Annotated in this window: 55 protein-coding genes and 1 riboswitch (1 of these 56 running past the window's edge); of the genes, 18 read left to right on the top strand and 37 right to left on the bottom strand. The window is 74.0% G+C overall.

The window, feature by feature from the left end:
- A protein-coding gene (locus tag AB1207_RS16135) for a DEAD/DEAH box helicase (protein ID WP_367639414.1) crosses the window boundary here: on the top strand, positions 1–734 show its final stretch. Its footprint begins 940 nt before the window's first position; 734 of the gene's 1674 nt are visible here — the last part of the coding sequence; the start codon falls outside the window, past its left edge; it ends in the stop codon at positions 732–734.
- A gap of 64 nt (positions 735–798) precedes the next feature.
- Here the strand turns inward: AB1207_RS16135 and AB1207_RS16130 are convergent, their stop codons facing one another.
- The 3 genes from AB1207_RS16130 to AB1207_RS16120 form a co-directional block, all read right to left on the bottom strand.
- Positions 799–1401, bottom strand: a complete 603-nt coding sequence (locus tag AB1207_RS16130) for a MarC family protein (protein ID WP_367639413.1) — start codon at positions 1399–1401, stop codon at positions 799–801.
- Positions 1398–2246 carry a PHP domain-containing protein gene (locus AB1207_RS16125; RefSeq protein WP_367639412.1) on the bottom strand — a complete coding sequence of 283 codons (849 nt, stop codon included), beginning with the start codon at positions 2244–2246 and terminating at the stop codon, positions 1398–1400. Before AB1207_RS16125 ends, AB1207_RS16130 begins: the two co-directional genes overlap by 4 nt.
- Before the next feature lie 68 nt (positions 2247–2314).
- A complete protein-coding gene (locus AB1207_RS16120; protein ID WP_367639411.1) occupies positions 2315–2983 on the bottom strand; it encodes a DUF6758 family protein in 669 nt (222 codons plus the stop codon).
- A gap of 276 nt (positions 2984–3259) precedes the next feature.
- On the opposite strand from AB1207_RS16120, the gene AB1207_RS16115 reads away from it, so the two are divergent.
- Positions 3260–4711 carry an aminopeptidase P family protein gene (locus AB1207_RS16115; protein WP_367639557.1) on the top strand — a complete coding sequence of 484 codons (1452 nt, stop codon included), beginning with the start codon at positions 3260–3262 and terminating at the stop codon, positions 4709–4711.
- A 63-nt stretch (positions 4712–4774) separates the two neighbouring features.
- Here AB1207_RS16115 and AB1207_RS16110 read toward each other — a convergent pair whose 3' ends face one another.
- Both AB1207_RS16110 and AB1207_RS16105 read right to left on the bottom strand, forming a co-directional pair.
- Entirely contained in the window at positions 4775–5560 is a 786-nt protein-coding gene (locus AB1207_RS16110) for a YflT domain-containing protein (RefSeq protein WP_367639410.1), read from the bottom strand.
- A gap of 139 nt (positions 5561–5699) precedes the next feature.
- Positions 5700–6302 carry a Dps family protein gene (locus AB1207_RS16105; RefSeq protein ID WP_367639409.1) on the bottom strand — a complete coding sequence of 201 codons (603 nt, stop codon included), beginning with the start codon at positions 6300–6302 and terminating at the stop codon, positions 5700–5702.
- Positions 6303–6366: 64 nt separating this feature from the next.
- Here AB1207_RS16105 and AB1207_RS16100 point away from each other — a divergent pair, with 64 nt between their 5' ends.
- From AB1207_RS16100 to AB1207_RS16085, 4 genes are all read left to right on the top strand, one after another.
- Positions 6367–7674: a magnesium transporter MgtE N-terminal domain-containing protein gene (locus AB1207_RS16100; protein ID WP_367639408.1), complete on the top strand. Its 1308-nt coding sequence runs from the start codon at positions 6367–6369 to the stop codon at positions 7672–7674.
- Positions 7667–8323, top strand: coding sequence for a DUF1003 domain-containing protein (locus AB1207_RS16095; RefSeq protein ID WP_367639407.1), 657 nt, complete (start codon positions 7667–7669; stop codon positions 8321–8323). The genes AB1207_RS16100 and AB1207_RS16095 overlap by 8 nt, the downstream gene beginning before the upstream one ends.
- Complete coding sequence (locus AB1207_RS16090; protein WP_367639406.1) at positions 8320–10083, top strand: GspE/PulE family protein; 1764 nt, start codon at positions 8320–8322, stop codon at positions 10081–10083. Before AB1207_RS16095 ends, AB1207_RS16090 begins: the two co-directional genes overlap by 4 nt.
- A gap of 65 nt (positions 10084–10148) precedes the next feature.
- Positions 10149–11195 (top strand): NAD(P)-dependent alcohol dehydrogenase, encoded by a 1047-nt coding sequence (locus AB1207_RS16085; RefSeq protein WP_367639405.1) that lies wholly within the window; start codon positions 10149–10151, stop codon positions 11193–11195.
- A gap of 20 nt (positions 11196–11215) precedes the next feature.
- On the opposite strand, the gene AB1207_RS16080 is transcribed toward AB1207_RS16085, so the two are convergent.
- A complete protein-coding gene (locus AB1207_RS16080; RefSeq protein WP_367639404.1) occupies positions 11216–12577 on the bottom strand; it encodes a Gfo/Idh/MocA family protein in 1362 nt (453 codons plus the stop codon).
- Positions 12578–12666: 89 nt separating this feature from the next.
- On the opposite strand from AB1207_RS16080, the gene AB1207_RS16075 reads away from it, so the two are divergent.
- Positions 12667–13821, top strand: coding sequence for a P-loop NTPase (locus AB1207_RS16075; RefSeq protein ID WP_367639403.1), 1155 nt, complete (start codon positions 12667–12669; stop codon positions 13819–13821).
- A 24-nt stretch (positions 13822–13845) separates the two neighbouring features.
- On the opposite strand, the gene AB1207_RS16070 is transcribed toward AB1207_RS16075, so the two are convergent.
- Genes AB1207_RS16070 through sigE form a run of 4 tightly spaced genes read right to left on the bottom strand, consistent with a single transcriptional unit; the run spans position 13846 to position 16975 of the window.
- Entirely contained in the window at positions 13846–14247 is a 402-nt protein-coding gene (locus AB1207_RS16070) for a twin-arginine translocase TatA/TatE family subunit (protein WP_367639402.1), read from the bottom strand.
- Positions 14248–14256: 9 nt separating this feature from the next.
- A complete protein-coding gene (locus AB1207_RS16065; RefSeq protein ID WP_367639401.1) occupies positions 14257–15651 on the bottom strand; it encodes a S1C family serine protease in 1395 nt (464 codons plus the stop codon).
- Positions 15648–16259, bottom strand: a complete 612-nt coding sequence (locus AB1207_RS16060) for an anti-sigma factor family protein (RefSeq protein WP_367639400.1) — start codon at positions 16257–16259, stop codon at positions 15648–15650. The genes AB1207_RS16065 and AB1207_RS16060 overlap by 4 nt, the downstream gene beginning before the upstream one ends.
- Positions 16256–16975: an RNA polymerase sigma factor SigE gene (gene sigE, locus AB1207_RS16055; RefSeq protein WP_367639399.1), complete on the bottom strand. Its 720-nt coding sequence runs from the start codon at positions 16973–16975 to the stop codon at positions 16256–16258. The genes AB1207_RS16060 and sigE overlap by 4 nt, the downstream gene beginning before the upstream one ends.
- Positions 16976–17229: 254 nt before the next feature.
- Between sigE and AB1207_RS16050 the strand changes: the two genes are divergently transcribed.
- Positions 17230–17886, top strand: coding sequence for an O-methyltransferase (locus AB1207_RS16050; RefSeq protein ID WP_367639398.1), 657 nt, complete (start codon positions 17230–17232; stop codon positions 17884–17886).
- A gap of 9 nt (positions 17887–17895) precedes the next feature.
- Here the strand turns inward: AB1207_RS16050 and AB1207_RS16045 are convergent, their stop codons facing one another.
- From AB1207_RS16045 to dapE, 7 genes are all read right to left on the bottom strand, one after another.
- Positions 17896–19458 (bottom strand): leucyl aminopeptidase family protein, encoded by a 1563-nt coding sequence (locus AB1207_RS16045; RefSeq protein ID WP_367639397.1) that lies wholly within the window; start codon positions 19456–19458, stop codon positions 17896–17898.
- Between the two features lie 103 nt (positions 19459–19561).
- Complete coding sequence (locus tag AB1207_RS16040; RefSeq protein ID WP_106210338.1) at positions 19562–19729, bottom strand: DUF3117 domain-containing protein; 168 nt, start codon at positions 19727–19729, stop codon at positions 19562–19564.
- Between the two features lie 156 nt (positions 19730–19885).
- Positions 19886–21127 carry a putative hexosyltransferase gene (locus AB1207_RS16035; protein WP_367639396.1) on the bottom strand — a complete coding sequence of 414 codons (1242 nt, stop codon included), beginning with the start codon at positions 21125–21127 and terminating at the stop codon, positions 19886–19888.
- On the bottom strand, positions 21124–21651 hold the full coding sequence (locus AB1207_RS16030) for a hypothetical protein (RefSeq protein ID WP_367639395.1): 528 nt from the start codon (positions 21649–21651) through the stop codon (positions 21124–21126). Before AB1207_RS16030 ends, AB1207_RS16035 begins: the two co-directional genes overlap by 4 nt.
- Positions 21630–21911 carry a DivIVA domain-containing protein gene (locus AB1207_RS16025; protein WP_367639394.1) on the bottom strand — a complete coding sequence of 94 codons (282 nt, stop codon included), beginning with the start codon at positions 21909–21911 and terminating at the stop codon, positions 21630–21632. Before AB1207_RS16025 ends, AB1207_RS16030 begins: the two co-directional genes overlap by 22 nt.
- Positions 21908–22549 (bottom strand): LOG family protein, encoded by a 642-nt coding sequence (locus AB1207_RS16020; RefSeq protein ID WP_367639393.1) that lies wholly within the window; start codon positions 22547–22549, stop codon positions 21908–21910. The genes AB1207_RS16025 and AB1207_RS16020 overlap by 4 nt, the downstream gene beginning before the upstream one ends.
- The gene (dapE, locus tag AB1207_RS16015; protein ID WP_437178957.1) at positions 22546–23694 is read right to left on the bottom strand and encodes a succinyl-diaminopimelate desuccinylase; all 1149 of its coding nucleotides are present in this window, start codon (positions 23692–23694) and stop codon (positions 22546–22548) included. The genes AB1207_RS16020 and dapE overlap by 4 nt, the downstream gene beginning before the upstream one ends.
- A gap of 43 nt (positions 23695–23737) precedes the next feature.
- On the opposite strand from dapE, the gene dapD reads away from it, so the two are divergent.
- Positions 23738–24727, top strand: coding sequence for a 2,3,4,5-tetrahydropyridine-2,6-dicarboxylate N-succinyltransferase (gene dapD / locus AB1207_RS16010; protein ID WP_367639392.1), 990 nt, complete (start codon positions 23738–23740; stop codon positions 24725–24727).
- 94 nt (positions 24728–24821) lie between these two features.
- Positions 24822–25685: a hypothetical protein gene (locus AB1207_RS16005; RefSeq protein ID WP_367639391.1), complete on the top strand. Its 864-nt coding sequence runs from the start codon at positions 24822–24824 to the stop codon at positions 25683–25685.
- A 10-nt stretch (positions 25686–25695) separates the two neighbouring features.
- Here the strand turns inward: AB1207_RS16005 and AB1207_RS16000 are convergent, their stop codons facing one another.
- The 3 genes from AB1207_RS16000 to fdxA form a co-directional block, all read right to left on the bottom strand.
- The gene (locus AB1207_RS16000; protein ID WP_367639390.1) at positions 25696–26982 is read right to left on the bottom strand and encodes a citrate synthase; all 1287 of its coding nucleotides are present in this window, start codon (positions 26980–26982) and stop codon (positions 25696–25698) included.
- A gap of 71 nt (positions 26983–27053) precedes the next feature.
- Positions 27054–28235, bottom strand: coding sequence for a succinyldiaminopimelate transaminase (dapC, locus tag AB1207_RS15995; protein WP_367639389.1), 1182 nt, complete (start codon positions 28233–28235; stop codon positions 27054–27056).
- Between the two features lies 1 nt (position 28236).
- A complete protein-coding gene (gene fdxA, locus AB1207_RS15990; protein ID WP_367639388.1) occupies positions 28237–28563 on the bottom strand; it encodes a ferredoxin in 327 nt (108 codons plus the stop codon).
- Positions 28564–28661: 98 nt separating this feature from the next.
- Between fdxA and AB1207_RS15985 the strand changes: the two genes are divergently transcribed.
- Complete coding sequence (locus AB1207_RS15985; protein WP_367639387.1) at positions 28662–29678, top strand: GNAT family N-acetyltransferase; 1017 nt, start codon at positions 28662–28664, stop codon at positions 29676–29678.
- A gap of 92 nt (positions 29679–29770) precedes the next feature.
- On the opposite strand, the gene AB1207_RS15980 is transcribed toward AB1207_RS15985, so the two are convergent.
- The 4 genes from AB1207_RS15980 to typA all read right to left on the bottom strand — a co-directional run bounded on the left by AB1207_RS15980 (position 29771) and on the right by typA (position 36627).
- Positions 29771–31033: an acyl-CoA dehydrogenase family protein gene (locus tag AB1207_RS15980; protein ID WP_367639386.1), complete on the bottom strand. Its 1263-nt coding sequence runs from the start codon at positions 31031–31033 to the stop codon at positions 29771–29773.
- A gap of 53 nt (positions 31034–31086) precedes the next feature.
- Positions 31087–31198, bottom strand: a riboswitch (SAM riboswitch).
- A gap of 204 nt (positions 31199–31402) precedes the next feature.
- Positions 31403–33370, bottom strand: coding sequence for an AAA family ATPase (locus AB1207_RS15975; protein WP_367639385.1), 1968 nt, complete (start codon positions 33368–33370; stop codon positions 31403–31405).
- A gap of 179 nt (positions 33371–33549) precedes the next feature.
- The gene (gene mshB / locus AB1207_RS15970) at positions 33550–34617 is read right to left on the bottom strand and encodes an N-acetyl-1-D-myo-inositol-2-amino-2-deoxy-alpha-D-glucopyranoside deacetylase (RefSeq protein ID WP_367639384.1); all 1068 of its coding nucleotides are present in this window, start codon (positions 34615–34617) and stop codon (positions 33550–33552) included.
- Between the two features lie 117 nt (positions 34618–34734).
- Positions 34735–36627: a translational GTPase TypA gene (gene typA / locus AB1207_RS15965; protein ID WP_367639383.1), complete on the bottom strand. Its 1893-nt coding sequence runs from the start codon at positions 36625–36627 to the stop codon at positions 34735–34737.
- A gap of 252 nt (positions 36628–36879) precedes the next feature.
- Between typA and AB1207_RS15960 the strand changes: the two genes are divergently transcribed.
- Positions 36880–38577, top strand: coding sequence for a BCCT family transporter (locus tag AB1207_RS15960; protein ID WP_367639382.1), 1698 nt, complete (start codon positions 36880–36882; stop codon positions 38575–38577).
- Between the two features lie 100 nt (positions 38578–38677).
- On the opposite strand, the gene AB1207_RS15955 is transcribed toward AB1207_RS15960, so the two are convergent.
- From AB1207_RS15955 to ychF, 9 genes are all read right to left on the bottom strand, one after another.
- A complete protein-coding gene (locus AB1207_RS15955; RefSeq protein ID WP_367639381.1) occupies positions 38678–39085 on the bottom strand; it encodes a (deoxy)nucleoside triphosphate pyrophosphohydrolase in 408 nt (135 codons plus the stop codon).
- A 10-nt stretch (positions 39086–39095) separates the two neighbouring features.
- Positions 39096–39770 carry a DUF305 domain-containing protein gene (locus AB1207_RS15950; protein WP_367639380.1) on the bottom strand — a complete coding sequence of 225 codons (675 nt, stop codon included), beginning with the start codon at positions 39768–39770 and terminating at the stop codon, positions 39096–39098.
- On the bottom strand, positions 39737–40375 hold the full coding sequence (locus AB1207_RS15945) for a thioredoxin-like domain-containing protein (RefSeq protein ID WP_367639379.1): 639 nt from the start codon (positions 40373–40375) through the stop codon (positions 39737–39739). Before AB1207_RS15945 ends, AB1207_RS15950 begins: the two co-directional genes overlap by 34 nt.
- A gap of 112 nt (positions 40376–40487) precedes the next feature.
- The gene (locus tag AB1207_RS15940; protein WP_367639378.1) at positions 40488–40646 is read right to left on the bottom strand and encodes a hypothetical protein; all 159 of its coding nucleotides are present in this window, start codon (positions 40644–40646) and stop codon (positions 40488–40490) included.
- A gap of 92 nt (positions 40647–40738) precedes the next feature.
- Positions 40739–42478: a dipeptide ABC transporter ATP-binding protein gene (locus tag AB1207_RS15935; protein WP_367639377.1), complete on the bottom strand. Its 1740-nt coding sequence runs from the start codon at positions 42476–42478 to the stop codon at positions 40739–40741.
- Complete coding sequence (locus tag AB1207_RS15930; protein ID WP_367639376.1) at positions 42475–43458, bottom strand: ABC transporter permease; 984 nt, start codon at positions 43456–43458, stop codon at positions 42475–42477. The genes AB1207_RS15935 and AB1207_RS15930 overlap by 4 nt, the downstream gene beginning before the upstream one ends.
- Positions 43451–44377, bottom strand: a complete 927-nt coding sequence (locus AB1207_RS15925) for an ABC transporter permease (RefSeq protein ID WP_367639375.1) — start codon at positions 44375–44377, stop codon at positions 43451–43453. Before AB1207_RS15925 ends, AB1207_RS15930 begins: the two co-directional genes overlap by 8 nt.
- Before the next feature lie 132 nt (positions 44378–44509).
- A complete protein-coding gene (locus AB1207_RS15920) occupies positions 44510–46165 on the bottom strand; it encodes a peptide ABC transporter substrate-binding protein (protein WP_437178965.1) in 1656 nt (551 codons plus the stop codon).
- 584 nt (positions 46166–46749) lie between these two features.
- The gene (gene ychF / locus AB1207_RS15915; RefSeq protein WP_367639374.1) at positions 46750–47835 is read right to left on the bottom strand and encodes a redox-regulated ATPase YchF; all 1086 of its coding nucleotides are present in this window, start codon (positions 47833–47835) and stop codon (positions 46750–46752) included.
- Between the two features lie 91 nt (positions 47836–47926).
- On the opposite strand from ychF, the gene AB1207_RS15910 reads away from it, so the two are divergent.
- Positions 47927–49087, top strand: coding sequence for a DNA recombination protein RmuC (locus AB1207_RS15910; RefSeq protein WP_367639373.1), 1161 nt, complete (start codon positions 47927–47929; stop codon positions 49085–49087).
- Here the strand turns inward: AB1207_RS15910 and AB1207_RS15905 are convergent.
- Positions 49074–50111, bottom strand: coding sequence for a 4-hydroxy-3-methylbut-2-enyl diphosphate reductase (locus tag AB1207_RS15905; protein WP_367639554.1), 1038 nt, complete (start codon positions 50109–50111; stop codon positions 49074–49076). The two genes, AB1207_RS15910 and AB1207_RS15905, sit on opposite strands and share 14 nt — an antisense overlap.
- 131 nt (positions 50112–50242) lie before the next feature.
- Between AB1207_RS15905 and xseA the strand changes: the two genes are divergently transcribed.
- Together xseA and AB1207_RS15895 are read left to right on the top strand one after the other, a co-directional pair.
- Positions 50243–51493, top strand: coding sequence for an exodeoxyribonuclease VII large subunit (xseA, locus tag AB1207_RS15900; RefSeq protein WP_367639372.1), 1251 nt, complete (start codon positions 50243–50245; stop codon positions 51491–51493).
- A gap of 34 nt (positions 51494–51527) precedes the next feature.
- Positions 51528–51761 carry an exodeoxyribonuclease VII small subunit gene (locus tag AB1207_RS15895; RefSeq protein WP_367639371.1) on the top strand — a complete coding sequence of 78 codons (234 nt, stop codon included), beginning with the start codon at positions 51528–51530 and terminating at the stop codon, positions 51759–51761.
- A 169-nt stretch (positions 51762–51930) separates the two neighbouring features.
- Here AB1207_RS15895 and AB1207_RS15890 read toward each other — a convergent pair whose 3' ends face one another.
- The gene (locus tag AB1207_RS15890; protein ID WP_367639370.1) at positions 51931–52206 is read right to left on the bottom strand and encodes a hypothetical protein; all 276 of its coding nucleotides are present in this window, start codon (positions 52204–52206) and stop codon (positions 51931–51933) included.
- Positions 52207–52420: 214 nt separating this feature from the next.
- Positions 52421–53044, bottom strand: a complete 624-nt coding sequence (locus AB1207_RS15885; RefSeq protein WP_367639369.1) for a DUF4245 domain-containing protein — start codon at positions 53042–53044, stop codon at positions 52421–52423.
- A gap of 119 nt (positions 53045–53163) precedes the next feature.
- Here AB1207_RS15885 and glpX point away from each other — a divergent pair, with 119 nt between their 5' ends.
- Genes glpX through AB1207_RS15870 form a run of 3 tightly spaced genes read left to right on the top strand, consistent with a single transcriptional unit; the run spans position 53164 to position 56028 of the window.
- On the top strand, positions 53164–54210 hold the full coding sequence (gene glpX / locus AB1207_RS15880; protein WP_367639368.1) for a class II fructose-bisphosphatase: 1047 nt from the start codon (positions 53164–53166) through the stop codon (positions 54208–54210).
- A complete protein-coding gene (locus tag AB1207_RS15875) occupies positions 54210–55148 on the top strand; it encodes a carbohydrate kinase family protein (RefSeq protein ID WP_367639367.1) in 939 nt (312 codons plus the stop codon). The genes glpX and AB1207_RS15875 overlap by 1 nt, the downstream gene beginning before the upstream one ends.
- A 19-nt stretch (positions 55149–55167) precedes the next feature.
- Positions 55168–56028, top strand: a complete 861-nt coding sequence (locus tag AB1207_RS15870; protein WP_367639366.1) for a PrsW family intramembrane metalloprotease — start codon at positions 55168–55170, stop codon at positions 56026–56028.
- On the opposite strand, the gene AB1207_RS15865 is transcribed toward AB1207_RS15870, so the two are convergent.
- Entirely contained in the window at positions 55990–57342 is a 1353-nt protein-coding gene (locus AB1207_RS15865; protein ID WP_367639365.1) for a GNAT family N-acetyltransferase, read from the bottom strand. The genes AB1207_RS15870 and AB1207_RS15865 overlap by 39 nt on opposite strands.
- Positions 57343–57671 lie beyond the last annotated feature (329 nt).

Raw genomic sequence — 57671 nt, 5'->3', positions numbered from 1 at the left:
GCGAGCAGGCGCTGCGGGCCTTCCGGACCGGCAAGGTCGACGTCCTCGTCGCCACCGACGTCGCCGCGCGCGGCATCGACGTCGAGGACGTCACGCACGTCGTCAACTACCAGTGCCCCGAGGACGAGAAGGCGTACCTGCACCGCATCGGCCGCACCGGCCGCGCGGGCAACACGGGTGTCGCCGTCACGTTCGTGGACTGGGACGAGCTGCCGCGGTGGAGCCTCATCGACAAGGCGCTCGGCCTCGGCTTCGGCGAGCCCGTCGAGACGTACTCCACGTCGCCGCACCTGTTCGACGACCTGACCATCCCCGAGGGCACGACGGGCCGGCTGCCCCGGACCCAGCGCACGCGCGCCGGTCTGGAGGCCGAGCAGGTCGAGGACCTCGGCGAGGTCGGCGCCGCCAAGGGCCGCCGCGCCCGGTCCGGTGGGTCCTCCAGTACGGGCTCGTCCCGCCGCGGTGGGCGTTCGTCGGCCCCGCAGGAGCAGGAGGAGGGTGTCGTCGAGGAGCGCGTCGAGCGTCCCCGCCGCACCCGGACCCGCCGCCGCACGCGTTCCGGCGTCGAGGTGGAGCCGGGCGCGGAGGCGACCTCGGACACCACCACAGACACCACCACGGACGCGGCCCCGTCCGCCGCCGAGGCCGCACCGGAGAAGGCCCCGCGCCGTCGTCGGCGGACCCGCACGAGCGACGTCGCCGAAGGCGCCGCGCAGGAACCCGTCACCGACTGACGGACCCGCCCACGACGAAGGGCCCCCTCCCGGCCGGGAGGGGGCCCTTCGTGTCGAGGGGCGCTCAGGCGCCGACGACGAACGTCCGGACGGCGTCGGCGACCAGCTGCACGGCGATGGCCGACAGCAGCAGACCCGCCACGCGCGTCACCAGCAGCACACCGGAGTCGCCCAGGACGCGGTGCACGAGCCCGGCGAAGCGCATGGCCAGGTACAGCGTCACGTGCACCGCCACGACGCCGAGGGCGATGGCCGCGCGGTCCCCCCAGTCCTGCGCCTGCTGCACGAACACCATGGTCGCGACGATGGCGCCGGGCCCGGCCAGCAGCGGCGTGCCGAGCGGCACCATCGCGACGTTCACGCCGACGGTGCTCGTCGGCTCGTCGCCCTTCCCGGTCAGCAGCTCGAGGGCGATGAGCAGCAGCAGCAGACCACCCGCGGCCTGCAGCGCCGGGAGGCTGATGTGCAGGTAGTCGAGGATGCGCTGGCCGAAGACGGCGAAGGCGACGATGACGCCGAAGGCGACGACGACGGCCTGCCGGGCGGCGCGGGACCGCTCGGTGGTGCTGAAGCTCGCGGTGAGCCCCAGGAAGATCGGCACGGTCCCGAGCGGGTCCATGATGACGAAGAGCGTGACGAAGCTCTCCCCGAACAGCTGCCAGTTCACGCCGGGTGCGCCAGGCGGGACGCGGCGGCGACCTCGTCGATGCGCGCGAGCGACTCGGGGTCGGTCGTGTTCTCCCCCAGCAGGTTCCGCTTGCCCGCCCCGTGGTAGTCGCTGGACCCGGTGACGAACAGCCCGAGGGCGGCGGCGAGGTCGCGCAGGTGGGCGCGCTCGGCGTCGGAGTGGTCGCGGTGGTCGACCTCGAGGCCGGCCATCCCGGCCTCGGCCATGGCCGCCACCTCGTCGTCGTCGATGCAGCTGCCGCGCTTGGACGCCGCGGGGTGGGCGATGACCGGCACACCCCCGGCGGCCCGCACGACGCGGACGGCCTCGACGGGGTCCGGCGCCGTCTGCGGCACGAAGTACTTGCCCCGGCCGGAGAGCAGGGTCGCGAAGGCCTCGTCACGGTCGGCGACGACACCGCGCGCCACGAGGGCGTCGGCGATGTGGGGGCGGCCGATCGTGGCCCGCCCGTGGACGTGCTCCTGGACGTCCTCCCAGCACAGGCCCGTGTCGGGGCCGAGCCGGTCGACCATGCGACGGGCCCGGCTCTCGCGGGAGGTCCGGGACTCGGTCAGCATCCGCACCAGGGCGGGGTCCTCGGGGTCGTGGAGGTAGGACAAGAGGTGCACGGACACTCCACGGAGCAGACAGCTGATCTCGACGCCCGGGACGAACCTCAGTCCCCGTCGGTCGGCCGCGGCCGTGGCCTCCGGCCAGCCCGAGCTCGTGTCGTGGTCGGTGAGGGCGACGACGTCGAGTCCGGCCTGTGCGGCGGAGGCGATCACGTCGGCCGGGGATTGTGTCCCGTCGGACGCCGTGGAGTGCGTGTGCAGGTCGATGCGCACCGCACGAGCCTACTCTCCGTGGCGGCCCTCCCCGTGCGCTCGTGCGTCCGTCGTGCGGGGACGGCCGCTCAGGCGCGGGCGGGAACCGCCTGTCCGGCCCAGCGCAGCCGCGGCGACAGCGCTCCGCACGGGACGTCGAGCTCGTGGGCGGGGTCGCGCAGGTCGACGAGCTCGAGGTCGTCGAGCAGCGTGACGCCGGCCGCCGCGGGCCACAGCAGCGCCCACAACCAGACGCCGCCCGCCTCCCCGACGAGCACGGCGCGATCGCCCTCGGCCGGGACCGACCACAGCGGTGTCGAGGCCCCGGCGGCGTGCAACCGGGCGGCCGGGCGGCCCGTGACGAGGTCCTCCCCCGGGTCCAGGTCGTCCCGTCCGGCCAGGTGCGCTCCCAGGCCGCTGCCGGGCTGCTCAGCCACGAGGAGCACGTCCGCGACCGGTGAGCAGCCGGCGGGGCCGTGGTGCGGGCCCGACACGGCGACGACGACGGCCTGCGCCTCGTGCTTCTCGTCGCGCACGCACCGCGTTCCGGTGACGAGCCACCCGTCCGGCAGGGGCCACGGCAGCCACACCGGCACGTCGGCGTGCCGGGCGATCCAGTCGAGGTGCTCGGCGTCAGCCGGGTGCGGCGGCTGCAGCGGGACCACCTCCCCGTGCACCGCACAGGTGTAGCCGGAGTGCCAGATGCTGGGTGCCCTCACCGCGCCGTCGCAGCGGGGGCACTGCGCTGTACCGCCCATGCTCCACGGTGGCCCCGGTGACGGTCCGTCGTCAACCTCTGGTCACGCTGCGTCGCGGGTCGTCCGGCGACGGGCCGGGGCGGAGCGACAGCGCGACCCGCCCGGGGCGATGATGAACGGGTGAGCTCGCAGACGACGACCGACCAGACCACCGACGGCGCTCCCGACGGGGCCAAGGACGGGGGCGTGGCGGACCTGCTGGACCGCCAGGCGCCCGAGGGCGAGGGCACCGTCGTGGAGGGTGACGCGAGCGGTGCGGACGCGCAGGACGGGACGATGACGTCGCACCGGTCGACGCCGCGCTCGGCCGCCTTCCGGCAGTTCATCGCGCAGGGCTGGGGTCCGCGTCCGGCCGAGGACCTCGAGGCCGCGGGGGTGGCGCCCTTCGCCGCCCGCCGCCGCGAGGTGCTGTCCTCGCTCTTCCCGGGCGAGGTGCTCGTCGTGCCCGCCGGCACGCTGGTGCGCCGGTCCAACGACTGCGACTACCGCTTCCGCCCGCACTCGGCGTTCGCGCACCTCACGGGCCTGGGCACCGACCGCGAGGCGGACGCCGTCCTCGTCCTGCTCCCGACCGACCAGGGCCACGACGCCGTCCTGTACGTGCGGCCGCAGGCGGCGCGCGACACCGAGGAGTTCTTCGCCGACGCCCGCTACGGCGAGCTGTGGGTGGGCCCGCGCACGACCCTGCCGGCCCTCGCCGCCCAGACGGGCCTGGCCTGCCACGACGTCGCGACGCTCACCGACGAGGTGACGGCCGGCCTCGAGGGCGCGCGCGGGCTGCGGATCGTGCCCGACGCCGACCCGGCGGTCACCGCGCTCGTGACGCCGCTGCGGGGCCCGGCGGACGAGAAGGCACGCGAGAAGGCCGACGAGGAGTTCGTCACGGCGCTGTCCGAGCTGCGCCTCGTGAAGGACGAGTGGGAGGTCGCGCAGCTGCGCGACGCCGTCGCCGCCAGCGCCCGCGGCTTCGAGGAGGTCGTGCGCACCCTCCCCCGCGCCGTCGGTCACGCCCGCGGTGAGCGCGTCGTCGAGGCCGCCTTCGACGGCACGGCCCGCATCGAGGGCAACGGCGTCGGGTACGAGACGATCTCGGCGGCCGGCGACCACGCCTGCACGCTGCACTGGATCCGCAACGACGGCGCCATCGCCCCCGGTCAGCTGCTGCTGCTGGACGCCGGCGTCGAGGTGGACTCGCTCTACACCGCCGACGTCACGCGCACGCTGCCCGTCGACGGCACGTTCACCCCGGCCCAGCGCCGCGTCTACCAGGCCGTGCTCGACGCCGCCGAGGCCGCCTTCGCCGTCGCCAGGCCGGGCGTGAAGTTCCGCGAGGTGCACGCGGCGGCCATGGAGGTCGTCGCCGACCGGCTGTCCGCCTGGGGGATGCTGCCCGTTGACGCCGCCACCTCCCTCGGCGAGGAGGGGCAGTTCCACCGGCGCTGGATGCCGCACGGCACGAGCCACCACCTCGGCCTCGACGTCCACGACTGCGCGCAGGCCCGCAAGGAGATGTACCTCGACGCCGAGCTGCGCGAGGGGATGGTCTTCACCATCGAGCCGGGGATCTACATCAAGACCGAGGACGAGCTGGCGCCCGAGGAGCTGCGCGGCATCGGCGTCCGCATCGAGGACGACGTGCTCGTCACGGCCGACGGGGTCGAGAACCTGTCGGCCGCCCTCCCCCGCACGCCCGACGACGTCGAGGCGTGGATGGCGTCGCTGCGCTGACACCCGGACGAGACAGGACCGCCGCCCGACGCGAGGCGTCGGACGGCGGTCCCTGGTCGACGGTCAGCGCTCGGAGCGGTCCTGCTCCTCGCGCGCTCTCGCCTCGGCAGCGCGCCGCTGACGGCGTGCCTCCTCCATCTTCTCGGCGTACGTCGGACCCGAGAGGTCGTGCACCGGCTCGGGCTCGGGTGCCTTCTCGAACGACGGCGGGGGTGGCGGTTGCGTCGCCGGAGCCGAGCCGGGCTGCGGCGGCGGCATGTACGGCTGGGTGCCGCCGGGCGGCGGACCCCACGGTCGCTGCGACGCGTCGGGCGCACCCCACGGGGATTGGCCCGACGGCGACCCGCTGTCGCGGCCGAGCCCGTTGGGCAGGCGCGAGAGCACCTCCCGGGCCTGACCGGCCAGCTGCGGCAGGCACAGGACGGTGTACTCCGATGCGACGATCTGCGAGGACGACGTGAAGTCGCGGCGCCCGCCGGTGAGGGCGTAGGAGATGACGCCGAAGAGCATCCCGAACCCGGCACCGACGAGGATGCCCGTCAGGAGCGCCCCGCTGCCGCCGGGACCGAACACCGACAGCATGAGCCCGATGAGCAGACCGAACCAAGCTCCGGAGGCGGCCCCCGCGCCCGCTGCGCGACCGTAGGTCAGCCGCCCCGTGACCCGCTCGACCATCTGCAGCCCGGTGCCGACGATCGTCACGTTCTGCACCGGGAAGTGCTCGTCGGAGAGGAAGTCCACCGCGCGCTGCGCCTCGGAGTAGGTCCCGTAGCGGCCGATCGTCTCGCCCGAGGGGGGCGTCGGCGTGGTGATCCGGCGCGGACCACCCATGGGCCCGAGGTTCGACATCAGACTTCCTCACCTTCTCGACCCGTCCCGCGACGTCGGCGCAGGATCGGCGACGCGCCCCTGGCGGGGCCGCCGTCGTCCTGGTCAACGCCGCGGGACCACGCTCAGTGCCCGCCGGGACCGTACTCCCAGGGAGTGCTCAGGCGGACTTGCGCTTGACGCCCGCGCGTCCCGCCTGCCGCGTGGCCTCGACCTCGGTGCTGGCACCGGCGGTGGTGAGCTGACCACCGGTGGTCTCGAGGTGGGCGCGGACGAACCAGTGGAACTGCTCGAGCTGGCCGGCCTGCGCGATGAGCATGTCCTGCGTGACGAGGTCGAGGTCGTCCGTGGCCTCGATGGCCTTGCGGTGGTCCTCGATGACGCCGCTGTAGACGAGGTCGAGCGCACCCAGGTGCTCGATGGCGCCCGCGCGACCGATGGAGTAGTCGTCCCAGCCGCGGTCGGCGACGAGCGCGCCCGGGGTGCCGACGGGCGACAGGCCCAGGGTGGCGATGCGCTCGGCGGTCGTGTCGGCCATCTCGCGGACGGCGTCGACCTGCGGGTCGAGCATCTCGTGGACCGCCACGAAGTGCGGGCCCACGACGTTCCAGTGGACGTGCTTCAGCGTCAGGTGCAGGTCGGTCAGGGCGTTGAGGCGGTCCTGCAGGAGCGCTGCGATCTCGGCGCCCTGCTCCGTCGTCAGCCCGGGGATCGTGTAGAGCGGGGTGCCCTCGGACTTCATCTTCTTGCTCTCCTTGGCCATGCCGTCACGGTAGGAGCGCACGTCGCGCACCGCGAGCTGGAAGTCAACCCCTAGATTGGAACGTGTGACCGGACCCACCACGCGTGTCTTCGCCGCCCGCCTGGCGGGCACGTCGGTCTTCGACCCCCAGGGCGACCAGGTCGGCCGGGTCCGCGACGTCGTGGGGATGCTGCGACCGCGCGGACCGGTGCGCGTCATCGGTCTGGTCGTCGAGGTCCCCGGTCGCCGCCGCGTCTTCGTCCCCATGACCCGCGTGACGTCCATCGACGCCGGTCAGGTCATCACGACGGGCCTGGTGAACATGCGCCGCTTCGAGCAGCGCGGCGCCGAGACGCTGCTGCTCGCAGAGCTCCTCGACCGCACGGTCCAGCTCGCCGACGGCAGCGGGGAGGCCACGATCGAGGACCTGGGACTGGACGCCGTCCGCGCCCGCGACTGGCACCTCACCCGGCTGTTCGTGCGTCGCGGGACGAACCCGCGCGGGCTGTCCGGCCGGCTCCGGCGGCGCGGGGAGACCATGACCATCCCGGTCGAGGGCGTCCTCGGCGGCGTCATCGGGCTGGCCTCCCCCGACCTGGACCAGGGGGCGACGAACCTGCTCGCGGCCTTCGAGGAGCTCAAGGCGACCGACCTGGCCGAGGTGATCCACGAGCTGACGCCCAAGCGCCGACGGGAGGTCGCCGCGGCCCTCGACGACGAGCGGCTCGCCGACGTCCTCGAGGAGCTGCCCGAGGACGACCAGATCGAGATCCTCTCGGGCCTGGAGGGCGACCGCGCCGCGCACGTCCTGGAGGAGATGCAGCCCGACGACGCGGCCGACCTGCTGTCGGAGCTGCCTTCGGAGCAGGCCGAGCGGCTCATGGCCCTCATGGACCCCGAGGACGCCGACCCGGTCCGCCGCCTCCTGGCCTACGACGACTACACCGCCGGTGGTCTCATGACGACCGACCCCGTCGTCCTGGCCCCCGACGACACCGTCGCAGAGGCACTGGCCCACGTGCGGCGCACCGAGCTGAACGTCCCGCTCGCCACCGCCGTCTACGTCTGCCGGCCGCCGCTGGAGACGCCCACGGGGCGCTACCTCGGCACCGCGCACCTGCAGCGGCTGCTGCGCGAACCGCCGCAGACACCGCTGGGTCAGCTGCTGGACAACGACATCGACCCCCTCGCCCCGGAGGAGACGCTGCAGGCGGTGACGCGCCAGCTGGCGGCGTACAACCTCGTCTCGCTGCCCGTGGTCGACGAGGACGGCCACCTGCTGGGGGCCGTGACCGCCGACGACGTCCTGGACCACCTGCTGCCGGAGGACTGGCGCGACGCGGAGGAGGAGGTCTTCGAAGGGCCGACCGGACAGGAGAGCACCCGTGCCTGAAGCCCGCGAGAACCGCCGCGGCCAGCGCCGCGAGGCGGTGTCCCTCGACACCCCCCGCGAGAGCCGGCGCCCCTGGCTGGCGCGTCCGCAGTTCGACCCCGACGCGTTCGGCCGCGCCTCCGAGGGCTTCGCCCGCTTCATGGGCACGGGCCGCTTCCTCGTCTACATGACGGTGTTCGTCGCCGTGTGGCTGGCGTGGAACACCTTCGCCCCCAAGAGCGTGCAGTTCGACCCGCGGGCCCTGAACTACACCCTGCTCACGCTCATCCTGTCGCTGCAGGCGTCGTACGCGGCTCCCCTCATCCTGCTCGCGCAGAACCGGCAGGACGACCGCGACCGCGTCCTCAACGAGCAGGACCGCTCACGCGACGAACGGGCGCTGGCCGACACCGAGTACCTCACCCGCGAGGTCGCGGCCCTGCGCATCGCGCTGCGCGACGTCGCCACGCGCGACTTCGTCCGCTCGGAGCTGCGCTCGATCCTCGAGGAGCTCGCCGAGGAGGGCGTCACCGTCTCGGCGTCGCCGTCACGCGACGCCAAGCGCAAGGGCGGCAAGAAGCGCAAGCGGGTGACCGAGCCGGGTGCGCCCACCCGCGTGGCGGAGCCGGACTCAGGTTCGGAGCGTGAGGTGCCGACACCTGACGGGTGACGACTCTCGACGACGGCCCCGGAGCGGGCCCCGCCACGGGCCAGGTCCCCGAGCAGGGTGGCAACCAGGTCCGCAAGCGCCTGGGCGACGTCCTCGTCGAGAAGGGCCTGCTGGTCCCCGAGGACCTCGAGGTGGCGCTCGCCGAGCAGCGCAACGTCGAGGGCCCGCGCCGGCGCCTGGGGCAGATCCTCGTCGAGCTCGGCATGGTCTCCGAGGCCGAGCTGGCCCAGTGCCTCGCCGAGCTGCTGAACCTCGAGCACGTCGACCTCTCGCGCATCAACCTCGCCCCCGACGTCGTGCGGATCCTGCCGCGCGCCGTCGCCGAGCGCTGCCGCGTCCTCGTCCTGGACAAGACGCCGGAGTACCTGCTCGTCGCGGCCGCCGACCCCACGAACGTCCTCGCCCTGGACGACGTGAAGCTCTACACGCGCACCCCCGAGCTGCACGTCGTCGTCGCGATGGACTCCCAGATCCGCGACCACCTCGCCCGCGCGTGGTCCCTCACCGAGGACACCTCGCAGGTCTCGCGGATGGTCGAGGACGCCACCGACGACGAGGACGAGGACCCGCTCGCCGCGCTCAACGGCTCGGTCGACGACGACGCCCCCATCGTCAAGCTCGTCAACCGGATCCTGTCCGACGCCGTCCGGCTGCGCTGCTCCGACATCCACCTGGAGTCCCAGCGCGACCAGCTGCGCGTGAGGTTCCGCGTCGACGGCCTGCTGCGCGACGTCATGAGCGCCCCCAAGCGGGTCGCGCCGAGCGTCATCAGCCGCATCAAGATCATCTCCGGCCTGGACATCTCCGAGCGCCGCATCCCCCAGGACGGCCGCACCCGCGTCATGGTCGACGGGTCCGCGATCGACTGCCGTGTCTCGACGCTGCCGGCGCTGCACGGAGAGAAGATCGTCATCCGCCTGCTGACGCGCGGCGACGACGTCCCCTCGCTGCCCTCCCTCGGGTTCGAACCCGAGCAGCTCGAGATCTTCGAGAAGGCCCTCAGCGTGCCGCAGGGTCTGGTCCTCATCACCGGCCCCACCGGGTCCGGGAAGACGAACACCCTCTACGCGGCCATCCACGCGACGATGTCGCCGGAGAAGAACATCATCACCCTCGAGGACCCCGTCGAGGTCCAGCTGCCCGGGATCACCCAGGTCCAGGTGCACGCCAAGGTCGGCATGACGTTCTCCGCCGGCCTGCGCTCGGTCCTGCGCCAGGACCCCGACATCGTCCTCATCGGTGAGGTCCGCGACACCGAGACGGCCGAGCTGGCGCTCAAGGCGTCGATGACCGGTCACCTCGTGCTGACGACCCTGCACACGAACTCGGCCGTCGGCGCCCTGACGCGTCTGGTCGACATGGGCGCGGCGCCGTTCCTCGTCGCCAGCTCGCTGACGGCCGCGATCGCCCAGCGCCTCGTCCGCAAACCCTGCGACTCGTGCGCCGACGGGTACATCCCGGACGAGAACACCCTGGCGCTGCTCGACCTCACGATCGAGGACATCCTCGACGCGACGCCGCTGAAGGGCACCGGCTGCCCGGAGTGCGGCGGGACCGGCTACCGCGGCCGGACCGCGGTCTACGAGGTCCTCGACGTCACCCCGAGCATGCGCAAGGTCCTCATGCACGACGCGACGGAGTCGGCGCTGCTGGCCGAGGCCGAGCGCATTGGCATGAAGAACCTGCGCCAGTCCGCGCTGGCCAAGGCCATGCGCGGCGAGACGACCTTCGAGGAGGTCATCCGCGTCACGGCAGGCTGACCGACGACTGTCGGATTGACGGGCGTAGCCTCGACGGACCAGCCGTCGAGGAGAGGAACGCCGTCGTGCGCGCAGTCCAGTACCGCCGGATCGGAGCGGCCCCCGAGGTCGTCGAGGTCGAGAAGCCGACGCCCGGGCCCGGTCAGGTCCTGCTCGAGGTGACCGCCGCCGGGATCTGCCACTCCGACGACTTCGTCATGGGCCTGCCCGAGGACCAGTACACCTACGGCCTGCCGCTCACCCTCGGCCACGAGGGGGCCGGCCGGGTCGTCGAGCTCGGCCCCGGCGCCGAGGGCGTCGAGGTCGGCACGAACGTCGTCGTCTACGGCCCGTGGGGCTGCGGGACGTGCCACCAGTGCGCCCAGGGCAAGGAGAACTACTGCCCGCGCGCCGCCGACCTCGGCATCGCCCCGCCCGGTCTGGGCGCCCCGGGCGCCCTCGCGGAGTTCATGCTCGTCGACTCCCCGCGCCACCTCGTGCCGATCGGCGACCTCGACCCCGTCGCCACCGTCCCCCTCACCGACGCCGGCCTCACGCCGTACCACGCGGTCAAGCGGTCGCTGCCGAAGCTGCGGGCCGGCTCCACGGCCGTCGTCATCGGGGCCGGCGGCCTCGGGCACGTCGCGATCCAGCTGCTGCGGGTGCTGTCCCCCGCCCGCGTCGTCGCCCTCGACGTCAGCGAGGAGAAGCTGGCGTTCGCCTCCTCGGTCGGCGCCCACGACGTCGTGCTGTCCGACGCCGACGCCGCCCGGAACGTCCGCGCGCTGCTCGGCGGCCGCGGCGCCCAGCTCGTCCTGGACTTCGTCGGCGCGCAGCCGACCATCGACACCGCGATGGCGCTCGCCGACGTCGAGTCCGACGTCACGATCGTCGGCATCTCCTCCCGGCCGGCGGCCGCGCAGGTCGGGTTCTTCCGGCAGGCCTACGAGGCGTCGGTCGCGGTGCCCTACTGGGGTTCGCGCAGCGAGCTGATCGAGCTCGTCGAGCTCGCCCACCAGGGCGTCCTCGACGTGCACACCGAGACGTTCTCCCTCGAGGAGGCGCCGCAGGCGTACGAGCGGCTGCACGCCGGCACCCTCACCGGCCGCGCCGTGGTCGTCCCCTCCCGCTGACCCCCCTCATCCGCGTGGGGTCAGGGGCGAGCGAGGGCCGCGGCGGCGGGGCCGAGGTCGAGGTCGTCGACGCGCACGGCCTGCCCCGTCTCCAGCGAGCGGTTGGCGGCGATCCCGACGACGACCGAGCGCACCCCGTCGCGCCAGGAAGCGGTGCGGTGCAACGGGTCCGGTACGGGCCCGGCGAACACGTCGCGCAGCAGGAGGGCGTCGCCGCCGCCGTGGCCGCCCTCCCCCACCGGGATCGGCACCTCGTGCGCCGCCTCGAAGTGCCGCTGCACGAGGAGCCGCTCGGAGACCGGCCGCACCCCCGTCCCGGCCTCGACGTCCTCGGGGTGCATGCTCGGGTCGACCTGCCGGCGGCCCTCGGCCAGGGGCACCTCCCCCCGCTCGACGACGGTCAGCTCCGCGCGGCCGCGGGTGCCGTTCACCGCGACGACGTAGCCCTCCCACGGCGAGTGCGCGTTGAGGGCGTACGACAGGGTCGCCGTGCCGCCCGGCACGGCGGAGTCCACCACGAGGGCGAGGTTGTCCTCGATGGTGATGCCCTCGTCGAAGACGTCGCGGTCGCGCAGGTAGCCGTCGTGCTGCTCGTTCTCGAGGTACAGCTCGCGCAGCTTCGGGTCGGCGGCCAGGTCGAGGGAGAAGGCGTCGGCGCGTCCGGCCTGCGACGTCCCCCGCTCGGGGCGGGGACCGACCCCGCGCGCGGCGGCGTTCGCCGCGCCGTAGAACCGCAGGCCGCCGCTGGCGAACACGCGCCCGGGCACCCCCTGGGTCCACCAGTTGACGAGGTCGAAGTGGTGGGAGCTCTTGTGCACGAGCAGCCCGCCGGAGTTCTCCTTCTGGCGGTGCCAGCGGCGGAAGTAGTCGGCGCCGTGGGCGGTGTCGAGCACCCACTCGAAGTGCACGCTCGTCACCGTCCCGATCCCGCCGTCGGCGATGACCTGCCGCAGCGCGGTGTTCCGCGGCGCGTACCGGTAGTTGAACGTCACGAGGACGTCGCGGCCCGTCCGCTCGACGGCCTCGGCGATGCGGCGCACCCCCTCCTGCGTCGTCGTCAGGGGCTTCTCGACCACGGCGTCCGCGCCTGCGTCGCGGGCCGCGACGACGACGTCGGCATGGGTGTGGTCGGGCGTGGTGACGACGACGCGGTCGATCCCGAGCCGGCGCACGGTGTCCGCCAGCTGCGCGGGGTCGACCAGCTCCGGCGCGGGGCGTCCCGCCGCGGCGTACCGGCGGGCGTGCAGGGCGGCCCGCCCGGGGTTGGTGTCGGCGAGGGCGACGAGCTCGCCGTCACCGGCGTGCGGCCCGGCGAGGGCGTCCACGTACATCGTCGCGCGGGAGCCGGCGCCCACCAGGGCGTAGCGACGGGGGCTGGGCACGGACGTCCTCCTCGACGGCGGGCAAGCGCTTTCCGGCACACCCTTCCACCGCCCCGGGCCGGGGTCAAGGCGCCACGTAGGCTGGCCCCATGTCCACCACCCCGCCCACGCCCGGTCCCCAGAGCGTGCGCGCGGAGGTCCTGCAGGCCCTGCGCACCGTCGACGACCCCGAACTGCACCGCCCCATCACCGACCTCGGCATGGTCGACGGGGTCGACGTCGACGAGGCCGGCCTCGTCGACGTCCGCATCCTGCTGACCACCGCCGGCTGCCCCATGCGCGACACGCTCACCCGGGAGGTCACCGCCGCCGTGCGGACGGTGGACGGCGCCCGCGGGGTGCGCGTGCACCTCGGGGAGATGACCTCCGAGCAGCGCCGCGAGCTGACCGCCAAGGTGCGCGGCACCACGGGTGCGGCCCCCACCATCCCCTTCAACGACGCCGGCAACCTCACCCGCGTCTACGCGGTCGCCTCGGGCAAGGGCGGGGTCGGCAAGTCGAGCGTCACGGCGAACCTCGCGGCCGCGATGGCCGCCGACGGCCTGCGGGTCGGTCTCCTGGACGCCGACGTCCACGGCTTCTCGATCCCGCGGCTGCTCGACGTCCGCGGCACGCCGACCAAGGTCGAGGACATGATCATCCCGCCCGTGGCGCACGGAGTGAAGGTCATCTCGATCGGGATGTTCGTCCCGGGCAACCAGCCCGTCGCCTGGCGCGGGCCGATGCTGCACCGGGCGCTGCAGCAGTTCGCCTCCGAGGTGCACTGGGGCGACCTCGACGTCCTCCTGCTCGACCTGCCCCCGGGCACGGGCGACATCGCCATCAGCGTGGGCCAGCTGCTGCCGGGGGCCGAGGTCCTCGTCGTCACGACGCCGCAGGTAGCGGCCGCCGAGGTGGCCGAGCGCGCCGGGTCGGTGGCCTCGCAGACCGAGCAGCGGGTCGTCGGCGTCGTGGAGAACATGAGCTGGCTGGAACTGCCGGACGGGCAGCGCCTGGAGGTCTTCGGCTCCGGCGGCGGTCAGGCCGTCGCGACGTCGCTGACGGAGCGCCTGGGGACGTCGGTGCCGCTGCTGGCGCAGGTCCCGATGGACGTCGTGCTGCGCGAGGGCGGGGACGCGGGAACGCCGGTCGTGCTGTCCCACCCCGACGCGCCGGCGGCCGTCGTGCTGCGCGACCTCGCGCGCACGCTGGCCCGGCGACCCCGCGGCCTCGCGGGACGCCGGCTCGGCGTCAGCGTCGCCTGACCCGGTCGGGTCGGGCGGGGCGCGTCAGGTGGCGTCCTCGTCGTAGGGCGCCGGGGAGGCCTTGGCCGGCTCGGCCGACTTCTTGCCGAGGTCGACCCCACTTCCCGTGGCCGCACCGGACGACGCGGGGGGAGTCGACTTCGCGGCCACCGGTTCGTCGTCGTCGTCGTTCCACGCCTCGGTGAGGGCCTCGCGGACGATGCGCCGGGGGTCGTACTGCCGCGGGTCCAGCTTCTGCCAGTCGATGTCGTCGAACTCGGGACCGAGTTCCTCGCGCATCTGGGCCTGAGCCCCCTTGGCGAAGCGACGCGCGGACTTGACCAGACCTGCCAGTTGCTCGGCGTAGTGCGGCAGCCGCTCGGGACCGAGGACCACCAGCGCCACGACGAGGAGGACGAGGAACTCGCCCCCGTTGATGCCGAACACGGGGCGATCCTAACCGTCGGCTTCCAGGGTGACCGGCACGTCCACCGTCTCTCCACCTCTGCGGACGGACAGCGTCACCGTCTCGCCGGGCTCGCGGGCGCGGATGTCGACGATCAGCTCGGACGGTTCGGTCACGGGACGGCCGTCGATGGCCAGCACGACGTCCCCGGGCTGCAGCCCCGCGCGGTCCCCCGGACCGCCGGGCGTGACGGCGCCGGGCTGGTCGACGATGCGCACGCCCTGCCCCTGGTAGGTCCCGTCGAGGGAGACCTTGATGACGGGGTGGACGGCGCGGCCGGTCTGGATGAGCTGCTCGGCGGTGCGCCGGGCCTGCTCGGAGGGGATGGAGAACCCCAGCCCGATGCTGCCCGTCGGCGCCTGCCCCCCGGCGCCGGGGAGCGCCGCGATGGCCGAGTTGACGCCGATCACCTCGCCGGCCGCGTTGAGCAGCGGCCCGCCGGAGTTCCCCGGGTTGATCGCGGCGTCGGTCTGGATGGCCTGGATGTAGGAGGTCTCGTCCTGGGACTCCCCCGCCGTCACCGGGCGGTTGAGCGCCGAGACGATCCCCTCGGTCACGGTGCCCTGCAGGCCGAGCGGTGCCCCGACGGCGACGACCGGGTCACCCACGACCACGCTGGAGGAGTCGCCGAACGGCAGGGCGCGCGGGCCCGTGCGGTCCACGCGCACGACCGCGAGGTCGTAGGAGGAGTCCGCGCCGACGACGCGGCCCCGGGCCTGCTGGCCGTCCTGGAAGACGACGACGATGCCGTCGGTGGCCGCCCCGGCCACGACGTGGTTGTTGGTGAGGACGAAGCTGCCGCCGTCGGTGGGCGCGTCCAGCACGAAGCCCGACCCGGTGCCCGAGCCCTGCGAGCCCTGCACCTGGAGCGCGACGACGCTCGGCAGCGCGGCGGCCGCGATGCCCGCCACGGACCCGGCGGCCCGCTGCGTCGACCCGGCCGACGGCGAGGGCAGCGACACCCCCGGGTAGGTCCCGCCGGAGCCGTCGGACAGCTCGTCCTGCAGCAGGCCACCGGCGAAGCCGCCGACGACCCCCAGCACGAGCACGAGGGATCCGGCGCCGATCCAGCGCGCCGGCGAACGCCGCGAGCGGGGGGCGGGCGGTGGCCACGGCTCGGATCCCTGCGCGGGGAGCAGACCGAAGGGTTCGGGCCGGGCGGCCTGGGGCACGGCCGGACCGGCCCGGTAGGGGTCGTAGGGGGGCGGGAAGGCGTCGTGGCCGGCGGGCTGCTGCGGACCGGCGGGCGCCTGGCCCCACGCGTCGGCCGGGCGCCAGGGTCCATCGGCGGACCGGCCGTCGTGACCGGGCGCCGCCCACGGGTCGGGGCGACCGCCCTCGTCGCGGCGGGGGTCGGGCGCGCCCGTGCCGTACGGGTCGCTCACGGAGCGGTCGTCGTGGGGCTCGCGGTCGGCGTCGCCGGCCCGGAGGGCTGCACGCGGCTGACCGTGGCCGTCCCGGGCGCGTCCGACCCGGGCGTGAAGCCCGCCGACGACGGCGCGGACGAGGGGGTCGTCCGGAGCTCGGCCACCGGGGCCTGCCCGCCACCGGGCAGCCCGCCGAGGACGAGGACCCCGGCGATGCCCGCCCCGAGGAGGGAGAAGGTCCCGGCGAGCGCGGCCGCCACGGGACGGCGCCGCACACGGCGGACGGCGCGGCCGGCCGGGCCGCGCGAGGACCGCGACCGCACGGGGTCGGTGCGCGAGGGCGGCGCCACCCCGACGACGGGCCGCGCCGGGTTCGCCATCGGGGCGTCGCGCGGCGGGAGCGGACCGGAGGGGCCACCGATCTGCAGCAGCCTGACCACGAGGTCCTCCGACAGCTCCGGCTCGCCCAGGGCGTGCAGGCGCGCCCGGACCAGCCGTTCGGCCTCGAGGGCGTCGGAGCAGTCCGGGCACGCCCGGACGTGGTCGTGGGCGCGGGCTTCGGCGTCCGTGGCGAGCCGCCCGTCGACGAGTGCGGTCACCCGCGCGCCGAGGTGCGGTCCGCTCACGGTCGCTCCTCGCCGTAGGCCAGCTGCGGGGCCGTGCCCGGGCGCGGGGCCCGGTGGGCGAGGGCGGCACGCAGCTGGGCGCGACCGCGGTGGATCCGCGAGCGCACCGTCCCCAGCTTCACGCCGAGCGTCGCTGCGATCTCCTCGTAGGACAGGCCCTCGATGTCGCACAGGACGACGACCGCCCGGAAGTCCGGCGGCAGCGCGTCCAGCGCGCGCTGGACGTCGTCGTCGAGGTTGCGGTGCTCGTAGGCGCGCTCGGGACCGATGTCGGTGCTGGCCAGCTTCTCGCCGGCGTCCTCGGCCAGGGCGTCGAAGCGGATGCGCTGCTTGCGGCGGACCTGGTCGAGGAACAGGTTCGTCGTGATGCGGTGCAGCCAGCCCTCGAAGGTGCCGGGCTGGTAGTTCGACAGCGACCGGAAGACGCGGACGAAGACCTCCTGCGTGAGGTCCTCGGCGTCGTGCCGGTTGCCCGTCAGCCGGTAGGCGAGGCGGTAGACCCGCGCGGAGTGGTCGCGGACGACCTCCTCCCACGTCGGGGGGACCCAGGTCGAGGCGGCGACGGCCGGGGACAGCGTCGCGGGGTCCTCGACGTGCGGCAGTCCCGGCACCACGGGCACCGGTCGACCGGCGGTGTCGCCGGTGTCGTCGCTCACGGGGTTCCTCCTGGAACGGGCGGGGAAGGGGGCCGCGAACGGCACCGCCAGTGCTCCCATGCTCTCCCACTCCCATCGTCTCGGCCAGTCACCGCCGGCAGGTCCAGCCGGTCGGCGTCGAAGGGTCCAACGGAGGTCTGACCTGCGCGGTTCCCCGGTCAGCCCCCGGACCCCGCCGACCGGGTGAACGGCGGGAACCTGCACAGGTCCTGCGCAGCCCCGGCACGGGCGGGGCACCGTCCGCAGGGCCCCCTCACGGGGAGCCACGGTCCGGCCACCGGGGGTCACGAACGGCGGTGCTCTACAGTGCGCACGTGCCGACGCCCTCGTCTCGCCCGTCCAGCAAGCAGCCCGCCAGCTGGGCCTACGCCGAGCAGTTCGTCCCCGAGGACGAGGTGCTGCAGCGGGCCCGGGCCCGGGCCGCCGAGCTGGGCGTCGAAGCCGTCTCCCCCGGCGTCGCCGCCACCCTCACGGTGCTCGCCGCGGCCGCCCGCGCCCGCACGGTGGTCGAGGTCGGGACGGGCACCGGCGTTTCGCTGCTCAGCCTGCTGCGCGGCACGGGCGAGGACGGTGTCGTCACGACGATCGACCCCGACGGCGAGGCCCAGCGCGCCGCGCGCGAGGCGGTCGCCGAGGACGGCATCCGCAGCAACCGCGCCCGCTTCATCAACGGCCGGGCCCTGGAGGTCCTGCCCCGCCTCACCGACGCCACCTACGACCTCGTCCTGCTCGACGGCGACGAGCGCGAGAACAGCGCCTACCTCGAGCAGGCCCACCGGTTGCTGCGCGCGGGCGGTCTCCTCGTCGTCGACGACGCGCTGTGGAAGGGCCGGGTCACCGACCCCGCCGCGCGCGACGCCTCGACCGCCGCCCAGCGCGAGGTCGCCCGCGTCGTCCTGGAGGACGGCAACTGGTTCCCCACGCTGGTGCCCTCGGGCGACGGGCTGCTGCTCGCCGTCAAGAACGGCTGACGGGCCCCCTCAGCGCGCCCCGGCCGCCACCGACGTCTCCAGCCACTCCAGGAGCAGGCGGGCGCCGTACCCCGTGGCGCCCTTGACGACCTCGTGCTCGGGCCCGTCGGCGCGACCGGTGCCGGCGATGTCGAGGTGGGCCCAGCGCCGCCCGCCCGTGAAGGGCCGCAGGAAGAGCGCCGCCACGATCGACCCGCCGCCGTGGCCGGGGGTGGTCGTCACCTGGCGGGCGTCGGCGACGTCGGAGTCCAGCGCGGACACGTAGTCCTCGACGAGCGGCATGTGCCACACGCGCTCCCCCGAGGCCGCGGCCGCGGCCTCGAGCTGGGCGACGAGCTCGGCGTCGCCGGAGTAGAGGGCTGCGTGCCGCTTGCCGAGCCCCAGCGTCGCCGCGCCCGTCAGGGTCGCCACGTCCACGAGGACGTCGGGGCGCAGGACGGCGTCGGCGTAGGCCAGCGCGTCACCGAGCACGACCCGGCCCTCGGCGTCGGTGTTGTTGACCTCGGTCGTCCGGCCGCCGTAGTGCGTCACGACGTCGCCGGGACGGTAGGCCGCCGCGCCGAAGGCGTTCTCCGCCAGGGCGAGCAGCCCCGTCACCTTGACGGGCAGCTTGAGCCGGGCCGCCGCGGCGACGACGGCCAGCACGGCGGCCGAGCCGGCCATGTCCGTCTTCATGGCGACCATCGACTCGCGCGGCTTGATGCCCAGCCCGCCCGTGTCGTACGTGATGCCCTTGCCGACGAGGACGACGTGCGGGGCGTCCGGCCGGGCGCGCGGGGTCCAGCCCACCTGCACGAGGGCCGGGGAGGACGCCGACCCGGCACCGACGGCCAGCAGGCCGCCGAACCCCTCGCGGCGCAGCCGGTCCTCGTCGCGCACCTCCACCTTCAGGCGCAGACCGGCCGCGACCTCGAGGGCCTGGGCCGTCATCCACTGCGGGTCCTTGAGGTTGGACGGCGTGGCGGCGAGGTCGCGCGTCAGGACCGTCGCCCCGGCGCTCACCTCGGCGTGCCGGACGTCGGCCGCGTCGACGGCGCCGAGCAGCAGCAGGCGCCGGGGGGCCGGGGCGGTCGCGGCGCGGCGGCCGCTGACCGGCGGGACGTAGGAGGCGAGGAGGAACCCCTCGACGAAGGCGCGCGCACCCGCGCTGCCGACGCCGTCGGCGAGCGTGGTGGCGACGTCGCCGGAGGCGCTGCCGACGGCGCGGGCCAGGGCCGCCCCGCTGCGGCGCAGGGCGGTGGGCGAGGAGTCGCCCACGCCGACCACGAGGAGGCGGCGCGGGCTGCCCTGCGGCGCGGGCACCGGCAGGCGCGTCGTCTGCGCGGCGCGACCGGTGAACCCCTCGGCCGTGCACGCGGCGGCCAGGTCGATCCCGTACCGGACGGCGGCGTCGGCGGCGCCGGGACGCGGCTGGAGCGGGGCGTCGGCGCCCTCCCCCGCGGCGACCGGGACGGCCAGGACGTCGAAGCCCCCGAGGTCGGCCCCGAGGACACCCCCGCGCCGCACCTCGACGGTGGGCGGGGTCCAGCGGCGCAGGTCCGGGGCGGCGGCGGTCACGGTCTCGGTGCTCACAGGGGTTCCTGACTCTCGCGGGCGGGCGCGGGGGCGCGGTGCGGACGGCTGGGGAGACGGGTCGGGGCGGGTACCCGTTCCGGTACCCGCCCCGTTCCGTCCCTCAGCCCACGACCGAGGTGATGGCCTCCCCGAGGGCCTTGGCCTCGTCGGGCGTCATCTCCACCACGAGCCGGCCACCACCCTCCAGCGGCATCCGCAGGACGATGCCACGTCCTTCCTTGGTGACCTCCAGCGGACCGTCCCCGGTCCTCGGCTTCATGGCCGCCATCGGCGTGCTCCCTCTCGTCGTCGCGTGCGCGCGTCATCCGCGGCCGGGTGCCGCGGAGGACGTGTTGACGTACATCATCCCCCACCGGACCGGTCGGGCGGGCGCAGGGGCTCGCCGGAGGATCACCGTCAGGTCACGGCAAGGGGTGCACCCCGGTCACGGCGGCCAGTCCGCGGGGGGTGAGAAGCGCCACAGCCACGCGACCCAGACGACCTGCAGCGCCAGGCAGCAGACGACCCAGCCCGTGATCGGGACGCGCCGGCCCGGCCGCAGCCCGACGAGCGCCCCGAGGGGGAAGAGGAAGACCAGGTAGCGGAACAGGCTGGTGAACGGGTCGAGCACGAGCAGCAGGTACCCGACGTAGGCCAGGCACCAGGCGCGCAGCTCCGGCCCGAGCGCCCGCGTGCGCCGCGACAGCAGCCAGGCCGCGTAGGCGGCGACGCCGGCCACGAGGACGAGGGGGCCGACGGGCCCGAGGACGTACTGCGAGATCCCCCACCAGGGCTTGAGCGGGACGACCTCCCCGCCCGCGCGCCAGGCGCCCATCGTCGCCGTGTAGGCGTCCGGCTGCCCCGTGAGCTGCCAGGCGGTGAAGGGCCACAGCAGGCCCGCCGTGCCGGAGGCCGCGAGCAGGCCCAGGCCCCGCACGGCCTCGCGACCGCCGAGGACCGTCCCGGCCCGGTGGCCGGCCCACGCGCGCAGCCCCAGGTGCACCACGACGACCACGGACAGCGGGACGGCGACGGGGCGCGTCAGCCCCAGCAGCAGCGCGAGCAGGGCCGCCGGCAGGTAGCGACCGCGCTGCAGGCAGAGCAGGAACGCCACGAGCAGGGCGAGGGCCGGCCCCTCGGTGTACGGCACCTGGTAGACGAGCGCGGGCGGGGTGACGCAGAACAGGACCGCGCCGCTCCAGGCCCCGCGGCGGGCCAGGGTGGCGCTCACGCGCGTCCGCAGCGTCCGGCGCAGCAGCGCCTCGACCCCCACGGCCGCGGCGGCCCCCGCGACGAGGGAGACGAGCGCCCCGGCCGCCCCGAAGGACAGGCCCGTCGTCATGAGCAGCCGCGCGAGCAGCGGCGCGACGGGGTAGAACGCGAGCGCCGACTGCTGCGGGTCGCCGGCCTGACCGAGCGGGACGGCGCCGGGGTAGCCCTCGGTCGCGATCTTCTCGTACCAGGTGGCGTCCCAGAGCCCGAGCATGTCGCCGTAGCCGGGGTTCGCCGGGGTCCACGTGCTCTCGGGCTGGAACCGGGCGACCTCGGCCAGGACGACGGCGGTGAACAGGCGCGCGGCCGCGTAGACGACGAGGACGCGCACGGCCACGGGCAGCCGCAGCCAGCGGAGCAGCAGTCGGCTCCGCAGCCCCAGCCGCAGGCCCCCCGAGGCGTCGACCGCCGTCACGACGGACCGCGCAGGTCGTCCGAGGCGGTCCGCAGCACCGCCTCGAAGGCGAGCTTGCCGACCAGGCCCGGGACGGGCCCGCCTAGACCTGCGAGCCGGGCCAGCCAGCGCGGCCGGACGAGGATCCGCTCGGTCCAGTCCACGCGGACGCGACCGGGCCCGGCGGGGGCGACGACGATGTCGACGTCGCCGCCGAAGACGTCGCCGGTCTTGGCGACGCGCACCCGGCCGACCGCGCCCGGTCCCTCGGTCCCGTCCGGCGGGACGCGGTCGACCACCTCCATGGCGTCGACGAGGACGAACGGGCCGAACGTCGTCGTCCCGACGAAGCGCTCCCCCACGGCGGCGACGGGGCTGTCCTGCGCCCGCGCCACGACGGTCGCCGGCACCCACGCCGTCTGCCGCGGCCAGTCGGTGAGGACGTCGAAGACGTGCTTGACGCGGCCGGTGACGACCGCGGACGCCGTGAACTCCACGAGGCGCCCCTGCGGGCCCGGCCGGCTCACTCCTCGGCCGTCCGCCACGCCGCCAGCTCCTCGTCGCGTTCGCGGATCTCCTCGCGCAGCCGGTCCAGGACCGCGTCGACCTCGTCCATCCGGTACCCCCGCAGGCCCAGGGAGAACCGCACGGCGTCGACGTCGGAGGCCACCACGGGACCCTCGGGCAGGCCGCGGTGGGGCCGCGTGGACGTGGCGGGGCCCATGCCCCCACCGACGCGGCCGGTGACGACGGCCACGACGGCGCCGACGGCCAGCAGCACGAGGACGAGCAGGAACAGGGTCACGACGCGGGTCCCCCGTCCGCGGGCTCGGTCTCCCCGTCGGTCGGGAAGACCGCGAACGACCCGACGATCTCCGAACTGGGCAGCGACACCCGGTCCCGCGGAGCGGTCTCGAGGTGGTCGAGGGCCTCCTCCACGTCCTCGGTCCAGCAGATGCAGTCGAAGACCAGCGGACGCGCGAACCCGGAGTCGACGAGCGTCTCCAGCCATGTCTTCAGCCCGGCGTAGTGCCCCGCGCTGTCCAGGACGGCCAGGGGTTTGGTGTGCAGGCCGATGGTGCGGGCGACCCAGATCTCGAAGAGCTCCTCGAGCGTCCCGAGGCCCCCGGGCAGCACGACGAACGCGTCGGCGCGGGCGTCCATCTGCGCCTTGCGCTCGCGCATGTCGCCCGTGACGACGAGTTCACCCAGGCCCTGCGGCGGCAGTTCCAGGTCCATCAGGGCCTGCGGCATGACGCCCGTCGTGCGGGCACCGGCGGCCCGCGCGGCGGCCTCCGCGGCCCCCATGACGGACGTGCCGCCCCCGCCGTAGACGAGGTCGTGACCGCGTTCGCCGATGCGGCGCCCGACGGTGGCGGCCAGCTCGACGTGCGCGGGGTCGATGCCGCCGGAGGCGCTGCCGTACAGGCAGATCGTGCTCACCGGGCGCCGTCCAGCAGCCAGCCCGAGAGGACCTCCAGGCACTGCTCGACCTCGGCCGTGCGGCACCGCTCGTCGTCGGCGTGGGCCGTCGCGTTGTCGCCGGGCCCGTAGTTCACGGCGGGCACGCCGAGGGCCGAGAAGCGCGCCACGTCGGTCCAGCCGTACTTGGGCAGCGGGGTCGTGCCCGTGCGGGCCACGAAGTCGGCGGCGGCCGGCAGGTGCAGCCCCGGCCGGGCGCCCTCGGCGACGTCGGTGACCTCCACGGCGAACCCGTCGAACACCTCGCGCACGTGCGCCTGCGCGCCGGCGGCGTCCAGCGACGGCGCGAACCGGTAGTTCACCGTGACCGTGCAGCGGTCGGGGATGACGTTGCCCGCGATGCCGCCGCTGACCAGGACGGCGTTGAGCGCCTCGCGGAACACCAGGCCCTCGACGTCGACCTCCCGCGGCGCGTAGGCCGCCAGGCGGGCCAGGACGGGCGCGGCGTCGTGGATGGCGTTGTGCCCGCGCCAGGGCCGGGCAGAGTGCGCGGCCTTGCCCGTCGTCGTCACCTCGGCGCGCAGGGTTCCGTTGCAGCCGCCCTCGACGACGGCCGAGGACGGTTCGAGCAGCACCGCGAAGTCCGCGGCGAGCAGCTCGGGGTGGTTCCGGGCGAGCCGGCCCAGGCCGTTGCGGGCGGCCTCGACCTCCTCGTGGTCGTAGAAGACGAACGTCACGTCGCGGGTGAGGTCCTCCCCCGCCGCGGCCACGCGGCGGGCGAGCGCGAGCTGGACGCCGACACCGCCCTTCATGTCGCACGTGCCGCGGCCGACCAGGACGTCGCCGTCGACGGGGTGCTGCTCGCGCCGCACCGGCAGGTTCGGCGGATCCGTCAGCGGCACGGTGTCGAGGTGGCCGGCGAGCAGGACGCGCTCGGAACGACCCAGCGTCGTGCGGGCCACGACGGCGTCGCCGTCGCGCGCGACCTCCAACCCCGGAAGGGCGCTGAGCGCAGCCTCGACGGCGTCCGCCAGCGCGCGCTCGTCACCACTGACCGAGGGGATGTCGCAGATCCGCCGGACCAGCTCGACGACGTCGAGGGCGGGGTCGCTCAGGTCGGTCGGCGGACCGGCCGGGGTGACGGGCGTGGAGGTGGGGACGCTCACGCACCTCACCCTAGCCAGGGGCCCCGCTTGTAGGGTCGAGCGCGTGAGCGAGCCGAACACCCCGTCCCCCCAGCCCAGCCCCGAGCAGAGCCGTCGGGCGTGGGGCCACGGCCTCGCGACGTACGCCGAGGACGGCACCGTGCTCGACGTCTGGTTCCCCTTCCCCGCGCTCGCCCCCGCGCCGACGACGAGCTCCTACGGCGTCCCGGCCGAGCTGGCCTCGCTGGAGACCGACGACATCCACCGCCGCACCAGGCAGCGCGTCCTGACGGTCGACATCGACCTCGACGCCGCGCCGGCCGACACCGCCGACGCCTACCTGCGGCTGCACCTGCTCTCGCACCGGCTCGTCGCCCCGCACGGCGCGAACCTCGACGGGATCTTCGGCGTCCTGGCCAACGTCGTGTGGACGAACCACGGGCCGTGCGCAGTCGCCGACTTCGAGCGGGTCCGCCTGGCCCTGCGGGCGAACGTCGGGCCGGTCACCGTCTTCGGCATCGACAAGTTCCCGCGCATGACCGACTACGTGACGCCCACGGGCGTGCGCATCGCCGACGCCGACCGCGTCCGCCTCGGTGCGCACCTGGCGGCCGGCACGACGGTCATGCACGAGGGGTTCGTGAACTTCAACGCCGGCACCACCGGCACGTCGATGGTCGAGGGCCGCATCTCCGCGGGCGTCGTCGTCGGCGACGGGTCCGACGTCGGCGGCGGCGCCTCGATCATGGGGACGCTGTCGGGCGGCGGCAAGCAGGTCGTCAGCATCGGCGAGCGGACGCTGCTGGGCGCGAACTCGGGCACCGGCATCAGCCTGGGCGACGACTGCGTCGTGGAGGCCGGCACGTACATCACGGCCGGGACGAAGGTCAGCCTGCTGGGCGAGGACGGCACCGTGCAGCAGACCGTGTCGGCCCGCACGCTGTCGGGCTCGGACGGGCTGCTGTTCCGCCGCAACTCCCAGACGGGTCAGGTCGAGGCGCTGCCGCGCAAGGGCGTCCGGGTCGAGCTGAACCCCGCGCTGCACGCCAACTGAGGTGGCCGGCACCCCAGCCCGCCCGCGTCCCCGCTCCCGTCCCCGTTCGCGTCGACCGTCCCCGGGCGCCCGGCACACCCGTCGCCTCCGGCTGGTGACGGCGCTCGTCGCGACGGGTGTCGTCGTGGCCGGTGGCGTCGTGTGGCTGACGCGCGACCCCGAGGCGCCGGTCGTCGTGGAGCGCTGCCGCGCCAGCGTCGACGGCGAGTCCACGTCGATGTCGCCCGAGCAGGCCGCGAACGCCGCGACGGTCGTCGGGATCGCCGTCCGCCGGGGGCTGCCCGCGCGGGCGGCGACGATCGGGATCGCGACGATCGTCCAGGAGTCGGGGATGCGCAACCTCGACCACGGCGACCGCGACTCCCTGGGCCTGTTCCAGCAGCGGCCCTCCCAGGGCTGGGGAACGCCGGAACAGGTGCAGGACCCGGTGTACGCGACGAACGCCTTCTACGACGCCCTGGTCAAGGTCGAGGGGTACCGCGACCTGCCGGTCACCGATGCGGCACAACGCGTGCAGCGCAGCGGTTTCCCACTCGCCTACGGCGACCACGAACCGGAGGCGCGGCTCGTGGCCTCGGCCCTGACGGGGTACACCCCGGGCGGCTTCACCTGCCACCTGCGCCCGGCACCGGTGTCGCAGGAGTCCGGGGACGACGTGGAACTCGCCCCGGCGGCGCAGCGCTTCGCCGACGCGGCCGGCACCCAGGTGACGACGTCGGCACCGGAGGTGGTCGCGGGGACGCGAGGACGGGCGGTGGAGTTCACCCTGGGCGGGGACGACGCCCAGCGCACGGCCTGGGCCGTCGCGAGCTGGTCCGTGGCCAGCGCCTCGGTCTACGACGTGACGGAGGTCAGCGTCGAGGGTTCGCGCTGGTCGCGCGAGGAGTCCGGGCGCGGCTGGACGAGCGCCGCCACTGGGGTCCCCCGGGGCGGCGTCCAGGTGCGCCTGGGCGCGTGAGCGCGCCGGGTCAGCGGGACCCGAGCGGCACGTAGTCGCGCGCGCCCTCGCCGACGTACACCTGGCGGGGGCGGCCGATCTTCGTGGCCGGGTCGTTGATCATCTCGCGCCACTGCGCGATCCAGCCGGGCAGGCGGCCGAGGGCGAAGAGGACGGTGAACATCTTCGTCGGGAAACCCATCGCCTTGTAGATGATGCCCGTGTAGAAGTCCACGTTCGGGTAGAGCTTGCGCTCGATGAAGTACTCGTCGTGCAGCGCGATCTCCTCCAGGCGCATGGCGATGTCGAGGAGTTCGTCGCGCTTGCCGAGCTTGGACAGGACCTCGTCCGCCGTCTTCTTCACGATGGCGGCGCGCGGGTCGTAGTTCTTGTACACCCGGTGGCCGAAGCCCATCAGGCGCACGCCCTTCTCCTTGTTCTTGACCTTGGTCATGAACGTGTCCACGTCGTCGTCGGAGTTCTTGATGGTCTCGAGCATGTCGAGGACGGCCGAGTTCGCCCCGCCGTGCAGCGGACCGGACAGCGCGTGGATGCCGGCCGAGACGGAGGCGAAGAGGTTGGCCTGGCCCGAGCCGACGAGCCGCACCGTGGAGGTCGAGCAGTTCTGCTCGTGGTCGGCGTGCAGGATGAGGAGCTGGTCGAGGGCGCGGACGAGGACCGGGTCGAGCTCGTAGTCCTCGGCCGGGTTCCCGAACGCGAGCCGGGTGAAGTTCTCCACCAGGCCGAGCCGGTTGTCCGGGTAGAGCAGCGGCTGGCCCAGCGACTTGCGGTGCGCGTACGCAGCGATCGTCGGCAGCTTGGCCAGCAGCCGGACGGTGGACAGCTCGACCTGCTCGGCGTCGAACGGGTTGAGGGAGTTCGGGTAGAACGTCGACAGCGCGCTGACGGCGCTGGACAGGACGGGCATCGGGTGCGCGTCGCGGGGGAAACCGTCGAAGAACCGCTTCAGGTCCTCGTGCAGCAGCGTGTGGCGCTGGATGCGCGCCGTGAAGTCGGCCAGCTCGGACTCCGACGGCAGGTGGCCGTGGATGAGCAGGAAGCTCGTCTCGACGAACGTCGACCCCTCGGCCAGCTGCTCGATGGGGTACCCGCGGTAGCGCAGGATCCCCTCGTCGCCGTCGATGTAGGTGATCGAGCTGGCGCACGAGGCGGTGTTCGTGAAGCCCGCGTCGAGGGTGACCAGCCCGGTCTCCTTCAGCAGGCTGCCGATGCCGAAGCCGGCGGCGCCCTCGGTGGCAGGGGACACGGGGAGGTCCAGTTCCCCACCGGCGTGCTTCAGCGTCACGGAGTCAGCCATGTCGCGACCGTACCCGCCCCGATCGTCCACCCGCGACACAGGTCCGCCACCGGTGGAAGACGGGCGGACGGTCACGCCAGGTCGGCCAGCCGGTCCCCCACGCGGGCCACCCGTTCGTCGGTCGCCGTGAGGGCCACGCGGACGTGCCGCGCCCCGGGCGGGCCGTAGAAGTCGCCGGGGGCGACGAGGATCCCGCGGTCGGCCAGCAGGTCGACGGTCGTGCGCGCCGGCTCGTCCCGGGTGCTCCACAGGTAGAGCCCGGCCTCGCTCGCGTCGATGCGGAAACCGGCGCCCTGCAACGCCTTCCGCAGCACCTCGCGCCGCGCGCGGTAGACCTCGCGCTGCGCGGCGACGTGCTCGTCGTCGCTCAGGGCGGCCTGCAGGGCCACCTGCACGGGCCACGGGACGATCATCCCGGCGTGCTTGCGCACCTCCAGGAGCTCGGCGACCAGGGCCGGGTCGCCGGCGAGGAACGCGGCCCGGTACCCGGCGAGGTTCGACTGCTTGGACGTCGAGTACGCGACGAGCAGTCCGGTGTGATCGTTCCCACACACGCGCGGGTCCAGGACAGAGGCGACGAGCCCCCCGGCCGTCGTGTCGTGGGCCGGGGACCAGCCCAGCTCGGCGTAGCACTCGTCGGAGGCGACGACGACGTCGTGCTCGCGCGCCCAGGCCACCAGGGCCGCGAGCTCGGCGACCGTCCGGACCGCGCCGGTCGGGTTCGACGGGGAGTTCAGCCACAGCAGCCGGATGCGCGCACCGCCGTCCCAGGCGGTCTGCAGCTCCTCCACGGTGTCCGCCCCCAGCGGCGTCGCGCGGGCCAGCCGGGCCCCCACGTCGTACGTCGGGTAGGCCACCGCGGGGTGGGCGACGGTGTCGCCCGCGCCCACGCCGAGCAGGAACGGCAGCCAGGCCACCAGCTCCTTGGAGCCGACCGTGGGCAGGACGCCGTCCGGGTCGAGGCCGGGGACGCCGCGGCGGCGGGCGAACCAGGCCGCGACGGCCTCGCGCAGGGGCGCGGTGCCGTGCGTCTGGGGGTAGCCGGGGGCGTCGGCGGCCGAGCGCAGGGCGTCGGCGACGACGGCGGGGGTCGGGTCGACGGGGGTGCCGACCGACAGGTCGACGATCCCGTCGGGGTGGGACCGGGCGCGGGCCTTGGCGCCCGCGAGGGAGTCCCAGGGGAAGTCGGGGAGCGAGGCGCCGACCCGGCCGCGGGCCCCGGTCACCGGCTCGTGGCGGGTCGGCGCACTCACGTCAGTGGCCCTCGGCCTGCGGGGGCAGCGCGGTGACGACCGCGTGGTCGGTGTCGATGACGCCCATCTTGGCGGCGCCGCCGGGCGAGCCGACGGTGTCGAAGAACTCGACGTTGGCCGCCGTGAAGGCCGACCACTGCTCGGGGACGTCGTCCTCGTAGTAGATGGCCTCGACGGGGCAGACCGGCTCGCAGGCACCGCAGTCGACGCACTCGTCCGGGTGGATGTAGAGCGACCGCTTGCCCTCGTAGATGCAGTCCACGGGGCACTCTTCGATGCAGGCCTTGTCCTTGACGTCGACGCAGGGTTGCGCGATGACGTAGGTCACGGGATGTCCTCCTCCTCCGGCGGGCGGGCGGCCGGGACGCCCTCCGTAGTATCGCCGACGCCTGCGGCACACCGCACACGCACCACCCCGGGAGAGCAGTGACCGACCCCACGCCCGATGCGCTCGTCCGCCCGCTGACCGTCGGCGGGCGCGTCGTCGTGCGCCACCGGCTGCCCGACGGCTCGGCCACCGACGCCCTCGGGGACCTGCTCGCCGACGACGGGGAGACCCTGCGCATCGCCACCCGGCGCGGGGAGGTCGTCGTGGCCCGCGCGGACGTGCTGGCCGCCAAGCCCGTACCCCCGCCGCCGGCGCGCAAGGGCCCGCCGCACACCGCGGTCGGGACCGAGGACCTCGAACGCGTCATGGCCGAGCACTGGCGCCCGCTGGAGCGCGTCGACCTCGGCGGCTGGCGCCTGCGGGCGAGCGAGGGGTTCACGGGCCGGGCCAACTCGGCCCTGGCGCTCGGGGACCCGGGCCTGCCGCTGCGCGAGGCGGTCGCCGCCGTCGTGGACTTCCACACCGCCCGCGGGCTGCAGCCGCTCGTGGCCGTCGCCCACCCCGACGGCGGGCTGGGCGAGGGCACCGCGCTCGTCGACCTGCTGGCCGCGACCGGCTGGACCGTCCGGACGCCGACGGTCGTGCTGACCGCCGCGACCGACGACCTGCCCGGTGCCGCGGAGGTCCCGCTGCCCGCGGGCCTGCGCGTCGAGACGTCCGCCGAGCCGGACGACGCCTGGCTCGAGCGGTACCACTACCAGGGGCTGCCGACGGTGCCGCCGGCCGGACGCCGCATCCTCGTCTCGGCCGACGAGCAGGTGTTCGTGCGGATCGTCGACACCGGGACGGACGGCGGGACGACGGTGGCGATCGCCCGCGGGTCCCTGTCCCCCGGCTGGGCCGGGGTGACGGCCGTGGAGACGCTCCCCTCGCACCGGCGCCGCGGCCTCGGCCGGCGGGTGCTGGCCGAGGTCGCGGACTGGGCCCGCTCGCGCGGCGCCGCGTCGACCTACCTGCAGGTGCAGGGCGACAACGCGGCCGCGCGGGCGCTGTACGCGGGCGTCGGGTTCACCGTCCACCACGCCTACCACTACCGGGTCGCGCCGCAGCGCTGACGAGCGAACGGGATGTCTGCACGTCGGACCGGGAAAGCGCTCAGAAGACGCTTTTCGGGGCCCGGCGTGCAGACATCCCGTTCGCCACCGGACTACCGACCCGTCTCCTGCGACCGCACCGCCGCGGCGTCCACGGACGCGTGGGTGCCGATGTCCCAGACGAAGGGCGGCTCGGTGCCGTTGACCGACCAGTCCCCCACGATGCGCTGCTTGTAGACCACCGGGTTGTGCGAGGCGACCGTGCGTGCGTTGCGCCAGTGCCGGTCGAGGTCCTTGGCGCGGGACGTGCCGGACGCGCCGAGCGTGTTGAAGAGCAGCGTCGCGGCGCGCGGGACGGTCTCGGACAGGACGACCTGGGCCTGCGCCGTGCGGATCTCGGCCAGCACGTTGGCCTCGCGGTCGGCGTCCGTGCCGGGCAGGTGCGCGGTGTCGGCGGCCCCCTGGACGGCCTGCGCCGCAGCGCGGACGAGGGCGCGGGCCGTGAAGGCGGTCGCGGAGATCTCCCCCACGACCGACAGCACCTGGGCGTCGTTCCGGACGAGCGGGGCGAGGCCGTGGGTGTAGCTGCGGGTGCGGCCGCGCACCTGTGCGCCGGTGTCGCGCTCGACGGCGGCGGCGATGCCGGCGTGCACCGCGAGCAGGACGAGCTGGTAGAGCGCCGTCTGGTAGCGGAACCGGTCGGTGAACGGGGCGACGTCGGCGGCGTCCACCTCGACGTCGTCCAGGACGAGGGTGCCGGTGCCGGTGAGCTGCTGCCCGAACCCGTCCCAGTCGTCGGAGACGCTCGCGCCCTCGGCGTGGACCGGCACGAGGACGGTCACGGTCTCGAAGGAGCCGTCCGGGAGCTCGCGGCGGGCGGTGGCGTCGGTCCAGTCCGCGAAGATCGTGCCGGTCGTGTAGTACTTGCGGCCGCTGACGCTGGTGCGCCCGTCGCGGGTGGTCACGACCGTCTGCTGCCGGCCCGTGACGCCGTCCCCGACCTCGCTCCACGCGTTGCCGACGAGCTCACCGGCGACGACGCGCTCGACCCAGCGCGACCGGTACTCCCCCGCCGGCAGGCTCAGCACCTGCTCGACCCAGGCGATGTGCCCGCGGAACACCTGCGGCAGAGCGGAGTCCGCGGCCGCCAGGTCGACGAGGAGGTCGGCGAACTCGACGAGGTCCAGCCCCTCCCCGCCCTCGGCGACGGGCACCCGCAGCCGGCCGAACCCGGCCTCGAGGAGGTCGCGCACCTGCGCGCGCGGCAGCTCGTGGTCCTGCTCGCGGGCGACGACGCCCTCGGCGAACCGGGCGAAGAGCGGGGCGAAGCGCTCGGCGGCGGACTGGGTGGTGGCGGTCAGCGTGTCGCTGGTCAACGGGGTCTCCTCGGTCGCGGAGGGCCCGGGCGGGGGGCCGGCGGCGCGGGGACCGTTCGTCCTTACCCGTGCCGGAGCACCAGGGTCAGGTCGTCACCCGGGGCACCCCACGACGAGGAGGGTTGCCGGCCAGCGAGCCGGGGCTTCGCGCTGGCGCTCATGACCTGGGAGCAGGAAACCAGACCCTGCCGGTCCGGTTCAAGCGCACGGCCGAACGGGAGCGGTGCACCCCAGCCCCCCGGGGTGCCCCGCTCCCGTGCCCCACTCGCGACGACCGCCCCCCGGAGCTCAGCCCCCCGGCTCCGGTGCCGTCGCGAGGTCCTGCGTCGCGACCGGGACTCCCCTCCGGGTCCCGGTCGCGACGAGCCTTCAGATCCGCCGGTCGGCGGGGTCGCGCAGGTCGATGACCCGCTGCGGGGCAGCCGACGCGTGCTCGGCCTGCGCGGCCTGGAGCACGTCGGTGATCTCGTGGCCGATGAGCTCGTGGCGCTCCAGCAGCGCGTCGCGCAGCGCCTCGACGAGGTGGCGGTGGCGACCGAGCAGCTCGCGGACGGCCTCCTTCTGCTCGCGCAGCAGGTTCTCCACCAGGCGGCGGCCCTCGGAGTCGCCCAGGACGCGGGAGACGAGGTTGCCGTCGGCGAAGGCGCCCTGCTGGACGGCGGCGAAGGACACGAGCGTGCCCGCCATGCCCGCGGAGCCGACCATCTGGGCGGCGACCGACGTCGCCGACTGCAGGTCGCCGGCCGGACCGGTGGAGACGTCGCCGAAGAACAGCTCCTCGGCCACCTGCCCCCCGAAGGCGATCTTGATCATGCCGGCCAGCTCGGTGCGCGAGCGGGTGTAGACGTCCTCGGCGTCACCGTGGGCGAGCAGCCCGAGGGCGCTGGCGCGCTTGACGATCGTGAGGATCTCCAGGCGCCGCTGCGGCGCGACGAGCCACGCGACGGCGGCGTGCCCGGCCTCGTGGGTCGCGATGAGGCGCGCCTCGTGGTCGGTGTAGGCGACCGGCTGGCCGAGGCCGACCTCGGTGACGAGCCGGGCGTGCTCGACGTCGGCCCAGCTCATGCCGTCGCCGCCGCGGCGGACCGCGTTGACGAGGGCCTCGTCGAGCAGGTTCTCGATCATCACCGGCGAGTAGCCGTTGGTGATGCCGGCCAGGGCGTCGCGGCGCTCGGCCTCGTCGAGGGGCGCCTCGTGGGCCTTGCGGGCCAGGAAGTGGTCGACGAGCTGCCGGCGACCGGCCTTGTCCGGCAGACCGAAGGTCATGCGGCGGTCGAAGCGGCCGGGGCGCAGCAGCGCCGGGTCGAGGGCGTCGGCGCGGTTGGTCGCGGCGATGATCAGGACCTCGACGGGTTCGCCGACGGGACGCTGGAGCCGGCGGTCGGCGGGCAGGAACCGGTTCACCGTGTCGACGAACCAGCCGTGCAGGCGCTCGGACGTCGTGGGCTCGTCGAAGGACTGCATCTGCACGAGCAGCTCGTTGACGACGCCGCTGGCACCCTCGCTGGAGGCGAGCCGTTCGGTCTGCAGCGCAGCGTGTCCCGTCGCGGGAGCGGTACCCGGCAGGGACATGGGCAGGTTGGTGAGGCCACCGCAGCCCATGACGCTCGCGGTCGTGGCGGCGGTCATCGAGCTCATGCCGCCGCGGGCACCGGCGATCGCGTCGATCTCCTCGATGAACCCGATGGCGCCGCCCTCGCGGCGGGCGGCCTTGCGCAGGGCCTTGAAGTAGGAGCGCACCTTGCGGGCCGTCGCGCCGTACCACATGGACTGGAAGCTGGTCGCGGAGACGAAGAGGAACGGGACGCCCGCCTCGCGCGCCATGGCCTTGGCCATGTGCGTCTTGCCCGTGCCCGGCGAGCCCTCGAAGAGGAGGCCGCGGCGCGGACGGCCGCCCATGCGGCTGCGGAAGGTGCGCGAGCCGAGGAACAGGTCGAGGCTGCGCTCGACGTCCTCCTTGACGGGGTCCAGGCCCTTGACGTCGTCGAGGGAGACGTCGATCTGCTCGGGCCGGTACACGACGTGCGGCGAGCGCCCGGAGACGAGGGTCTGGCCGAGCATCAGCGCGATCATGAAGGCGAAGAAGACGCCGATCATGAGGTACAGGGGGTCGACGGCCGGCAGGTCCGGGACGAGGGACCCGCCGGTGGCCAGGCGGACGTCGAGGACGAGCAGCGCGGCGAGCACGACGAGCAGCAGCGTCCGGGTGCGGCGGCGGCGGTTGCGCTCGCGCAGCCGGCCGACGTCGGCGCTGTCGCGGCCGGCGCGGGGTGCGCCGTGACGGGCGGGCTGCTCGGACGTGCGCCGGGCGTCGGGGGCGCGCAGGACGTGGGCCACGGGCCGCTCCTCCTCGGATCACGCCCGGCGGGTTCCGGACGTGGGTCCAGCCAACCCCGGCCCCTCACGCACGGCCACCCACCGTGACGCGTTCGGACGATCGCGTTCACCCGCCCGGAGCAACGGAACGTGTCGAACCGATCACCCGGCGCACGACGCCGCGGTGTGCTAGCGCCGCGTCACTCCGCGGGGGCGACGCCGGCGAACAGGTCCGTCTCCCGACCGTCGGCGTCGAACGGCCCCGAGGCCACGCCGTGCCGCAGGCGGAAGTGCTCGGTCGGCCAGACCGGTTGCGGCACACCGTTGGACAGGCGCATGACGGGCACGTCGGCGTCGAGGTCGAGCTCGACCTGGGTGGCGTGGGCGCGCAGCGCGGCGAGCTTGGCGGGCAGCTGTCCCGTGCCGTCGACCACCGTCGTGACCTCCCCGTCGGGCACGACGACGCTCGGCAGCGTCCCGTCGGGGTCCCCGGCGCCCGCGGCCCCGGTCCCGGCGAGGGCGCGCAACGCCACCCGGACGGCCGACTCGGGCTGGACGATCTCGTAGACCTTCGCGACCTGCCACGGCACCGTCCCGTCGTGCTGGTCACCCGCCGCCAGCACCAGGGCGCGCACGGTGGCCTCGTGCACCCGGACGTGGTCGGGGTGGCCGTACCCGCCGCCCGGTTCGTAGGTGACGACGACCTGCGGACGCACCTCGCGCACGACGGCCGCGACCTGCGCGGCGACCTCGTCGGGGTCGGCCGCCGTGAGCGCCCGCGGGTCGACCTCCCCGCCGTCCACCGTCGTCGACGCGGCCTGCCCCGGCGCGAGCCAGACCATGCCCGAGTCCCGGTACCCCGAGCCGTCGGGACGCGTCAGGAAGCGGTGGTCGGTGACCCCGAGGGCCTCCATCGCCGTCGCCAGCTCGTGCGTGCGGTGCTCCCCCAGGGCGTCGGGGTCCAGGTGGGCGAGCTCGGCCGGGATGACCTCCCCCAGCTCCCCGCGGGTGGCCGTGAGCAGCGTGACGCTCGCTCCCGCCTCGGCGTAGCGCGCCATCGTCGCGCCGGTGCCGATCGTCTCGTCGTCCGGGTGCGCGTGGACGAGGAGGATGCGCCGGGGCTGGTCCAGGGCGTCCATCGCCGCGAGCGCCTCGGGGTCGAGCTCCCCCAGCGCGTCCTCGACGACGTCCGCCGCGATCTCCAGCGGGTCGCGCCCCGCCACCGCCGCCCCGGCGTCGTCGGGCCGTTCGGGAGGTGTCGTCGTCATGTCCCCATCCTGGCCCGGTAGCCCCCCGCCCGCGATCACACCCGCCGCGCCGCAGCCCCGAACGCGCAGAGCCCCGCGAGCACGGGGCTCGCGGGGCTCTGCGGAGGCGTCAGGGCGTCAGCTGCGCTTGGCCTTGGACGTGGCGCGAGCGCGCTGGGTCTGGTCCAGCTCGACCTTGCGGATGCGCACGGCCTCCGGCGTCACCTCGACGCACTCGTCCTCGCGGCAGAACTCCAGGCACTGCTCGAGGGACAGGTGGCGCGGCGGGATGAGGCGCTCGAACTCGTCGGACGTCGACGAGCGCATGTTGGTGAGCTTCTTCTCCTTGGTGATGTTGACGTCCATGTCGTCGGCGCGGGAGTTCTCCCCGACGATCATGCCCTCGTACACCTCGGAGGTGGGCTCGATGAACATCTGGCCGCGCTCCTGCAGGTTCGTCATCGCGAACGCAGTGGCGACACCGGCGCGGTCGGCGACGAGCGAGCCGGACTGGCGGGTGCGGATCTCGCCGGCCCAGTGGTCGTACTGCGCGAACAGCGCGTGCGCGATGCCGGTGCCGCGGGTGTCGGTGAGGAACTCGGTGCGGAAGCCGATGAGCCCGCGGGAGGGGACGTAGAACTCCATGCGCACCCAGCCGGTGCCGTGGTTCGTCATCGTCTCCATGCGGCCCTTGCGGGCGGCGAGGAGCTGGGTGATCGGCCCCAGGTACTCCTCGGGGGAGTCGATCGTCAGGTTCTCGAAGGGCTCGAGCGTCTTGCCGTTCTCGTCCTTGCGCAGGACGACCTGCGGCTTGCCGACGGTCAGCTCGTAGCCCTCGCGGCGCATCTGCTCGACGAGGATCGCCAGCGCCAGCTCACCGCGGCCCTGGACCTCCCAGGCGTCGGGGCGCTCGGTGGGCAGGACGCGGATGGACACGTTGCCGACGAGCTCGGACTCGAGGCGGTCCTTGACCAGGCGCGCGGTGACCTTCGAGCCCTTGACCCGGCCGGCCAGCGGCGAGGTGTTGGTGCCGATGACCATCGAGATGGCGGGCTCGTCGACGGTGATGAGCGGCAGCGGGCGCGGGTCCTCGGGGTCGGCGAGGGTCTCGCCGATGGTGATGCCCTCGATCCCGGCGACCGCGACGATGTCGCCGGGGCCGGCCTTCTCGCCGGGCACGCGGCTGACGGCCTCGGTGACGAGCAGCTCGGTGATGCGCACGCGCTCCATGGACCCGTCGTGCTTGCACCACGCGACGGTCTGGCCCTTGACGAGCTCACCGGAGAACACGCGCAGCAGCGCGAGGCGGCCGAGGAACGGGGAGGCGTCGAGGTTGGTGACGTGCGCCTGCAGCGGCGTCTCGGGGTCGTACGTCGGCGCCGGGATGGTGTCGAGGATCGTCTGGAACAGCGGGACGAGGTCCTCGGAGTCCGGCAGGCCGCCGTCCTCGGGCTGGGTCAGGGACGCACGGCCGTTCTTGGCCGAGGCGTAGACCACGGGGACCTCGAGCAGCTTGTCGGCGTCGATGCCCTCGACGTCGGCGGCCAGGTCGAGCAGGAGGTCGTACGTCTCCTCCACGACGGCGGCGATGCGCGCGTCGGGGCGGTCGACCTTGTTGACGAGGATGACGACGGGCATGCCGGCCGCGAGCGCCTTGCGCAGCACGAAGCGGGTCTGCGGCAGCGGGCCCTCGGAGGCGTCGACGAGCAGGACGACGCCGTCGACCATGGACAGGCCGCGCTCGACCTCACCACCGAAGTCGGCGTGGCCGGGGGTGTCGATGATGTTGATGGTCATGCCGCCCTCGGGAGCACCGGGGCCGGCGTACCGGACCGAGGTGTTCTTCGCGAGGATGGTGATGCCCTTCTCGCGCTCGAGGTCGCCGGAGTCCATGACGCGGTCGGCGACGTCGGAGCCCGCGCGGAACGCGCCGGACTGCCAGAGCATCGCGTCGACGAGCGTCGTCTTGCCGTGGTCGACGTGGGCGACGATCGCGACGTTGCGCAGGTCCTCGCGGGTGCTCAGGGGCATCAGGTTCTCGATCCGCTTCTCGTGGTCTGGTCGTCGGCTCCGCGACGGGCTCCACCCCGCTGCGCAGTCGAGAGCGCGGCCGGGCCGGGAGGGGTTGACACCACAGTCTATCCGCGCCCTCCGGCCCCCGGGACGGGCGCGCGGTCCTTCACTCTTGAACGACCCTCTGACCTGCGGAAACGCTCGTCCGGTAGTCCGTTCTGATCATCGCCGGGTGGCCCGGACGAGCCATTCCGTGCCACCCTCGCCCTCATGTCCGCACCGCCTGAGCACCGAACCGGCACGTCGTCCACCCCCTCACCCGGCCCCGCCGGAGCAGCCGGACGTCCACCCGTCGACAAGCGGACGTTCGCGGTCGCCGCGGGCGTGGTGGTCCTCTTCCTGATCGTCGGCGCCGTCTGGCCGACCCAGCTGAAGTCCGGCGCGGACGCCGTCCTGCAGGTCGTCGTCGGCGACTTCGGCTGGGCCTTCGTGCTGGGGGCGACGGGCTTCGTCGTCCTCGCCCTCGTCCTGGCCTTCAGCCGCTTCGGCCGCATCCGCCTCGGCCGCGACGAGGACCGCCCCGAGCACTCGCGGGCGTCGTGGATCGCGATGATGTTCTCCGCCGGCATGGGCATCGGCCTGATGTTCTACGGCGTGACCGAGCCCGTGACCCACCTCATGACGGTCCCGCAGAACGACCAGACCCCCGGCTCGCAGGCCGCCGCCACCGAGGCGATGAACTACTCGCTCTTCCACTGGGGCCTGCACCCGTGGGCGATCTACGCCGTCGTCGGGCTCGCCCTGGCGTACTCCAGCTACCGCAAGGAGCGCGCGGGCGGCTTCTCGGCGGCCTTCGCCCCCCTGCTGCGCGGCCGCCGCGGCAAGAGCGCGGCGCGCGTCATCGACGTCTTCGCGATCTTCGCGACGCTGTTCGGCTCGGCGGTCAGCCTCGGCCTGGGCGCGGCGCAGATGAACGGCGGCCTCACCGAGGTCTTCGGCATCGCCAACTCCACGACGGTCAAGGTCCTCATCATCGCCGTCCTGACGGTCTGCTTCATCGTCTCGGCCATCAGCGGCATCGAGCGCGGCATCAAGTGGCTGTCCAACACCAACATGGTGCTGGCCCTGGCGCTGCTGTTCTTCCTCTTCGTGGTCGGCCCGACCGTCTTCATGCTCAACCTCATCCCGGCCTCGGCGGGCAACTACCTCGCCGCGCTGCCGACGATGGCCACCCGCACGGGCGCCTTCGGCGGCACCGACTGGCTGAGCGCCTGGACGCTCTTCTACTGGGCGTGGTGGGTGTCGTGGACGCCCTTCGTCGGGGCCTTCCTGGCCAAGATCTCCAAGGGCCGCACCATCCGTGAGTTCATCGTGGGCGTCATGCTCGTCCCGACGGCCGTCAGCCTGGTGTGGTTCTCGGTGCTCGGCGGCGCCGCGATCGACCTGCAGCGCAAGTTCGTGGACGGCGCCGGCGGCGCCGACATCGCGGGCATCGCGAACCAGGAGTCGCAGATGTTCACGTTCCTGCAGCAGTTCCCGTGGGCCGGGTTCACGTCCGTGCTCGTCGTCGTGCTCGTGGCGATCTTCTTCGTCTCCGGCGCCGACGCCTCGAGCATCGTCATGGGTTCGCTGAGCTCCTACGGCGTCGACGAACCGCAGAAGTGGCTCGTCGCGCTGTGGGGCGGCCTCATGGGTCTGGTCGCCATCGTGCTGTTCTTCGCCGGCGGTCTGGAAGCGCTGCAGGACATCACCATCATCGCCGCGGCCCCGTTCCTCGTGGTCATGGCGCTCATGGCGGTCGCGCTCGTGAAGGACCTCGCCCGCGACCCGAAGATCACCTCGCCCCAGCGCCGCCGCGGCGACCGCCGCGACCCGAAGGTGACGGCCGCCGACAGCGACTGGGACAGCCCGGTCCCGACCCACGTCGAGGCCACGCCGCCCGCCCCGGGCGCCGAACCCTCCCGCTGACCCGCGCGGCCCCGGCGACCGCCCGGGGGGACGATCGTTGGCACCTCGCTCCCGTTGAACGGGAGCGAGGTGCCGACGATGCGTCCAGGGCGGCGGCCCGTCAGGGCCGGGCGAGCCGCTCCATCGCCGCGACGAGCGGCACGTCGCCGGGCAGCCAGTCGACGCCGGCCCAGCTCCCGCGCTCCAGCCACCGCAGCTCGTCGTGGTCCTGCAGGGGTTCCGGCGTCCCGCGCACGAGCACGCCGAACCACACGCGCATCTCCAGGTCGGGGGTCAGGGGCCACGCGCCGTCCGGGTGCACGACCTCGTCCCCGAGCCGCACGACGACCCCGAGCTCCTCGGCCAGCTCGCGGTGCAACGCCTCCTGCGGCGTCTCCCCCGGCTCGACCTTGCCCCCGGGCAGCTCCCACTTCCCCGCGAGCGCCGGCGGTGCGCTGCGCCGGGCGGCCAGCAGCCGTCGCGGAGCGCTCAGGTCGTCGACGAGGGCCGCACCCACGACGAGCCTCACCGCACTCCCCTCACGACGCCGGGAGCGGGGCGGCTCCGCGCTCGGTGAGGTACGTCGTCAGCAGCTGCGACTCCGCCTCCTGGCTGGCCACGATGGCCGCCGCGAGGTCCCGGACCTCCGCCGTCGTGGCGTGCTCGGCGCCGTACTGCGCCATCTCGATCCCCCCGGCGTGGTGGCGCAGCATGAGCTGCAGGAAGTCGACCTCGAACGCCTCACCGTCCTCGGCGTTCAACCGCGCCATCTCGGCCGCCGTCGCCATGCCCGGCATGATCCGGCCCTGCGCCTGCTCCACCTCGTGCCGGGCGTGCAGGTCGGTGCCGGCCATCCACGCCATGACGGGACGTCCGGCCGAGGAGAGGGGCTGGTCCCAGGACAGGAGCAGCTGCTGCATCCGGCCCGCCTGGTTGCCCTGCGTCGAGGCGATGTCGACGGCCAGCTGCCGGACCTGCGACGACGGGGCCTTCGCGAGGGCGGTGTACGCCATCGAGACGGCCTGCCCGTGGTGGGTCGCCATGTCGCGGGAGAAGCCGACGTCGACGGAGTTCGCGCCCGGGGCGGCGGGCAGTGCGCGGCCCACGAGCACGCCGGCGACGAGGGCCACGAGCAGACCCGCCGTCGCGAGGAGGACCTGCCGGGCCGTGAGGCCGCGCATCAGCCGGTCGGCGTCCCCGTGCCGTTGGAGCACAGGGCCCCGGGCTCCGGCGTCTGCGCCCCCTGCACGTACTTGGCGAGGAACGCGTCGACCCGCGGGTCGTCGGCCGACTGCAGCTGGAGCTGGTGGTTCCAGGCGGACAGGACGACGGGCGCGGGCAGCCCCTCGTAGGGCGACAGGACGGTGTACGTCTCGCCCTGGACGTCGGACTTCAGCTGGTCCACCTGGGCGGACGGCAGGTCCGGCCGGTAGGTGATCCAGACGGCGCCGTGCTCCATGCTGTGCACGGCGTTCTCGTTGGGCACCGGCGCGTCGTAGACCCCGCAGTTCAGCCACACCGGGTTGTGCTCACCGCCGACGGGCGGGTTCTCGGTGTACGTCACCGGCGTCTCGACGTGCTGCCCGCCCCGGTAGTCGAAGGTCTTCACCGCGTCCAGCGACGGCGGCTGCGGCCGGTTGAGGAAGACGGCGGTCACCCCGCCGGCCACGGCGAGGGCCGCCACGGTCGGGATCGCCACGACCAGGACCCGCCGCCGACGGGCGTGCGCCTTCTCCGCCTTCTTCATGGCCGCGACGCGGGCGGCCCGGTCGGAGCGGTCCTTGGAGGGCTGGGGCGCCGGGGACGGCGTCTGGCTCAACGTGCTGGTCCTTCCCGTGGTGGCGCCACGTGGGACCTCGTGGCGTCATCGAGTCAACGTCGCGGGCGACGGGATCGTTCACCCCGGCACTGCTCACGGTGGGTGAGGATCGTCACACCTCGTGGCGTCGGGCCGCCTCCCGGGCGCGCCGGGCGCGGTCCCCGTGGTCACCGCGGGCGACGGCGGCCACCCGGTGGCGCGGACTGGTCCGCCAGTAGACGACCGCGATGCCGACGACGACGGCGAGCACGACCACAGCGATGTAGTGCATCGGACCACCGTAGACCCCGAAGGCGCTGCGGCACAGCCCCTCGGGCGGCTCCTGGGGTGATTCCCAGGAGCCGCCCGAAGTGGACGGGTGCCTCAGGCGCCGAGCTGCAGCGTGCGGCCGGGGATCGCCTCGAGCAGGGCCCGCGTGTACTCCTGCTGCGGGGAGGTGAAGACCTCCTCGACGCTGGCGTGCTCGACGAGCCGGCCCTTCTGCATGACGACGACGTCGTCGGCGATCTCCCGCACGACCGCGAGGTCGTGCGTGATGAACAGGTACGTCAGCCCCAGCTCGGCCTGCAGGTCGTTGAGCAGGGTGAGGATCTGCCCCTGCACCAGCACGTCGAGCGCCGAGACGGCCTCGTCGCAGACGACGACCTCGGGCTGCAGCGCGAGCGCCCGGGCGATGGCCACGCGCTGGCGCTGGCCGCCGGACAGCTCGTTGGGGTACCGGCGCAGCGAGCTCTGCGGCAGCGCGACCTTGTCGAGCAGGTCGCGCACGCGCGCCTCCCGGCTCTTGGCGTCGCCGACGCCGTGCACCCGCAGCGGCTCCTCGATCGAGGAGAAGATGCTCCAGCTCGGGTCCAGCGACCCGTACGGGTTCTGGAAGATCGGCTGCACCCGGCGGCGGAACGCGAACTGCTGCTTGCGGTCCAGCGTCGTGATGTCGACCCCGTCGAAGAGCACCTTGCCGGACGTCGCGGGCAGCAGGTTGAGGACCATCTGCGCCACGGTCGACTTGCCCGACCCCGACTCCCCCACGACGGCCAGCGTCGTCCCGCGGCGCACCGCGAAGTTCACGTCGTCGACCGCGAGCAGCTTCTCGCCGCGCACCCCGGCGCCGCGGATGACGAACTCCTTCGTCAGCCCCTGCACCTCGATGACGTCGGCCGTGGGCGCGTCGGGCACGTCGACGGGCGTCTGCGCCGCGACCTGCTCGTGGACCAGCTCGGCGCGCGCCTCGGCCTGCTCGACGATCTGGGCGCGGTGGCTGGACTGCATCCGCCGCGAGGCCAGCGACGGAGCCGCCGCGACGAGGCGCTGGGTGTACGGGTGACGGGGGTCCTGGAGGATCTCCAGGGCCGGGCCCGACTCGACGACCTGGCCCTTGTACATGACGACGAGGTGCTCGGCCCGCTCGGCCGCGAGCCCGAGGTCGTGGGTGATGAGCAGGACGGCCGTGCCGAGGTCGGCGGTGAGGGAGTCCAGGTGGTCCAGGATCCCCCGCTGCACGGTCACGTCGAGGGCGGACGTCGGCTCGTCGGCGATGAGCAGGCGCGGCCGGGAGGCCAGGCCGATGCCGATGAGCGCGCGCTGGCGCATCCCGCCGGAGAACTCGTGCGGGTACTGGCGGTAGCGGCGCTCGGCGTCGCCGAGGCCGGCCTCGCCGAGCACCTCGATCGCGCGCTTCTTGGCCGCGGCGCCCTTGGCGATGCCGTTGGCCTCGATGGCCTCCTTGACCTGGAAGCCGATGTTCCACACCGGGTTCAGGTTCGACATCGGGTCCTGCGGGACCAGGCCGATGTGCGTGCCGCGCAGCGCGACGTACTCGCTGCGCGAGGCGTGCGCGATGTCCTTGCCGTCGAACAGGACCTGCCCGCCGACGATCTTCCCCGTGCCGGGCAGCAGCCCGATGACGGCCATCGCCGACGTCGACTTCCCGGACCCGGACTCGCCGACGATGGCGACCGTCTGACCGGGGTACACCGTGAAGTTCGCCTTGCGGACGGCGTGGACGGCCCGGCCGCCGGAGGTGAAGTCGACCTCCAGGTCGCGGACCTCCAGGACGGGCTTGGTCCGGTCGACGGGGGCCGCGGAGGTGTTCTGCGGGCTCATCGGGTGCGGCCCTTCGGGTCCAGGGCGTCGCGCAGGGCGTCACCGAGCATGAGGAACGACAGGACGGTGATCGACAGCCCGATCGACGGCCAGAGCAGGATCATCGGGTCGGTGCGCAGGGTGGCGCGCGCGTTGGAGATGTCACCGCCCCAGGAGACGATGTTCGGCGGCAGGCCCAGGCTCAGGAACGACAGCGTCGCCTCGGCCGCGATGAACGTGCCCAGCGAGATCGTCGCGACGACGATGACGGGCCCGAGGGCGTTCGGCACGACGTGCCGCAGCAGCGTGGCCATCCGCGAGAGCCCGAGGGACTTGGCGGCCGTGACGTACTCGTTGGTCCGGACCTGCAGGACGGCCCCGCGCATGATGCGCGCGACCTGCGGCCAGCCGAAGAGGGCCAGCGTGAGGGCCACGGTCACGACGTTGCGGCTGCGGATCGTCTGCAGCAGGACGATCGCCCCGAGGATGAGCGGCAGGGCGAAGAAGATGTCCGCGACGCGGGACAGGATCGCGTCCAGCCACCCGCCGTAGAAGCCGGCGAGCGCACCGACGACACCGCCCACGACGACGACCATGACGGTCGTGAGGATCCCGACGCTCACCGAGGCGCGGGCACCGTAGACGAGGCGGGCGTAGACGTCGGTGCCGCCGCGCGTCACCCCGAGGGGGTGGGCGGCCGAGGGGCCCTGCAGCGCGACCGACAGGTCGACGAACCGCGGGTTGGTCGAGGTGAACCACGACGGGAACACCGAGACCACGACGAGCAGCAGGATGATGAGGCTCGCGACGATGAAGATCGGCCGCTTGCGCAGCTGCTTCCAGGCCTCGGCGAAGAGGCCGCCGGTGGGGGCGGACTCGTCGACCGCGTCGACCGCCGCGAGCGGGGTCTCCTCCAGCGGGGCGACGAAGCGCTCCTGGCCGGGACGCACGGCGGCGCCGCCGCCCGGCTGTGCGTGACGACCGGTGGTGGGCTCAGACATAGCGGATCCTCGGGTCCAGAACGGCGTACAGGAGGTCGACGACGAGGTTCGCGACGAGGTAGATGAGCACGAGGATCGTCACGACCGACACGACGGTCGGCCCCTCCTGCCGGATGACGGACTGGTAGAGCAGGTTGCCCACCCCGGGCACGTTGAAGATGCCCTCGGTGACGACGGCGCCGCCCATGAGCGCGCCGAGGTCGGTGCCGAGGAAGGTCACGACCGGGATGAGCGAGTTGCGCAGGACGTGCACCGTCATGACCCGCGGCCGCGACAGCCCCTTCGCCGTCGCCGTGCGCACGTGGTCGGCCGACAGGCCCTCGGCGACGGAGTTCCTCGTCAGCCGCAGGACGTAGGCGAAGGACAGCGCACCGAGCACGGTCCCCGGCAGCAGCAGGTCCACGAGCGCGGGGTCACCGCCGACGGTGGAGCGGACGATGCCCCACTTCACGCCGACGAAGTACTGCCCGACGAAGCCGAGGACGAAGACCGGGATGCCGATGACGATCAGCGAGAGGAACAGCACGGTCGAGTCGAAGATCCCACCGCGGCGCAGGCCGGCGAGGAAACCGAACGCGATGCCGAAGACGGCCTCGATGACGAGGGCCACGACCGCGAGCTTGACGGTCACCGGGAACGCGCGGGTGATCTGGTCGATCACCGGCTGGCCCGAGAACGACTGCCCGAAGTCCAGGGTGAAGATGCCCTTGAGGAAGAGCAGGTACTGCACGATGAACGGCTTGTCGAGGTTGTACTGCGCCGTCAGCGTCGCCCGCGCCGTCTCGCTGACGGGCTTGTCCCCGAACAGCGCGAGGATCGGGTCCCCGGGCAGCAGGAACACCAGGGCGTAGATGAGGAGCGTCGCTCCGAAGAAGACGGGAACCATCTGCAACAGACGGCGCCCGATGTACCAACCCATCACGAGCCTCCTCGGGGGGACGACCTTCCCTGGCCGCCCCGGCCTTCACGGTCGAACACAGTGTCGCGCCGGCTCCCCGGCGCGCGAACGGGGGTGGGTCGCGCCTGGCACGACCCACCCCCGGACCTCACGTCAGGACTTGGTGATCTCGTAGTACAGCGGGACGCTGTTCCAGCCGAACTTGACGTTCTTGGCCTGCTCGCCGAAACCACCGCTGGCGTTGGAGTACCACAGCGGGATCACGGGCAGGTCGGCGAACAGGATCGTCTGCGCCTGCTGCAGGATCTTGTTGGCCGCGTCCTGGTCGGTCGTGCCGGCCGCCTTGGTGAGCAGCTCGTCGAACTGCGGGTTGGAGTAGTCCCCGTCGTTCGAGCCGGCACCCGTGGCGTACAGCGGCGCCAGGAAGTTGTACAGACCCGGGTAGTCGGCCTGCCAGCCGGTGCGGAACGCGCCCTTGATCGACCGGTTGGTGATCTCGGTGCGGATCTGGGCGAACGTCGGGTACGGCTTGCCCTCGGCCTGGATGCCGAGCACCTGGCGGATGCTCGCGGTGACCGCGTCGACCCACGCCTGGTGGTCACCGTCGGTGTTGTAGGCGATGGTGAAGGTGCTGCCGTTCCACGGCTTGATGGCGTTGGCCTGCTCCCACAGCTGCTTGGCCTTGGCCGCGTCGAAGCTCAGGACCTCGTTGCCCTGCACGGTCTCGGAGTAGCCCGCGATGACCGGGGACGTGAAGTCCTTGGCCGGGGTGCGGGTGTCGTTGAAGACGGCCTTGCAGACGGCCGCGCGGTCGAAGGCGTAGCTGAAGGCCTGGCGACGCAGCTTGCCCTCCTCACCGCCGAAGCCCTCCAGGCCCTCGGGGATGCAGAAGGACTGGAAGACGGCGGCCGGCTGGTTGACGGCGCGGTCGCCCAGGTCGTCGGTGTACGTCAGCAGCGCCGAGCTGGGGATGTTGTCGAGGACGTCGAGGTCGCCGCCCTGCAGGGCCGCGTACGCCGCGTCGTAGGTCTCGTAGAAGACGAAGGCGAGGGAGTCGTTCTTCGCCTTGCGGGGCCCGGCGTAGGTGTCGTTCGGGACGAAGTCGATCCGGACGTTGTGCTGCCAGGCGCCCTTCTCCTTGAGCTTGTACGGCCCGTTGCCGACCGGGTTCTCGCCGTACGCCTTGATGTCGGTGAACGCCGACTCGGGCAGCGGGTAGAAGGCCGAGTAGCCCAGGCGCAGCGGGAAGTCGGACTCCGGCTGGACGAGCTTGACGGTGAAGGTCGTGTCGTCGACGACAGCCAGACCGGAGAGCGTCTGCGCGGTCGGCGGCTCGGCCTGCACGGCCTCGTAGCCCTCGATGGGCTCGAAGAAGTAGGACGACAGCTGCGCGTTGGTGCCCAGGGCGCCGTAGTTCCAGGCGTCGACGAAGGACTTGGCGGTGACCGCGGTCCCGTCGGAGAACTTGGTGCCCGACTTGATCTTGATGGTGTAGTTCTGCGCGTCGGTCGACTCGATCGAGTCCGCGACGTCGTTCTCGGGGGTGCCGTCCGCCTTGTAGTAGACGAGACCGGCCCACAGCGCGTCGAGCAGGCGCCCACCGCCGACCTCGTTGGTGGCCGTCGGGACGAGCGGGTTCTGCGGCTCGGTGCCGTTGACGACGATGGCGCCGCCGCTGCCGCCGGAGGCGCCATCACCCGAGCCGTTGCCGCTGTCGTCGTTGCCGCCACCGCAGGCCGCGAGCGTCGTCAGGGCGGCGATGCCCAGGGCGCCCTTGAGGCCGTTGCGACGGCTGAACGGGGACTGCAGGCCACCGGTGACGATGCCGATGCGCTCGACAGCCGGGCGCTCGTCCTTCTCGAAGCTGCTCAAGGTGGAACTCCTCCTCGCAAGCGGAACTGGGTGGGCAGGTTGCCCATCTACGGCGACTCCCGACGAGCAGGATGTCCACCTCTACAGGTCGGGCAGCACGTTAACACCCGGTCAACGCATTTCCGGACGACCGTGAACGGTTGGCGGACGTCAAGGGCGCAGACCGCCCCCAGTGTCCTCCTCCATCGCGGCGTCCGACACCCCTCGCGTGACCCAGCGTGCATCAAGGATGACACGTCGTCGCAGGTCAAGGGCGTGATCGCGCTGATCGGGCCCTGAGGTAACGATGTGGTGTCGGTCTGGCCACCGGGGAGGCTCGACCCGCGGGGCGCCGGCCCCGGACGTGGGAGCGGTGAGATCCCCGTCGACCTCACCGCCCCGTGAGCATGACGCACTCCGCCCGCCCTTCCCAGCCGTTTCGGGGCACGCGGCACGGATCGAGACACAATCGTTTCCAGCTCGGGTCCGCCGTGTTTCCACGGCGTTTCCGGACGGGCAGGAACGGACCCTTCCGGGCCGTTTCAGACGTTGAAGCGGAACTCGACGACGTCCCCGTCGGCCATGACGTACTCCTTGCCCTCGATCCGCACCCGCCCCGCGGCCTTGGCCTCCGCCATCGACCCGGCGGCGAGGAGGTCCTCGAAGGACACGACTTCGGCCTTGATGAAGCCGCGCTGGAAGTCGGTGTGGATGACCCCGGCCGCCTGCGGCGCCGTCCAGCCGCGGTGGATCGTCCAGGCGCGCGACTCCTTCGGACCGGCCGTCAGGTACGTCTGCAGGCCCAGCGTGTCGAAGCCGACGCGGGCGAGCTGGTCGAGGCCGGACTCGGTCTGGCCGACGGACTCGAGCAGCTCGGCCGCCTCCTCGGCCGACAGCTCGGCCAGCTCGGACTCCAGCTTGGCGTCGAGGAAGACGGCCTCGGCCGGCGCCACCAGCGTGCGCAGCTCCTGCTTGCGGGCCTCGTCGCCCAGGACGGTCTCGTCGACGTTGAAGACGTAGAGGAAGGGCTTGGTCGTCAGCAGCCCCAGCTCCTTGAGCAGCGCCACGTCGACGTCGTCGGCGGCCGTGGCGGCCGACAGCGGCCGGCCCGAGTCGAGCACGGCCTGTGCGGCGACGGCGGCCTTGAGCACCGCCGGGTCGGCCTTCTTGCCCTTGACCTCCTTCTCCAGGCGCGGCACCGCGCGCTCGAGGGTCTGCAGGTCGGCCAGCACGAGCTCGGTGTGCACGGTCTCGATGTCGTCGGCCGGGTCGACGGCCCCCGCGACGTGCACGACGTCCGGGTCGGCGAAGGCGCGCGTCACCTGGCAGATCGCGTCCGCCTCGCGGATGTTGGCCAGGAACTTGTTGCCCAGCCCCTCCCCCTCGCTCGCGCCCTTGACGATGCCGGCGATGTCGACGAAGGACACGGTGGCCGGCACCGTCTTCTCGCTGTCGAAGAGCTGGGCGAGCCGGTCCAGGCGCGGGTCGGGCAGCGCGACGACCCCGACGTTCGGCTCGATCGTCGCGAACGGGTAGTTCGCCGCGAGCGCGTCGTTCTCGGTCAGTGCGTTGAAGAGCGTGGACTTGCCGACGTTGGGCAGTCCGACGATGCCGATGGTGAGAGCCACGGGAACAGGAGCCTACCCGCCCGGCCCCGTGCCCCGGGTGTCCGAGGGGAGGTCCCGGACGGTGTCCGAGGCGGGTGGCACAGTCCCCGGCATGGACGTCCTCGCTCTCCTGCTCGGTCTGCTCCTCGGCCTGCTCGTGGGCGTCGTCGCCGGGGCCCTGCTGCTGCGCTGGGTGCTGCGCGGCCGGGCCGCCCCCGCCGAAGCCGCCCTGCGCGCCGAGCGGGACCTGCTGCGCGACCGCGTCGAGGAGCTGGAGGACCGCGTCGCGGCCGGCCACGAGCTGACGGCGACGGTGACCCCCGTGGCGGCCACGCTGGAACGGGTCGAGGCGCAGGTCGCGGCGCTGGAGCGGGACCGCGTGCAGCAGTACGCGCGGCTCACCGAGCAGCTGCGCTCGGTCGCCGAGGGCACGGACGCGCTGCGCGACCAGACGGCCTCCCTCGCCGGGGCCCTGCGCGCGTCCAGCTCGCGCGGGTCGTGGGGCGAGGTCCAGCTGCGCCGCGTCGTCGAGCACGCCGGCATGCTCGACCGCGTCGACTTCGTCGAGCAGACGACGCTCACGACGCGCGCCGGGCGCAGCGTCCGCCCCGACCTCGTCGTCAACCTCCCGGGCGGCAAGCACGTCGTCGTCGACGCCAAGGCGCCGCTCGCCGCGTTCCTGCGCGCGGGCGAGGCGGCCGACGACGGCGAGCGGCGCCGCGAGCTGCTGGCCCACGCGCGCGCGGTCCGCGGCCACGTCGACGCCCTCGCCGCGAAGGAGTACCCGAGCGCGGTCGAGGACTCCCCCGACGTCGTCGTCTGCTTCGTGCCGGGCGAGGCGTTCCTGGCCGCCGCGTGCGAGGCGGACCCGACGCTGCTCGAGCACGCCATGTCGCGGCGGGTCGTGCTGGCCACTCCGACGACGCTGCTGGCGCTGCTGCGCACGGTGGCCCTGACGTGGCAGCAGGACGCGGTCGCGGGGAACGCGCGGGAGCTGTTCGAGGTGGGCCGTGAGCTGTACGAGCGGCTCGGGACGCTCGGGGGTCACACCGCCTCCCTCGGGCGCACGCTGCACCGCGCCGTGGAGGACTACAACCGCTTCGTGGGCACGCTGGAGCGGCGCGTCCTCGTGTCCGCCCGCCGCATCCGCGAGCTGGACCTGGCCGACGAGACGCTGCCCGCACTCGTCCCCCTCGAGGACGCCGTCCGGCCGTTGACCGCCCCGGAGCTGCTGGACGAGCAGGTCGTCCCGCTGCGGGTCAGACGGGAGTGACGGGCAGCGAGCGGCGTCCGGCCGCGTTCGTCGGGCTCGCGCCGGCCGCCTTCAGGTCGCGGCGCAGGTCCGTCGGCAGGGCGAACTGCAGGTCCTCCATGGCCGTCGTGACCTCCTCGACCGCGCCGTAGCCGCGGTCGGCGAGCAGGGCCAGCACCTCCTGCACGAGCACCTCCGGGACGGACGCACCGGAGGTGAGCCCCACGGTGGTGACGCCCTCGAACCAGGCGTCGTCGACCTCGCCGGCGTTGTCGACCCGGTGCGCCGCACGGGCTCCCGCGTCGAGGGCCACCTCGGCCAGGCGCACGGAGTTGGAGGAGTTCGCGCTGCCGACGACGATGACGAGCTCGGCCTCGGGGGCGATCTTCTTCACCGCGACCTGGCGGTTGGAGGTGGCGTAGCAGATGTCGTCGCTCGGCGGGTCCTGCAGGTGCGGGAACCGGACGCGCAGGCGGCGGACCGTCTCCATCGTCTCGTCGACGCTGAGGGTGGTCTGCGAGAGCCACACGAGGTTGCCGGTGTCCTCGACCTCGATCGTGTCGGCGACCTCGGGGCTGTCGACGACGGTGATGTGCTCGGGCGCCTCGCCCGCCGTGCCCTCGACCTCCTCGTGGCCGGTGTGGCCGATGAGGAGGATGCGGGCGTCCTGGGAGGCGAAGCGGACGGCCTCCTTGTGGACCTTGGTGACCAGCGGGCACGTCGCGTCGATCGTCTGCAGCGAGCGCGCCGCCGCGGCCTCGCGCACCGCGGGGCTCACGCCGTGGGCGGAGAACACGAGGTGGGCGCCCTCGGGGACGGCGTCGGTCTCGTCGACGAACACGGCACCGCGCTGCTGCAGCGTCTGCACGACGTGCTTGTTGTGGACGATCTCCTTGCGCACGTAGACGGGCGACCCGTAGAGGTCCAGCGCCTTCTCCACGGCGACGACGGCGCGGTCGACCCCGGCGCAGTAGCCGCGGGGAGCCGCGAGCAGGACGCGCTTGCCCCCGTCCCAGGTGGCCCGCTCCGTCGGCCGGGCGAGCAGCGAGGTGTCGTTGCAGTCGTCCCCTGCGTCGAGGCCCGCGTCGAGGACGGCGGTGGTCGCGGCTGCGGTCTCGGCGGTCTGGCTCACCGCCCCATGGTAGGTCGGCGCGCAGGGCCGGGGAGGATGGGCCCGTGCCCGCCGACCCGCCGCCGCGCCGTCCCAGCACCGCCGGGGAGACGACCGCCGAGAACCCGTGGCCCGTGCGGCTCCTCGCCGCCAAGATGGACGCCTACATCGCCAAGATGCCCTGGACGTGGGTCGAGGGCCAGGTCGTGCAGGTCTCCGACCGCCCCGGTTCCTCCGTCGTCTTCGTGACGCTGCGCGACGCGGACACCGACATGTCCCTGCCGGTGACGATCGCCCGCCGCGTGCTCGGACGGTTGCGCGACGCGCTCCCCGACGGCCTGGCCCACGGCACGCGCGTCGTCGTCCACGCCCGGCCGGAGTTCTTCGCCAAGCGGGGGTCGCTGTCCCTGGCCGCCGACGACGTGCGCCCCGTCGGCGTCGGGGAGCTGCTGGCGCGCTTGGAGCACCTCAAGCGGGTGCTGCGCAGCGAGGGCCTCTTCGACACCGCCCGCAAGCGGCCGCTGCCCTTCCTGCCGCGCACCGTCGGCCTGGTCTGCGGCCGGGCCTCGGCCGCCGAGCGCGACGTGGTGGAGAACGCGCGGCTGCGCTGGCCCGCGGTGCGCTTCGAGGTCCGCGAGGTGGCCGTCCAAGGGCCCAACGCCGTCACCGAGGTGGTGGCCGCGCTCGCCGAGCTCGACGCCGACCCCGCCGTCGACGTCGTCGTGCTGGCCCGCGGCGGCGGCAGCGTCGAGGACCTGCTGCCGTTCAGCAACGAGGCCCTCGTGCGGGCGGTGGCCGCGGCCCGCACCCCCGTCGTCTCGGCGATCGGGCACGAGGTCGACTCCCCGCTGGTCGACCTCGTCGCCGACGTGCGCGCCTCGACGCCCACGGACGCCGCCCGCCTCGTCGTCCCGGACGTCGTCGAGGAGCTGGCCGGGGTCCGCCAGCTGCGGTCGCGGGCGCGGCGGGCCGTCACGGGCCGCGTCGAGCGCGAGGGGCACGCGCTCGCCGCCCTGCGCAGCCGGCCGGTCCTCGCCGCGCCGCACGTCCTGCTCGACAGGCGGGCGGCCGAGGTCGACGGGCTGCGCGAGCGGGCGCGCCGGGCCGTGTCGGGGCGCCTGGACCGGGCCGCCGTCGACGTCGAGCACCTGCGGACGAGCGTGCGGGCGCTGTCCCCCCGCTCGACGCTGCTGCGCGGCTACGCAGTGGTGCAGCGGGAGGACGGCAGCCTCGTCCGGGAGCCGCAGGACGCGCCCGCCGGCACCGCGCTGCGCCTGCGGCTGGCCGACGGGGAGGTCGCGGCGACCGCGGGGTGACGGGTCCGCCGGTGGCGCTGGGTAACCTCCCGGGGTGCCCGAGGAGACGACCGCGACCACCACGCCCGCGGACCAGCTGAGCTACGAGCAGGCCCGCGACGAGCTCGTCGACGTCGTGCGGCGCCTGGAGACGGGCGGGACCGGCCTGGAGGAGGCGCTGGCCCTGTGGGAGCGCGGGGAGGCGCTGGCCGACCGCTGCCAGCAGTGGCTCGACGGCGCCCGCGAGCGGCTCGACGCGGCCCGTGGGAGCGACGCCGACGAGGAGTAGGTGCCGCCGCGTCGCACCCGTGGGCGCGGGGTGCGGCAGTGGTCGGCACCCCCGCCGGTCGACGCCGCGGTGGACGGCAGCGGCCCCCGGGGCGCCGGCTCGTCAGGCTGGTCGGGGCTCGTCACGCTGACCCGCCCGTCGTCGATCGAGCCCGGGTGATCGCGCGACCTCAGCGGTTCCGACCGCTGGCCCGACTCCCCGAGCGGTCCCACTCCGGCCGCCACAGGCGCCACGAGATGCCGTGGCCGATGGCCATGGCCGTCCACGCGGCCCCCGTCACGTACTGCCACCACGCGTTCCCACCGGACGCGAGCAGGAGCCACCAGACGAGCGCGAGGACGCCCCACAGGAGGGCGAAGGTCTTCGACTGTCGACGCGTCGTCGTCGCCCGCCACCTCGGCCGCCCGGTCGTGCGATCAGAGTGCTGGGGAGGCGACGCCCTCACGGTCGACCCCAAGACGTCGAGCGGGACCGCGAGGTCCCCGACGTCCCGGCCGACAGCACGACGGTGCGGTCACGAGCGGGCCGGCGAACGCCCGTCGCGGGAACGTGCCGCACCGCGGACGTGGTGCGTCGCGACCCGTTCGGGACCCGGACGTGGGGCGGAACGTGCCACTCGGGGGCCCGGCGACCTGGTGGCGCCATCTCGGTGCCGGGTCCTAGGAGCGCACGCCCCAGGGCGTCCCGGCCTTGGTCCAGCCGGCCTCAGCGGCCTGCACGAGCTCGGTGAGCACGCCGTACCCGCCCTCCCCCGTCACGAGCAACGTCTGCCCGTCCTGGGTGCGCACCAGGCTGTAGCGCTCGCGGTCCGGCTGCAGGTACCGCTGCCAGACCTCCCCGCCGATCGTCTGCTCGCCCTGGGCGTCACCGCTCTGGGTCTGGGCGCGCAGCCAGGTGCGCGTCGTGTCCTGCGCGGTCTCCAGGGCCAGGTACTTCCCGCCGTCCGTGCGGTACCCGATGTGCCAGGTCACGACGCCGTCGGTCGAGCGGTTGACGTTGGCCGACGTCGCGGTCCAGCCCTCCGGGCCGTCCGGGACGACGGGGGCGAACGGCAGCTGGGAGGCGGCGCCCTGGGCGGCGTTGGCGACGTCCACGGCGGGCTGCTCGATGGCGTTGGGCCGCGGGATGAGCCAGACGACGACGAGGACCATGCCGAGGATCACGGCCATGGACAGCACCATCGACCGGACGTTGCCGCCGGAGTGCCGCTGCCGCGGGACGCCGCGGGGGTCCTCCCCCGGTGCGACGGACGGGCTGTCGGAGGGGCGACCGGTCGTGCTCACGCCCCCATGGTGACGGATAGAGTCGGCAGCCGACGACGAGCGTCGCCGGCCGCCCGCCCGGGGGCACCGGATCCCGCAGCGCCGACCAGCAGATCCACGTCGCCCAGGAGGTCCCGCCCATGGCTCACACCCCGTCCCACCAGACCACGCTCCCGCCCTCCCTCGTCGTCGCCGACGAGGCCCCCGACCGCAACCTCGCGATGGAGCTCGTCCGCGTCACCGAGGCAGCCGCCATGGCCGGCGGCCGGTGGGTCGGGCGCGGGGACAAGAACAAGGCCGACGGCGCCGCCGTCAACGCCATGCGCACCCTCATCGGCACCGTCTCGATGAACGGCACCGTCGTCATCGGCGAGGGCGAGAAGGACAACGCGCCCATGCTCTACAACGGCGAACGCGTCGGGGACGGCAGCGGCGCCGAGTGCGACGTGGCCGTCGACCCCATCGACGGGACGACCCTCACGGCGCGGGGCATGCCGAACGCGGTGGCCGTCCTGGCCGTCGCCGAGCGCGGCACGATGTACGACCCGAGCGCCGTGTTCTACATGGACAAGCTGGCCGTCGGCCCCGAGGCCGCGGACGTCGTCGACATCCGCCTGCCGGTGCGGGAGAACATCCGCCGCCTGGCCCGCGCGAAGAAGCGCTGGGTCGAGGACGTGACGGTCTGCATCCTGGACCGCCCGCGGCACGCGAAGCTGGCCGAGGAGGTCCGCGACGCCGGCGCCCGCATCAAGTTCATCTCCGACGGCGACGTCGCCGGCGCCGTCATGGCCGCCCGCGAGGGCACCGGCGTCGACCTGCTCCTCGGCGTCGGCGGCACCCCGGAGGGGATCATCACGGCCTGCGCGATGCACTGCCTCGGCGGCGCGATCCAGGGCCGGCTGTGGCCGCGCGACGACGAGGAGAAGCAGAAGGCGATCGACGCCGGGCACGACCTCGACGCCGTCCTCGACACGTCCACCCTCGTGGCCAGCGACAACGTCTACTTCGTCGTCACCGGCATCACCGACGGCGAGCTCGTCGACGGCGTGCGCTACCGCGGCGACACGATCTCCACGTCGAGCATCGTCATGCGCAGCAAGTCCGGCACCATCCGCAAGGTCGAGAGCGAGCACCGGTTGTCCAAGCTGCAGGCCTACTCCGCCGTCGACTTCACCGGTCCGCGCTGATGGCGGGACGTGCACCCTCCCGCCCGACCGTCGTCGTCGGGGAGGCCCTCGTCGACGTCGTGCACCGCGCGGGCGAGGACACCAGCGCCGAGCACCCCGGCGGGTCCCCGCTGAACGTCGCCTACGGCCTGGGCCGGCTCGAGCACGACGTCGCCCTCCTCACCCGGCTCGGCGACGACGCCCACGGCGAGCTGCTGACCGGCCACCTCGCCGGGGCCGGGGTGCGGTTGCTGCCGGGCGCCGTGGACGCCGACCGGACCGCCGTCGCGCGGGCCGAGATCGACGCCGAGGGCAAGGCCACCTACGACTTCGACCTGGTCTGGCGGGTGCCGGAGACGTCCCTGCCGGACGACCTCGCCCTGCTGCACACCGGGTCCATCGGCGCGGCCGTGGACCCGGGGGCCACGACGGCCCTGGACCTGCTGCGCTCGGTGCGCGGGCGGGCCACGACCAGCTACGACCCGAACGTGCGACCGGCCTTCTTCGACTCCCCCGCCCAGGCGCTGGCGCGGGTGGAGGAGTTCGTGGCGGCCGCCGACGTCGTCAAGGCCTCCGACGAGGACCTCGAGTGGCTGCTGCCGGGTCAGGACGTCGAGGACGTCGCGCACCGCTGGCAGGGGTGCGGCCCCGCGCTCGTCGTGGTGACGCGCGGCAGCGCCGGCGCCGTCGCGGTCTCGGGCGCCGGCACGCTGCACGTCCCGGCCCCGCGCGTCGACGTCGTCGACACCGTGGGGGCGGGGGACGCGTTCATGTCGGGGCTGCTGCACGCCCTCGCCGAGCACGACCTCCTCGGGGGCGACGCGCTGCCGAGGCTGCGGCACCTGGGGCTCGGGACGCTGGAGTCCCTGGTCACCACGGCCATCGCCTCGGCGTCCATCACGTGCTCACGGGCCGGGGCGAACCCGCCCACCCGTGCGGAACTGGCGGCCCGGGGGTAGCTCGGCCACGCTGTCGGGCGTGACCCACGATCACGTCCCGACAGCGCCCTCCGCGTCCCCCCGCACCGGCCGGCTGGCCCGCCTCGCGTGGCTGGGGGTGCTCGTCGCCGGCGTCCTCGCCTACGTCGTCGTGCTCCGGGTGATGGTGAACACGGAGAACCTCAACTTCTTCCCCTCGCTGCTGCTCCTGGGGGCCATCACCGTCCCCGTGAGCGTCCTGGCCTTCGCCGAGACGGGCGGCCGCGGCCCGGCCGTGCGCGGCTGGCTCGTGGCCACCGTGGCGATCGCCGGCGGGGTGGTCGGCACGGTGACGGCCGGGACGCTGGAGTTCGACACGCTGCGGACCCTGGGCACCGTCCCGATGCTCTTCGTGGGGCTCATCGAGGAGTTCGCGAAGCTCGTGGTGCCCCTGGCGGTGTTCCTGGTGCTGCGCCCGCGCGACCCGCGCGGCGGCGTCGTCGTGGGGGTCGCCTCGGGCATGGGCTTCGCGGTGCTGGAGACGATGGGCTACGGCTTCCAGGAACTGCTGCGGGCGCGCAGCATCGCCGCGGTCGACGAGGAGCTGCTGCTGCGCGGGCTGCTCTCCCCTGCCTGCCACATCGCGTGGACGGGCATGACCGTGGCGATGCTGTGGCGCATCCCCTCCGCCCGGCGCCGGGGGCGGGCGGTGTGGGCGTTCGTCGGCACGTACCTGCTGGCGGTGGTGCTGCACGCGACGTGGGACTCCTCGGGCAGCGACCTCGTCCACCTCGTCGTGGCCGTCGTCGGGCTCGTCGTGCTGTTCGTGTTCCTCCTGCGGGCCCACCGGCGCGTCCCGGCGACCCCACCGTCAGCACAGCCGTCAGCGACGCCGCCGTCGCGGCAGGCGTGGGGCCGGTAGGGCAGGGAGGGCCGGGCGGCGCCGGACGACCTCGTCGCGGGCCCGCTCCAGCGCGCCCGCCAGCGCGGTCCACGACCGGTCGAGCCGTTCGGAGCGGCGGACCTCGTCGCGGTAGGTGCGCCGGAGCAGCGCGAACCGGTCGGCCAGCGCCGGCAGCGCGTCCCGCCCCGAGGGCGTGAGCACCAGCCGCACGGTCTGGTGCGCGACGGGGTGCAGCCGCCTCTTGTACGCCTCGTCCCCGCGCAGCAGGTCCAGCTCGCGGTACCCGGTGAGCACGGCCCGGCGGCACAGCCGCAGCAGCAGGAGCGTGCCCGGACCCGTCGGCGCGTACCGCGAGCGGTAGCTCTGCACGTACCCGTGCAGGGCGCGGGGCCCGGCCAGGCAGAACGCGTAGGCCACGAGCTCCCCGTCCACGCGCAGCCCGGACAGCTGGACGGTCCCCGGCGGGGAGGTCCACAGGACCTCGGTCAGCGTGCGGCCCGAGGCGCCCCGCCAGGGCCGGCGGCGGCGCTCGGCGTGCGGGTGCGCGTCGTCGACCTCCGCGAGCTCGGTGACGAGCTCCTCCAGCCGGTCCGCGGCCGCCTCCGGGTCGTGCGGGCGCAGCGCCGTGACGGGCTCGAGGAGGTCGTCGGCGACGGCGAGCTCGCCCAGCTCGGCCAGCCGCCGCCACTGCCGGCGCTCCTCGTGACGGGCGTGCCGGCCGAGCGAGGCGTCGTACTCCTCGACCGTCGCGGGCAGGGCGACGGAGTGGACGGTGGCCTGCGGCAGCGTGCGCTGGGCGTACCCGCGCAGCCGGGCCCAGGCGGCGACGTGCTCGGTCTGCTCGCCCTGCGCCGGCACCTGCTCGAGGTCGAGGAACGCCCCCGGGGCCTCGCGCACGGCGCCGTCGAGGACGGCCGCGACGAGCCGCACGGCCGGGACGTCGGCGTCGGGGTCGGTGAGGACGGCCGCGTAGTCGCTGCCCCCCGCGCCGAGGAACGTCAGCAGGGGGCGCGGGCCACCGAGGAGCGCGAAGGCGCCGAAGGCGAGGAGCCGGCCGTCGCGGCGGACGCTGACCAGCAGCGGTTCACCCCGCCCGACGTGGGCGTGCACGGCCCGCAGCCAGTCCGGACCGGTGAACGGGGGGTGGCCCCCCTGCTGGGCCAGCACGCGCCACTCGGGCACGGGCGCGTTGTCGAGGTGGCGGCGGACCGTCACCGCCAGCCCGTGGGCCGGGTCGTGGACGAGAGCCAGCCCGGCGTCGGAGGGCGCGGAGGTCGTCGACCCGGGCGGGACGTCGGAGGCGTCGGCGGCGGGCACGGCGAGGTCCGTCACCGCCCACCTCCGCCCGCTCGCACCGTCGAGCCGACCCGTGTGGAGGACTCGTGCGCGTACGTTAACCGGGACGTCGGACAGGACCGCGCAAGCTCCCTCACTCGCCGCCGCGCCGTCGACGCAGCGTCACGAGCCGTCTACGCAGCGCTCTGCAACGCCGCCTGGGGTCGGGATCGTTGACGCATCGGGCCGAACCTAGCGGGGCGGATTCTCGTGGTCCTCGCAACACCGCGTGGTCTACGTGAGGGTGAGTAGATCACGTAGGCGCTCGGCTGGGTTGGCCCAGCCGAGCGTCTTGCGTGGTCGCCCGTTCAGCTCCTGCGCCACGT

This window comes from Kineococcus endophyticus, from assembly GCF_040796495.1.
In the GTDB taxonomy this organism is placed as follows: domain Bacteria; phylum Actinomycetota; class Actinomycetes; order Actinomycetales; family Kineococcaceae; genus Kineococcus; species Kineococcus endophyticus.
This window is presented reverse-complemented; position numbering and strand designations above follow the sequence as displayed.

Bases quoted from the DNA above. Each gene is read 5' to 3' on its own strand.
- AB1207_RS16120 (WP_367639411.1), bottom strand. From the start codon at position 2,983: ATGGGCGGTACAGCGCAGTGCCCCCGCTGCGACGGCGCGGTGAGGGCA.
- AB1207_RS16115 (WP_367639557.1), top strand. From the start codon at position 3,260: ATGACGTCGCACCGGTCGACGCCGCGCTCGGCCGCCTTCCGGCAGTTC.
- AB1207_RS16110 (WP_367639410.1), bottom strand. From the start codon at position 5,560: ATGTCGAACCTCGGGCCCATGGGTGGTCCGCGCCGGATCACCACGCCG.
- AB1207_RS16105 (WP_367639409.1), bottom strand. From the start codon at position 6,302: ATGGCCAAGGAGAGCAAGAAGATGAAGTCCGAGGGCACCCCGCTCTAC.
- AB1207_RS16075 (WP_367639403.1), top strand. From the start codon at position 12,667: ATGTCCACCACCCCGCCCACGCCCGGTCCCCAGAGCGTGCGCGCGGAG.
- sigE (WP_367639399.1), bottom strand. From the start codon at position 16,975: ATGGGAGCACTGGCGGTGCCGTTCGCGGCCCCCTTCCCCGCCCGTTCC.
- AB1207_RS16040 (WP_106210338.1), bottom strand. From the start codon at position 19,729: ATGGCGGCCATGAAGCCGAGGACCGGGGACGGTCCGCTGGAGGTCACC.
- AB1207_RS16000 (WP_367639390.1), bottom strand. From the start codon at position 26,982: ATGGCTGACTCCGTGACGCTGAAGCACGCCGGTGGGGAACTGGACCTC.
- mshB (WP_367639384.1), bottom strand. From the start codon at position 34,617: ATGACGACGACACCTCCCGAACGGCCCGACGACGCCGGGGCGGCGGTG.
- typA (WP_367639383.1), bottom strand. From the start codon at position 36,627: ATGCCCCTGAGCACCCGCGAGGACCTGCGCAACGTCGCGATCGTCGCC.
- AB1207_RS15960 (WP_367639382.1), top strand. From the start codon at position 36,880: ATGTCCGCACCGCCTGAGCACCGAACCGGCACGTCGTCCACCCCCTCA.
- AB1207_RS15940 (WP_367639378.1), bottom strand. From the start codon at position 40,646: ATGCACTACATCGCTGTGGTCGTGCTCGCCGTCGTCGTCGGCATCGCG.
- AB1207_RS15935 (WP_367639377.1), bottom strand. From the start codon at position 42,478: ATGAGCCCGCAGAACACCTCCGCGGCCCCCGTCGACCGGACCAAGCCC.
- AB1207_RS15930 (WP_367639376.1), bottom strand. From the start codon at position 43,458: ATGTCTGAGCCCACCACCGGTCGTCACGCACAGCCGGGCGGCGGCGCC.
- AB1207_RS15925 (WP_367639375.1), bottom strand. From the start codon at position 44,377: ATGGGTTGGTACATCGGGCGCCGTCTGTTGCAGATGGTTCCCGTCTTC.
- AB1207_RS15910 (WP_367639373.1), top strand. From the start codon at position 47,927: ATGGACGTCCTCGCTCTCCTGCTCGGTCTGCTCCTCGGCCTGCTCGTG.
- glpX (WP_367639368.1), top strand. From the start codon at position 53,164: ATGGCTCACACCCCGTCCCACCAGACCACGCTCCCGCCCTCCCTCGTC.
- AB1207_RS15875 (WP_367639367.1), top strand. From the start codon at position 54,210: ATGGCGGGACGTGCACCCTCCCGCCCGACCGTCGTCGTCGGGGAGGCC.